Annotated in this window: 49 protein-coding genes (2 of these 49 cut by a window edge); 24 read left to right on the plus strand and 25 right to left on the minus strand. The window is 51.3% G+C overall.

The window, feature by feature from the left end:
* From rsxA to IEV89_RS12440, 5 genes are all read right to left on the minus strand, one after another.
* Nucleotides 1-176, minus strand: partial view of an electron transport complex subunit RsxA gene (gene rsxA, locus IEV89_RS12420; RefSeq protein WP_188473833.1) — the start only. 406 nt of this gene lie to the left of the window's left edge; 176 of the gene's 582 nt are visible here — the first part of the coding sequence; the start codon lies at nt 174-176; its stop codon lies beyond the left edge, outside the window.
* Nucleotides 177-289: 113 nt separating this feature from the next.
* Nucleotides 290-730, minus strand: a complete 441-nt coding sequence (locus IEV89_RS12425) for a DUF2569 domain-containing protein (RefSeq protein ID WP_188473995.1) — start codon at nt 728-730, stop codon at nt 290-292.
* Nucleotides 731-896: 166 nt separating this feature from the next.
* Nucleotides 897-2,261, minus strand: a complete 1,365-nt coding sequence (gene dcuC / locus IEV89_RS12430) for an anaerobic C4-dicarboxylate transporter DcuC (protein ID WP_188473834.1) — start codon at nt 2,259-2,261, stop codon at nt 897-899.
* 233 nt (nt 2,262-2,494) lie between these two features.
* Complete coding sequence (gene araA, locus IEV89_RS12435) at nt 2,495-4,000, minus strand: L-arabinose isomerase (RefSeq protein WP_188473835.1); 1,506 nt, start codon at nt 3,998-4,000, stop codon at nt 2,495-2,497.
* Nucleotides 4,001-4,030: 30 nt separating this feature from the next.
* Complete coding sequence (locus IEV89_RS12440; RefSeq protein ID WP_188473836.1) at nt 4,031-5,710, minus strand: ribulokinase; 1,680 nt, start codon at nt 5,708-5,710, stop codon at nt 4,031-4,033.
* A gap of 411 nt (nt 5,711-6,121) precedes the next feature.
* Between IEV89_RS12440 and IEV89_RS12445 the strand changes: the two genes are divergently transcribed.
* The 5 genes from IEV89_RS12445 (at nt 6,122) to IEV89_RS12465 (ending at nt 12,233) form a co-directional block, all read left to right on the plus strand.
* A complete protein-coding gene (locus IEV89_RS12445; protein ID WP_188473837.1) occupies nt 6,122-7,105 on the plus strand; it encodes an arabinose ABC transporter substrate-binding protein in 984 nt (327 codons plus the stop codon).
* 169 nt (nt 7,106-7,274) lie between these two features.
* A complete protein-coding gene (gene araG / locus IEV89_RS12450; RefSeq protein ID WP_188473838.1) occupies nt 7,275-8,849 on the plus strand; it encodes an L-arabinose ABC transporter ATP-binding protein AraG in 1,575 nt (524 codons plus the stop codon).
* A 95-nt stretch (nt 8,850-8,944) separates the two neighbouring features.
* Complete coding sequence (araH, locus tag IEV89_RS12455; protein ID WP_188473839.1) at nt 8,945-9,949, plus strand: L-arabinose ABC transporter permease AraH; 1,005 nt, start codon at nt 8,945-8,947, stop codon at nt 9,947-9,949.
* 183 nt (nt 9,950-10,132) lie between these two features.
* Entirely contained in the window at nt 10,133-11,068 is a 936-nt protein-coding gene (gene araC / locus IEV89_RS12460) for an arabinose operon transcriptional regulator AraC (protein WP_188473840.1), read from the plus strand.
* Between the two features lie 118 nt (nt 11,069-11,186).
* Nucleotides 11,187-12,233 (plus strand): oxidoreductase, encoded by a 1,047-nt coding sequence (locus tag IEV89_RS12465; protein WP_188473841.1) that lies wholly within the window; start codon nt 11,187-11,189, stop codon nt 12,231-12,233.
* Between the two features lie 58 nt (nt 12,234-12,291).
* Here IEV89_RS12465 and IEV89_RS12470 read toward each other — a convergent pair whose 3' ends face one another.
* On the minus strand, nt 12,292-12,687 hold the full coding sequence (locus tag IEV89_RS12470) for a pyrimidine (deoxy)nucleoside triphosphate diphosphatase (protein WP_188473842.1): 396 nt from the start codon (nt 12,685-12,687) through the stop codon (nt 12,292-12,294).
* 10 nt (nt 12,688-12,697) lie between these two features.
* Entirely contained in the window at nt 12,698-13,507 is an 810-nt protein-coding gene (gene xthA, locus IEV89_RS12475) for an exodeoxyribonuclease III (protein ID WP_188473843.1), read from the minus strand.
* Between the two features lie 244 nt (nt 13,508-13,751).
* On the opposite strand from xthA, the gene tyrR reads away from it, so the two are divergent.
* Entirely contained in the window at nt 13,752-15,323 is a 1,572-nt protein-coding gene (gene tyrR, locus IEV89_RS12480) for a transcriptional regulator TyrR (RefSeq protein WP_188473844.1), read from the plus strand.
* Between the two features lie 99 nt (nt 15,324-15,422).
* Here tyrR and tpx read toward each other — a convergent pair whose 3' ends face one another.
* The gene (gene tpx, locus IEV89_RS12485) at nt 15,423-15,929 is read right to left on the minus strand and encodes a thiol peroxidase (protein ID WP_188473845.1); all 507 of its coding nucleotides are present in this window, start codon (nt 15,927-15,929) and stop codon (nt 15,423-15,425) included.
* Nucleotides 15,930-16,100: 171 nt separating this feature from the next.
* Between tpx and ycjG the strand changes: the two genes are divergently transcribed.
* Nucleotides 16,101-17,078, plus strand: a complete 978-nt coding sequence (ycjG, locus tag IEV89_RS12490) for an L-Ala-D/L-Glu epimerase (RefSeq protein WP_188473846.1) — start codon at nt 16,101-16,103, stop codon at nt 17,076-17,078.
* Between the two features lie 18 nt (nt 17,079-17,096).
* Here ycjG and mpaA read toward each other — a convergent pair whose 3' ends face one another.
* Nucleotides 17,097-17,807, minus strand: coding sequence for a murein tripeptide amidase MpaA (gene mpaA, locus IEV89_RS12495; protein WP_188473847.1), 711 nt, complete (start codon nt 17,805-17,807; stop codon nt 17,097-17,099).
* A 248-nt stretch (nt 17,808-18,055) separates the two neighbouring features.
* On the opposite strand from mpaA, the gene IEV89_RS12500 reads away from it, so the two are divergent.
* Complete coding sequence (locus IEV89_RS12500) at nt 18,056-19,690, plus strand: ABC transporter substrate-binding protein (RefSeq protein ID WP_188473848.1); 1,635 nt, start codon at nt 18,056-18,058, stop codon at nt 19,688-19,690.
* 65 nt (nt 19,691-19,755) lie between these two features.
* Here IEV89_RS12500 and IEV89_RS12505 read toward each other — a convergent pair whose 3' ends face one another.
* Nucleotides 19,756-20,964, minus strand: a complete 1,209-nt coding sequence (locus IEV89_RS12505; RefSeq protein WP_188473849.1) for an MFS transporter — start codon at nt 20,962-20,964, stop codon at nt 19,756-19,758.
* 101 nt (nt 20,965-21,065) lie between these two features.
* On the opposite strand from IEV89_RS12505, the gene IEV89_RS12510 reads away from it, so the two are divergent.
* The 3 genes from IEV89_RS12510 (at nt 21,066) to IEV89_RS12520 (ending at nt 24,016) form a co-directional block, all read left to right on the plus strand.
* The gene (locus tag IEV89_RS12510) at nt 21,066-21,998 is read left to right on the plus strand and encodes a LysR family transcriptional regulator (RefSeq protein WP_188473850.1); all 933 of its coding nucleotides are present in this window, start codon (nt 21,066-21,068) and stop codon (nt 21,996-21,998) included.
* Nucleotides 21,999-22,064: 66 nt separating this feature from the next.
* A complete protein-coding gene (gene zntB, locus IEV89_RS12515) occupies nt 22,065-23,048 on the plus strand; it encodes a zinc transporter ZntB (protein WP_188473851.1) in 984 nt (327 codons plus the stop codon).
* Nucleotides 23,049-23,332: 284 nt separating this feature from the next.
* Nucleotides 23,333-24,016 (plus strand): hypothetical protein, encoded by a 684-nt coding sequence (locus tag IEV89_RS12520; protein ID WP_188473852.1) that lies wholly within the window; start codon nt 23,333-23,335, stop codon nt 24,014-24,016.
* 74 nt (nt 24,017-24,090) lie between these two features.
* On the opposite strand, the gene ttcA is transcribed toward IEV89_RS12520, so the two are convergent.
* On the minus strand, nt 24,091-25,017 hold the full coding sequence (gene ttcA, locus IEV89_RS12525) for a tRNA 2-thiocytidine(32) synthetase TtcA (protein ID WP_188473853.1): 927 nt from the start codon (nt 25,015-25,017) through the stop codon (nt 24,091-24,093).
* Between the two features lie 165 nt (nt 25,018-25,182).
* Complete coding sequence (locus IEV89_RS12530) at nt 25,183-26,982, minus strand: sodium:solute symporter family transporter (protein WP_188473854.1); 1,800 nt, start codon at nt 26,980-26,982, stop codon at nt 25,183-25,185.
* Nucleotides 26,983-27,252: 270 nt separating this feature from the next.
* Here IEV89_RS12530 and IEV89_RS12535 point away from each other — a divergent pair, with 270 nt between their 5' ends.
* The 5 genes from IEV89_RS12535 to IEV89_RS12555 all read left to right on the plus strand — a co-directional run bounded on the left by IEV89_RS12535 (nt 27,253) and on the right by IEV89_RS12555 (nt 32,903).
* Nucleotides 27,253-28,587, plus strand: coding sequence for an alginate lyase family protein (locus tag IEV89_RS12535; RefSeq protein ID WP_188473855.1), 1,335 nt, complete (start codon nt 27,253-27,255; stop codon nt 28,585-28,587).
* Entirely contained in the window at nt 28,584-30,701 is a 2,118-nt protein-coding gene (locus IEV89_RS12540) for a heparinase II/III domain-containing protein (RefSeq protein WP_188473856.1), read from the plus strand. Before IEV89_RS12535 ends, IEV89_RS12540 begins: the two co-directional genes overlap by 4 nt.
* Before the next feature lie 88 nt (nt 30,702-30,789).
* Nucleotides 30,790-31,566: an SDR family NAD(P)-dependent oxidoreductase gene (locus tag IEV89_RS12545; RefSeq protein ID WP_188473857.1), complete on the plus strand. Its 777-nt coding sequence runs from the start codon at nt 30,790-30,792 to the stop codon at nt 31,564-31,566.
* Between the two features lie 95 nt (nt 31,567-31,661).
* Complete coding sequence (locus IEV89_RS12550) at nt 31,662-32,369, plus strand: FadR/GntR family transcriptional regulator (RefSeq protein ID WP_188473858.1); 708 nt, start codon at nt 31,662-31,664, stop codon at nt 32,367-32,369.
* A 249-nt stretch (nt 32,370-32,618) separates the two neighbouring features.
* Nucleotides 32,619-32,903 (plus strand): putative hemolysin, encoded by a 285-nt coding sequence (locus IEV89_RS12555; protein ID WP_188473859.1) that lies wholly within the window; start codon nt 32,619-32,621, stop codon nt 32,901-32,903.
* Nucleotides 32,904-33,075: 172 nt separating this feature from the next.
* On the opposite strand, the gene IEV89_RS12560 is transcribed toward IEV89_RS12555, so the two are convergent.
* Nucleotides 33,076-34,068: a 2-hydroxyacid dehydrogenase gene (locus IEV89_RS12560; RefSeq protein WP_188473860.1), complete on the minus strand. Its 993-nt coding sequence runs from the start codon at nt 34,066-34,068 to the stop codon at nt 33,076-33,078.
* Between the two features lie 81 nt (nt 34,069-34,149).
* On the opposite strand from IEV89_RS12560, the gene IEV89_RS12565 reads away from it, so the two are divergent.
* From IEV89_RS12565 to IEV89_RS12575, 3 genes are read left to right on the plus strand one after another with little or no spacing between them, the layout of a single operon-like run.
* Complete coding sequence (locus IEV89_RS12565) at nt 34,150-36,849, plus strand: YdbH family protein (RefSeq protein WP_188473861.1); 2,700 nt, start codon at nt 34,150-34,152, stop codon at nt 36,847-36,849.
* A complete protein-coding gene (locus IEV89_RS12570) occupies nt 36,846-37,055 on the plus strand; it encodes a YnbE family lipoprotein (protein ID WP_188473862.1) in 210 nt (69 codons plus the stop codon). Before IEV89_RS12565 ends, IEV89_RS12570 begins: the two co-directional genes overlap by 4 nt.
* A gap of 13 nt (nt 37,056-37,068) precedes the next feature.
* The gene (locus IEV89_RS12575) at nt 37,069-37,422 is read left to right on the plus strand and encodes a YdbL family probable chaperone protein (protein ID WP_188473863.1); all 354 of its coding nucleotides are present in this window, start codon (nt 37,069-37,071) and stop codon (nt 37,420-37,422) included.
* A 151-nt stretch (nt 37,423-37,573) separates the two neighbouring features.
* Here IEV89_RS12575 and IEV89_RS12580 read toward each other — a convergent pair whose 3' ends face one another.
* Nucleotides 37,574-38,191, minus strand: a complete 618-nt coding sequence (locus IEV89_RS12580) for an FMN-dependent NADH-azoreductase (protein WP_188473864.1) — start codon at nt 38,189-38,191, stop codon at nt 37,574-37,576.
* A 299-nt stretch (nt 38,192-38,490) separates the two neighbouring features.
* Between IEV89_RS12580 and hrpA the strand changes: the two genes are divergently transcribed.
* Entirely contained in the window at nt 38,491-42,381 is a 3,891-nt protein-coding gene (hrpA, locus tag IEV89_RS12585) for an ATP-dependent RNA helicase HrpA (protein WP_188473865.1), read from the plus strand.
* A 48-nt stretch (nt 42,382-42,429) separates the two neighbouring features.
* Here the strand turns inward: hrpA and IEV89_RS12590 are convergent, their stop codons facing one another.
* The 6 genes from IEV89_RS12590 to rstA all read right to left on the minus strand — a co-directional run bounded on the left by IEV89_RS12590 (nt 42,430) and on the right by rstA (nt 48,028).
* Nucleotides 42,430-43,293, minus strand: a complete 864-nt coding sequence (locus IEV89_RS12590; protein WP_188473866.1) for a trypsin-like serine peptidase — start codon at nt 43,291-43,293, stop codon at nt 42,430-42,432.
* Between the two features lie 150 nt (nt 43,294-43,443).
* On the minus strand, nt 43,444-43,524 hold the full coding sequence (gene ydgU / locus IEV89_RS22115) for a small membrane protein YdgU (RefSeq protein WP_460528574.1): 81 nt from the start codon (nt 43,522-43,524) through the stop codon (nt 43,444-43,446).
* Nucleotides 43,525-43,633: 109 nt separating this feature from the next.
* A complete protein-coding gene (asr, locus tag IEV89_RS12595) occupies nt 43,634-44,005 on the minus strand; it encodes an acid resistance repetitive basic protein Asr (RefSeq protein ID WP_188473867.1) in 372 nt (123 codons plus the stop codon).
* A 480-nt stretch (nt 44,006-44,485) separates the two neighbouring features.
* Entirely contained in the window at nt 44,486-45,967 is a 1,482-nt protein-coding gene (locus IEV89_RS12600; protein ID WP_188473868.1) for a carboxypeptidase M32, read from the minus strand.
* Between the two features lie 25 nt (nt 45,968-45,992).
* A complete protein-coding gene (gene rstB / locus IEV89_RS12605; RefSeq protein ID WP_188473869.1) occupies nt 45,993-47,300 on the minus strand; it encodes a two-component system sensor histidine kinase RstB in 1,308 nt (435 codons plus the stop codon).
* Nucleotides 47,297-48,028, minus strand: coding sequence for a two-component system response regulator RstA (gene rstA / locus IEV89_RS12610; RefSeq protein WP_188473870.1), 732 nt, complete (start codon nt 48,026-48,028; stop codon nt 47,297-47,299). The genes rstB and rstA overlap by 4 nt, the downstream gene beginning before the upstream one ends.
* Nucleotides 48,029-48,451: 423 nt before the next feature.
* On the opposite strand from rstA, the gene IEV89_RS12615 reads away from it, so the two are divergent.
* On the plus strand, nt 48,452-48,871 hold the full coding sequence (locus IEV89_RS12615) for a hypothetical protein (RefSeq protein WP_188473871.1): 420 nt from the start codon (nt 48,452-48,454) through the stop codon (nt 48,869-48,871).
* 105 nt (nt 48,872-48,976) lie between these two features.
* On the opposite strand, the gene ydgH is transcribed toward IEV89_RS12615, so the two are convergent.
* Nucleotides 48,977-49,942: a DUF1471 family protein YdgH gene (ydgH, locus tag IEV89_RS12620; protein WP_188473872.1), complete on the minus strand. Its 966-nt coding sequence runs from the start codon at nt 49,940-49,942 to the stop codon at nt 48,977-48,979.
* A 530-nt stretch (nt 49,943-50,472) separates the two neighbouring features.
* On the opposite strand from ydgH, the gene pntA reads away from it, so the two are divergent.
* Nucleotides 50,473-51,999 carry a Re/Si-specific NAD(P)(+) transhydrogenase subunit alpha gene (pntA, locus tag IEV89_RS12625; RefSeq protein WP_188473996.1) on the plus strand — a complete coding sequence of 509 codons (1,527 nt, stop codon included), beginning with the start codon at nt 50,473-50,475 and terminating at the stop codon, nt 51,997-51,999.
* A gap of 10 nt (nt 52,000-52,009) precedes the next feature.
* Nucleotides 52,010-53,401: a Re/Si-specific NAD(P)(+) transhydrogenase subunit beta gene (gene pntB, locus IEV89_RS12630; RefSeq protein ID WP_188473873.1), complete on the plus strand. Its 1,392-nt coding sequence runs from the start codon at nt 52,010-52,012 to the stop codon at nt 53,399-53,401.
* A gap of 104 nt (nt 53,402-53,505) precedes the next feature.
* On the opposite strand, the gene uspE is transcribed toward pntB, so the two are convergent.
* From uspE to ogt, 3 genes are all read right to left on the minus strand, one after another.
* Nucleotides 53,506-54,465 (minus strand): universal stress protein UspE, encoded by a 960-nt coding sequence (gene uspE, locus IEV89_RS12635; RefSeq protein WP_188473874.1) that lies wholly within the window; start codon nt 54,463-54,465, stop codon nt 53,506-53,508.
* Between the two features lie 140 nt (nt 54,466-54,605).
* Nucleotides 54,606-55,355, minus strand: coding sequence for a fumarate/nitrate reduction transcriptional regulator Fnr (gene fnr, locus IEV89_RS12640; protein WP_188473997.1), 750 nt, complete (start codon nt 55,353-55,355; stop codon nt 54,606-54,608).
* Between the two features lie 195 nt (nt 55,356-55,550).
* A complete protein-coding gene (ogt, locus tag IEV89_RS12645; protein ID WP_188473875.1) occupies nt 55,551-56,135 on the minus strand; it encodes a methylated-DNA--[protein]-cysteine S-methyltransferase in 585 nt (194 codons plus the stop codon).
* Between the two features lie 142 nt (nt 56,136-56,277).
* Here ogt and IEV89_RS12650 point away from each other — a divergent pair, with 142 nt between their 5' ends.
* Nucleotides 56,278-57,306 carry a TerC/Alx family metal homeostasis membrane protein gene (locus IEV89_RS12650; RefSeq protein ID WP_188473876.1) on the plus strand — a complete coding sequence of 343 codons (1,029 nt, stop codon included), beginning with the start codon at nt 56,278-56,280 and terminating at the stop codon, nt 57,304-57,306.
* Between the two features lie 80 nt (nt 57,307-57,386).
* On the opposite strand, the gene IEV89_RS12655 is transcribed toward IEV89_RS12650, so the two are convergent.
* Nucleotides 57,387-57,671: the end of a glycosyltransferase family protein gene (locus tag IEV89_RS12655; RefSeq protein ID WP_188473877.1), read on the minus strand. The gene runs 936 nt beyond the window's last position; only the last 285 of its 1,221 coding nucleotides appear in the window; the start codon falls outside the window, past its right edge — the gene reads right to left on this strand; the stop codon is at nt 57,387-57,389.

Raw genomic sequence — 57,671 nt, forward strand, 5'->3', positions numbered from 1 at the left:
ACAATCCACGAGCAGATACTCGACAACGTGATGACGAATGTTGTGGCTAATCCCATGCCAATGGCGGATTCGAGTTTTTTGGAGACGCCCATAAACGGGCATAAACCGAGAAACTTAACCAAAACAAAGTTGTTCACCAGCACGGTGCCGACAAACAGTAACAGGTATGAAGTCATGACATTGCCTGAAGCTAACTGAAAATAGATCGGTGCCTGACCGCGCAGGTCAAACACCATAACCACTTATTATCTGAAATAAGCGTCCCCGGGACAACGGGGTAACCGCAAGGTTATTCGGTAAACGTCTCTTTCACCCGGCGTGAGCGTTTGAAATAAGGCACCAGCAGGGCGGCGGCCAGCAAGGCTAATAGTAAATTACGGACTGCCATGTCGTCGTTAATCGGCGAGAAAGCGAAAGCTTTAACCGCCAGCAGCACGGTACAGAGCAGCCAGATGATAAACATTTTCGGCACATGTCGGGTGCACTTGCAAAACTGCCACAGCAGCGCCACGCTAAACGCACCCATCGCTAAGGTGGTGACAACCGAGAAATACCATTGAAGGGTGAACGCTTGCGAATTGGTCAACAGATATTCCCGCGATTCCGGCACCAACAGCGCCATCGAGAAGAGCACCAGCATCAGCGCGACGCTCATCAGCGTAACAATCAAGTACGCCAGCGGAGCCAGCAGCCAGCCGCCAATGCGCTTTTTGCTCTTTTCCTTGGTGATCGGTTGTTGAGACATAGTCAGCCTTCTGTTCGGTGCAAAATGATTGCAGGTATCGCTTATTCAATCAGGAAACCTATCTTATAAGGCGCAGAAGTTTACCCTGAGATGCTTAATGGCTCTATCGTATTTATGTGATCCAGTCTGTTTCGAGCCAAAGCCCAAGATCTTAGTGCAGCGGAATAAATACCTCGGTGGCAATCACTACCACGATAAGCCCCACCAACACCGGAACGGAGGTCCGTTTAACCAGGTCGAACGGGGAGATTTTTGCCATACCCGCCACGGCGACAATGACGCCAGAGACCGGGGAGATGGTACGGCCCAGGTTAGAGGCCTGAAGCATTGGAATCACCAGATATTCCGGGTTAATGCCCATTTTGGTCGCCAGCTTAGGGATCAGCTCGACGAAAGCGTAAAACGAAGCATTGCCGGAACCGGTGGTCATGGCAGCCAGCACGGTGATGGTTACCAGCACCAACATCATCACGATGCTGCCAGAGCCGACACTTTGTGCCAGACCAATCAGGCTGCTGATAAACCCTATCGTACTCAGCCCTTGTGCGAAAACGCCTGCCGCGACTAACAACATCACCACGTTAGCGAAGGCATCCGCCATGCCACGGTAAGCCACATCCAAACCGGCAAACACCGCTTTGCCGTTGCGGTTGCGTACAGTTTCGACGATGGCGGTAAAGAACATACAGATCACTAAAATAGTAATGATATGCAGATTTGGCCCCCATTTGCCGTCAAAGACCAGCACGCCAATAATGGGAGTAAACGGCAGGATGGCGTAAAACCACGGCGCATTGGTTTCAACCGGTGTCGTTTCGGTTTTTTCAATGACAGGTGCATTGCCCACTTCACGCTTATCAAGATAACGCTGCCAGAAGAAGTGTGCGACGGCCATCGAGACAATGGCGGCGATGGAAATCGGCAAGGTGGATTTGAAGGCGAAATCCACCAGGGACATATTAGAAGCCTGTGCGGCCAGCACAACGTCACCCGAGGTTGGTGACAAGATTATCGCTGCCGGAGAGGCGCAGATCGCGGCAGCGGCACCGCGACTGATACCGACATTGATCATAATCGGGAACAAGGTGGCCATCAGCAATACACCCAGACCGGTGGCAGAAGAGACGGCCAGTGACATCAGGCAGGCCAGAATATAGGCGGCAACCATTAGTACATAAGGGGAGTTGATCATCTGCAACGGGCGTGAAGCCAGGCGCACTACCACATCGTTAGCACCGATGTGGGTCATGTAAGCAGCGAAACCGCATAGCATCATGATCATCATCCCGAGATCACCACCGCGGCTCATCAGCAGAATTTTCACATACTCGACGATATCCGTAACATTCCAGCCGGTCGATTTTGTTCCTTCGGGTAATACGCTATGCCCCATCAAGGCGCTAATGATCAGCAATAGCAAACCACCAACCATCAATACGCCGGTCGGCGAATAACCTTTAATGATGTAGCGGCCGACAGCCACCGTTACCACGAGTCCTATCAGTAAATCCCACATCGTTTTACGCCCCAGAAATGCTAAAGAAATATAAAGGCGGCACTTTGCCCAATGTCATGGGCAAGCGTCAATGACGGTTATCAATGAATGGTTGGTGAAGTATTTATAGCAGGGATAAATGTGAAGTGACGCGGTTTACCTTGCGGTGTAGTGCGGTTTTGACGTTGACGTTTAAAACAGGCTTGGGCAGCGGCCCAAACCTGCTCTTAAAACAACTTTACTTTCCGTAAAGTCTATTTACCGCAAAGTTTAAAATAAACTTCATTCCAGCGAATTTGATTTTTGAAATCCGCCAACGTGGTGTCGTTATCAATCACCAACAGTTCCATATTGTGCATTTCGGCATACAGGCGCAGATGGTCAATATCCAGTGCCTGTGAGAACACCGTATGGTGTGCGCCGCCGCCAAGGATCCAGGTTTCGGCTGCGGTAGCCAGCGTTGGCTGGGCTTTCCAGATGGCGCGTGCCACCGGCAGTTTCGGCAGTTCGTGCGGTTGTTCGACCGTGTCGACCAGATTAACCAGTAGGCGGAAACGGTCGCCCATGTCAATCACGCTGGCGTTAACGGCCGGACCTGCAGGCGTGGAGAAGATCAATCGTGCCGGATCCGCTTTACCGCCTATGCCAAGATATTGCGCGTCGAGCAGGGGTTTTTGCTCTTTGGCGATACTTGGGCAGACTTCCAGCATGTGCGAACCGACCACCAAGTCATTGCCGGTTTTGAAGTTGTAGGTGTAATCCTCCATAAATGAGGTACCCCCTTTCAGGCCACCGGCCATCACTTTCATGATGCGCAGCAGGGCAGCAGTTTTCCAGTCGCCTTCGCCACCAAAACCGTAACCTTTTTGCATCAGGCGTTGAACCGCCAGGCCCGGCAACTGCTTCATCCCGTGCAGGTCTTCAAAGTTAGTGGTGAAAGCGTGGAATCCCCCCTGTTCGAGGAAACGGGTCATACCCAGTTCGATTTTTGCTGCATCGAGGAGGTTCTCACGGCGTTCACCATGCTGCTTAACGGTGTCGGTCAGGCGGTAGCTGGCTTCGTACTCTTCGACCAGCGTATCAATGTCACTTTTGCTGACTTCATTGATCACCGCGACCAGATCACCAATACCAAAGGCGCTGACGGTATAGCCAAACTGAATTTGGGCCGCAACTTTATCGCCTTCAGTTACCGCAACCTGACGCATATTGTCGCCAAAGCGCGCCACTTTCAGATTCTGACTCTCATTTTTTGCCGCTGCGACGCGCATCCATTGGCCAATACGGCGATGGGATTCGCCATCCTGCCAGTGACCCGCGACGACGCTGTGCTGCTGACGCATACGCGCACCGATAAAACCGAACTCGCGACCGCCGTGTGCAGTTTGATTGAGGTTCATAAAGTCCATGTCCATCGTGTCCCACGGCACTTCGGCATTGAACTGGGTATGGAACTGCATCAGCGGTTTATGCAGGATGGTTAATCCCGCAATCCACATTTTGGCCGGAGAGAAAGTGTGCAACCAGGTGATCAGACCGACACAAGACTGGCTGTAGTTAGCTTCGCGACACAGCGTGGTGATTTCATCCGGCGTGGTGACCAGCGGTTTGAGTACCAATTTAATCGGCAGACCGGCTTCACTGTTCAGGCCATTAACCACCTTTTCGGCATTCTCTTTCACCTGACGCAGTGTTTCCGGGCCATAGAGGTGCTGACTGCCAATCGCAAACCAGACTTCGAGATGTTTAAACGCGTCCATTTATTACTCCTGCAAAATAATAGGGTGAATTCAGTGAGTCGTTTTTGCTGCAAACAACGGTTCAGTCGAGCTGCACCACTGCTGATAACGTTCATACAGCTTCTGGTATTGCGCCACACGCTGTGGGTCAGGCAGCAAGGTACGTTCAATGCTGCACGCCATATTTTTCTGCGCGGTGGGAACGTCGATAAACTCGCCGGCAGCCACGGCGGCAAAAATAGCGGCACCCAGTGCACAGCACTGATCTGACGCGACGATTTGCAGCGGGCGGTTCATGGCATCGGCGCACACTTGCATGATCACCGGGGATTTTCGGGCAATGCCGCCGAGAGTCAGGACGTTTTCCACCGGAATATCCTGCTGTTCGAAGCATTCCATGATGGCGCGCGCACCGAAGGCGGTGGCGGCGATAAACCCGCCAAACAACTCAGGTGCTTGTGTGCCGAGATTGATGTCGGTGATCACGCCTTTCAGACGCTGGTTGGCGAAAGGTGTCCGGCGGCCATTGAACCAGTCCAGCACCAGTGGCAGGTTATCCAGTGACGGATTGGCTGCCCATGCCGCCGTCAGATCCGGCAACAAATTTTTCTGTACCGCAGACAGTACCGGTATCAGTTCAGGATGAGCCTGCATTGCCTGCACCAGCGGCCAGCTCAGCAAGCGGCTGAACCAGGCGTACATATCGCCAAATGCCGACTGTCCCGCTTCCATGCCGATCATCTCTGGCACGACGCTACCTTCCACCTGGCCGCAAATCCCGCCGATGGCGCGATCGTTAACCCGGTTAATGTCAGCAATCAGAATGTCGCAGGTTGAGGTGCCAATCACTTTCACCAGCGTATAAGGTTGTGCACCTGCGCCGACGGCACCCATATGGCAGTCGAAGGCACCACCCGAGAGCACTACGGTTTGTGGCAGGCCCAGACGCTGCGCCCATTCTGCGGTCAGTGTGCCGACCGGCTTCTCGGCGGTGGCCGTGTCGGTGAACAGCGGATAAGGCAAGTCTTCTACCAGGAGAGGATCGAGCGCGGTGAAGAAGTCGCGTGGAGGCAGGCCACCCCAAGACGGATGCCACAACATCTTATGTCCGGCGCTGCAACGTCCGCGAACCATGTCCGCCGGAGCGGTAGTGCCGGAAAGCAGGGCGGGAACCCAGTCGCACAGCTCAACCCAGGACGCTGCGGCTTCACGTACGGCGGCATCCTGACGGGAAACATGCAGGATCTTGGCCCAGAACCATTCGGAAGAGTAAACACCGCCAATGTAGCGGGAGTAGTCGGGGAAGTCGCCGCTGCGGCACAGACGGTTGATCTCTTCGGCTTCCTCAATGGCGGTGTGGTCTTTCCACAACACGAACATCGCGTTGGGGTTGTTTTCGAATTCAGGACGCAGAGCCAGCACTTGGCCCTGTTCATCGACCGGGGCCGGTGTTGAGCCGGTGGAGTCCACGCCGATACCAATAATGCTTGCGCTGCGCTCGGCACCAAGGCGCTGTACCAGATTCACAATCGCCTGTTCCATCGCTTCTATATAGTCACGTGGATGATGACGAAACTGGTTTTGCGCGGCGTTGCAGAACAAACCTTCTTGCCAGCGCGGGTAATAGACGACATCGGTGTCTATCTCCACGCCGCTCTGACAGTCCACGGCCAGCACCCTTACCGAGTCGCTGCCAAAATCCAGACCAAGAGCAATTGCACCTTGCGTCATTCTTCTCACTCCCATAAATACGGATGAATATGTCTGCTGATTATCCTGTGCGCGAGAGAGTGAGATGCGTGAGGAGGCGTTAGCTACAAGTATGCACAATCCTGCTCCTCATGATGTTTATGTGAAGTTAGTCAAAAGTTACTGCTTGGCTAAAATCGCTATATCTATGCACGATCCTGCTGTAATCCCCAAGTGTGATAGCGCTCTATCTTCCGGCGTTAATTTCCCGTTAAAACTGGTACGGTCCTATTTGGCCAGACAGCAAATTTGTCACCAAAATTGCCGCTATACGGCACTTTAAAGCAGATGGCTTTTTGGCTACACCCTACTGATAACGTTTTCACGCTGTTGCCAGTCTGAGTTAACTCAGCGTATGCAGCGTAAAACAACTATAAAAAGTCGGAGAACATCATGCATAAATTCACTAAGACGTTAGCGATGGCAGGTTTTGCTGTCCTTATGTCACATTCAGCTATGGCGGAGACCATGAAGCTGGGCTTTCTGGTTAAGCAGCCTGAAGAGCCATGGTTTCAGACTGAATGGAAGTTTGCGGATAAAGCAGGCAAGGATCTGAACTTCCAGGTGATCAAAATTGCAGTGCCGGACGGCGAGAAGACGTTGAATGCGATTGACAGTCTGGCCGCTAACGGCGCAAAAGGTTTTGTTATCTGTACGCCTGACCCGCGTTTAGGGCCTGCGATTATGGCCAAAGCCCGCAGCTACGATATGAAAGTGATTCAGGTTGATGACCAGTTTGTGAACTCCAAAGGCAAACCTATGGAAGAAGTGCCATTAGTGATGATGGCAGCGACTAAAATTGGTGAGCGTCAGGGACAGGAACTGTACAAAGAGATGCAAAAACGTGGCTGGAATGTCGCTGACACCGGTGTCATGGCTATCACAGCCGATGAACTTGATACCGCACGTCGCCGGACTTCCGGTGCCATGGATGCACTGAAAGCGGCTGGCTTCCCTGAAAAACAGATCTACAAAATACCGACTAAATCCAACGACATTCCGGGCGCATTGGATGCCGGTAACTCCCTGCTGGTGCAACATCCTAAAGTGAAAAACTGGCTGATCCTCGGCATGAACGACAACACCGTCTTGGGTGGCGTGCGGGCAACGGAAGGTCAGGGCTTTAAAGCGGCTAACGTGATCGGCATCGGTATCAATGGTGTTGACGCGGTCAACGAATTGTCGAAAGACGAGCAAACAGGGTTCTATGGTTCTCTGCTGCCAAGTCCGGACATCCATGGCTACAAAAGCATCCAGATGCTGTATGAATGGGTGAGCAAAGACGTTAAGCCGCCGAAATTCACCGAAGTCACCGACGTGGTGCTGATCACCCGTGATAACTTCAAAGTTGAATTGAAGAAGAAAGGCTTGATGTAATTTCTTTGTCATCATCCGGGTTGCAGAAGGGTTGACTGCGCTCGCTCACCCCAGTCGTTTAACGCATTAAGCGATTGGGGATTTTTGAACCTGGTGCCTTTCTGCCGTCCGAATTCGTTAGGGTAAATAGGTTTCGCTACTCACTTTGTCTCGTCTTTTGGTGATTACTATGACTCAGCAAGCACTTCTCAATGCCTCAGTGCTGAAACCGTCTTTGAAAGAGTTTGGTGCCGATGCGCCTTATCTTGAATTTCATAACATTGGCAAGACGTTTCCCGGTGTCAAAGCGCTGGATGGCATTACGTTCGACTGCAAGGCCGGACAAATTCATGCCCTCATGGGCGAAAATGGCGCGGGAAAATCCACGCTACTCAAGATCCTCAGTGGTAACTATCAGCCTTCACAAGGCGAAATCCACATTAAGGGTCAGCCAATGAATTTTACCCACACCACGGAAGCGCTGGATGCCGGTGTGGCGATTATCTATCAGGAGCTGCATCTGGTGCCGGAAATGACGGTGGCAGAGAACATCTATCTGGGGCAGTTGCCGAGCAAATACGGCATGGTGAATCGCAAACTGTTGCGTTATGAAGCCAAAATCCAGCTGGAACATCTGGGGCTGGATATCGATCCCGATCTGCCACTGAAATACCTCTCAATTGGTCAGTGGCAGATGGTGGAAATCGCTAAGGCGCTGGCGCGTAACGCCAAAATTATCGCCTTTGATGAACCCACCAGCTCGTTGTCGGCCCGTGAAATCGAGCAACTGTTCCGGGTTATCCGAGAATTGCGCGCTGAAGGGCGAGTGATTTTGTATGTCTCGCACCGTATGGAAGAGATCTTCGCGCTCAGTGATGCTGTGACCGTGTTCAAAGATGGCCGCTATGTCTGCACTTTTGATGACATGACGCAGGTGAATAACGAGAAGCTGGTGCAGGCGATGGTGGGGCGCAATTTGGGCGACATCTATGATTATGCTCCGCGCCCGCACGGCGAGATCCGTTTGCAGCTCGATGCGGTCAAAGCACCGGGTGTCAAAACACCGATAAGTCTCAACGTGCGCCAGGGAGAAATCGTCGGCCTGTTCGGGCTGGTCGGTGCCGGACGCAGCGAGCTGATGAAAGGACTGTTTGGTGGTACACAAATCACCGCAGGCACCGTGTCGCTCGACGGCGTAGCACTGAATATTCGCAAACCTGCCGATGCGATACGCCAAGGGATCATGCTTTGCCCGGAAGACCGCAAAGCCGACGGCATCATCCCTGTTCACTCTGTGCAGGACAATATCAACATTAGCGCGCGGCGCAAAAGCGTCACCGCCGGTTGCCTGATCAACAATAAGTGGGAGGCGCAGAACGCCCAAAAGCACATTCTCTCGCTCAATATTAAAACCCCAAGTCCCCAGCAACTGATCATGAACCTGTCCGGTGGCAATCAGCAGAAAGCGATTCTCGGGCGCTGGCTGTCGGAAGACATGAAAGTGATCCTGCTCGACGAACCAACGCGAGGCATTGACGTCGGTGCTAAGCATGAGATTTACAACGTGATTTATGAGCTGGCAAAGCAGGGCATTGCGGTGCTGTTTGCTTCAAGTGACCTACCCGAAGTCCTGGGGCTGGCAGACAGAATTATCGTGATGCGCGAAGGGGCGATTTCTGGCGAGTTGTTACATGACGACGCCACGGAAGAAAAAGCATTAGGGCTGGCGATGTTAAGAACGCCAGAGTTAACCCCTGCCGAATAGGCTATTTAACATGCCATTTTGATCGGGCCGCGGTGCTCGACCAAACTGTCTGCAACCATTACGCCTATTCGATAGGTGTGCAGGAGCATTAAATTATGTCATCTATGACCACAAATTCCGGTAAACCGGAGCAGTCCTCTGCCGCATCACGCGGCGGTCAGAGCCTCATGCGCATTTGGGACAGTTACGGCATGCTGGTGGTGTTCGCGGTGCTGTTTCTAGCCTGTAGTATTTTTGTGCCAAACTTCAGTTCATTCATCAATATGAAAGGGCTGCTGCTGGCGATTTCTATGTCCGGCATGGTGGCCTGCGGCATGCTGTTCTGCCTTGCCTCCGGGGATTTCGACCTGTCGGTTGCCTCGGTAATTGCCTGCGCCGGTGTCACCACGGCGGTGGTCATTAATCTCTCTGACAGTCTGTGGATTGGTGTGGGTGCCGGTTTGATTCTGGGGATGCTGACCGGTTTGCTTAATGGGTTCGTTATCGCCCGTTTGAAAATCAATGCGCTGATCACCACGCTGGCGACGATGCAGATCGTGCGTGGTCTGGCTTATATCATTTCTGATGGTAAAGCGGTGGGGATTGAAGATGAGCGTTTCTTTGCGCTAGGTTATGCCAACTGGTTTGGCTTGCCTGCACCGATCTGGCTGACCGTCATTTGCCTGATTATTTTCGGCCTGCTGTTGAATAAAACCACTTTTGGCCGAAACACGCTGGCGATTGGGGGTAATGAAGACGCCGCACGGCTGGCGGGTGTGCCGGTGGTCCGTACTAAAATCATCATCTTTATGTTGTCCGGTCTGGTATCGGCAGCGGCAGGGATCATTCTGGCATCACGCATGACCAGCGGCCAGCCGATGACCTCGCTCGGTTATGAGTTGATCGTGATTTCAGCCTGCGTTTTGGGTGGGGTGTCACTGAAAGGCGGTATTGGTAAAATTTCTTATGTGGTTGCCGGTATCCTCATTCTGGGCACGGTAGAAAATGCCATGAACCTGCTGAATATTTCACCGTTCTCGCAATACGTGGTGCGTGGCCTTATCTTGCTGGCGGCGGTGATCTTTGACCGCTACAAACAGAAAGCGAAAGGTGCGGTTTAAAAGCCATCCACTCAAACGTCACAGAGTCGTGGTAACGTTTTCATGCGGTGTTTAATGCTTTGATAGGTTAAATGCCGCAAAACACTGCTTTTGTTCACGTTTTTGTAACGTTTTCTGGCAACGCTTTCATCGGTCGATAGAATAAGAGAAAACCTGCCCAGAGCGATTTTTCAGGAGGTCCCGATGTATCACCGCATGATCCAGGATCAACAACAAAACCCGTTGTTACCGGGGTACAGCTTTAACGCTTATCTGGTGGCGGGGATGACGCCAATATTGGCCGACGGGCCACTGGATTTCTCTATTGATCGTCCCGGTGGCATGAAAGGATTTATTCTCAACCTGACGGTAAAAGGTCAGGGGAAAGTATTTGACGGCGAAGACACCTTCTACTGTAACCCCGGCGATCTGCTGCTTTTCCCGCCGAAAGCGCGGCACCTTTATGGCCGTTCGGTCAACAGCGACTGTTGGTACCACCGTTGGGTCTATTTCCGGCCACGTGCTTACTGGGCCGACTGGCTGGAATGGCACACCAAAATCAATGATGTCGGACGACTTTCACTGCCTAATAATACATTGCTGTTGGAGTTTGACCGGCTGTTCGCCAATATTGAGCAAACCCAAAAATCGGGACGACGTTTTTGCGAAGAGCTGGGGATGAATTTGCTGGAGCGCCTGTTGCTGCGTGCGATGGAAGAAGACCCGCAAAGTCCGCAGAAAATAATGGATCCCCGCGTGATCGAGGCATGCCAGTTTATTACCGGCAATCTGGCGGGAGAACTGCGCATTGATGAAGTAGCGCGTCACGTTTGCCTGTCACCGTCTCGGCTGGCGCACCTGTTCCGCGAACAGGTGGGGATCAACATTTTGCGCTGGCGTGAAGACCAGCGAGTGATCCGCGCCAAACTGCTGTTGCAGACCACGCAGGAGTCCATCGCGACCATTGGCCGTGTGGTGGGTTATGACGATCAGCTCTATTTCTCCCGGGTATTTCGCAAACGGGTAGGGGTAAGTCCGAGTGATTTCCGCCGCCGCAGCGTAGAAACCAACTATCCAGCCAAACCCTACCGTTCGGCGCATTCCCATGAACCGGAAAATGTCACTGCGTATCATTTCTGATGCCCGAGTGTATCAACATCGCAGAGACCACAGGATGTGCTCTCTGTCACATCTAGCGCTTGTCACGGCTATTAAGCTGGTATCCAATCAGGTTGAAGCTAAATAAAAGGATAAAGACATGACGGATACCCTACGCGTTGGGCTGGTGGGTTATGGTTTCGCCAGCAAAACCTTTCACGCGCCGCTGATCTTTGGCACACCGGGCTTAGAGCTTGCGGTGGTCTCAAGCAGCGATGCATCCAAGGTCCACGCCGATTGGCCGAGTGTGGACGTTGTCGATTCACCGGAGAAAATTTTCGCCGATCCGACCATTGATCTGGTGATCATTCCTACGCCCAATACCACGCATTTTCCGTTGGCACAGCAGGCGCTGGAAGCCGGTAAACATGTGGTTGTCGATAAGCCTTTTACGGTGACACTCGGCGAAGCCCGCTCGCTGAACATTCTGGCCGAGGAGAAGGGCAAGTTGCTGTCGGTATTCCATAACCGCCGCTGGGATTCCGATTTCCTTACCGTAAAAGCCTTGATCAAAGAGGGCACGCTGGGTGAGATCGTCTACTTCGAATCACATTATGATCGCTTCAAACCGCAGGTACAGGAACGGTGGCGTGAGAACGAGCAGCTCGGTAGCGGTATCTGGTACGATCTCGGTTCTCACCTGTTGGACCAGGCCTTACAACTGTTTGGTATGCCGGATACGCTGCAGTCCGATCTCGCCATTGTGCGTCCGGGCGGCAAAGCCGTAGATTACTTCAACACCGTGCTGACCTATGGCCGCCGACGTGTGGTTCTGCACAGTACGGTTTACGCTTCGGCTGAAACGGCGCGTTTCATCGTTCAGGGCGAAAAGGGCAGTTTTGTAAAATATGGGCTGGATACGCAGGAAGAGAGCCTGAAGTCGGGTATCTATCCGCCGAAGGCCAACTGGGGTCTGGATAAGCGTGATGGTGTGTTGACCCTAAGCTTCGAGGGCGTACAGGCCGATAAGCACCTACCAACCCTGCCGGGTGATTACCCTGAATATTACGCGAGTATCCGTGATGCCATTCTCGGCAAGGGCGATAATCCGGTGCCTGCCTCCGATGCGATACGGGTGATGGAGCTTATAGAGTTGGGTATCCACTCTTCTTTGCAGCAGAAAACATTGAAAGTCGCTAAAGAGTAAAAGTACCCAGGTACCCAAAGACAAAACGCGCACGGTGAGGAGTGCGCGTTTTTTATTGCTACCTCGCCCTTTTCTGGCAATACGCTGCTAACAACGGCACATCGGCAGGGGCCAGATCATACTCACCGGCTTCATGCGGCAGAGTCCAGACGATTTCCGAGTGACACCGTAACGTTATCGAATCGGTAAATCCGCTCACCCGCCAGGCATGCAGGCGAATGATTCGGGTCGGTTGCTGAAAATCGTGACTGGTTATCCACTCTTCGACCTGTGCGGTGATGCCCAGTTCTTCCTGTAATTCGCGGATCAACGCCTGCGGCTGGCTTTCGCCGTCTTCGACTTTTCCGCCGGGGAATTCCCACAATCCCGCCTGATCGCCAGAGGCGTCACGGCGTGCCAGAAGAATGTTGCCATCCTGCTCAATGATTGCTGCCACCACATCAATGACTTTCATCGTCGCAACCTTATTTCAGGTCGAACTCAGCCCATACCGGTGCATGGTCAGAGGGTTTTTCCATGGCACGGATATCGTAATCAATGCCGGTGGCAATACAGCGCGATGCCAGAGGCTGGCTGGCCAGCAGGAGGTCGATGCGCAGACCACGGTTCTCATCAAAGCCGCGTGAGCGGTAATCAAACCACGAGTACTTATCGGCAGTGTCCGGGTTAGCGGCGCGGAAGGTGTCAACCAATCCCCAGCTTTTCAGGCGGTCCATCCATTCGCGCTCTTCCGGCAGGAAAGAGCATTTGCCGGTGCGTAACCAGCGTTTGCGGCTGTCCTCACCAATGCCAATATCCAGATCTGTCGGGCTGATATTGACATCGCCCATCACCAGCACCGGGTTGTCTACCGACATGTGCTGTGTCAGATAATCCTGTAAATCCTGATAAAAGCGCTGCTTAGCGGGGAATTTTGTCGGGTGGTCACGGCTTTCGCCCTGTGGAAAGTACCCGTTAATCACGGTCAGCAGACCTTGCGGCGTTTCAATATCGGCCATGATGATGCGGCGCTGTGCCTCTTCTTCATCCCCCGGAAAACCCCGTCGCACGGCGACCGGTTGCTGCTTGGTTAACATCGCCACGCCGTAGTGGCCTTTCTGCCCATGATAAAAGACGTGATAGCCATGCTGGCTGACTTCTTCCAGCGGAAACATATCGTCATGCACTTTGGTTTCCTGCAAACCGATGACGTCAGGCTGGTGTTGTTCGATGATCGCAGCGAGTTGATGTGGACGAGCACGCAATCCATTGATATTGAAAGAGATGAACTTCATAGTCGGGAACCATTTGGCGATGAAATTAGGCGTCGATGTTAGCAGATTATTTTTCTGAATGGTACGTAGAACCCACTGTAAAGCTCCGCTTGCGGATCATCGTATCGGGCATTGGGACGGGGTATCAACCGGCGCTCGGCGGAAATTTCTGTCAACATTTTGTGACAGTCTCTTCTTTGGCTGTATATGAAAGGGTATTATGCCCCCAGCGATTTCCGCACCGGCAGAAAAAAGGTCAACACTGATGCGTCTGGAAGTTTTTTGCGAAGACCGCTTGGGTCTTGCCCGAGAGTTACTCGATTTATTGGTGCTACGCAGCATCGATTTACGCGGCATTGAGATTGCCGCCATTGGCCGTATTTACCTTAATTTCCCCCAACTGGATTTTGATGTTTTCCGTGCCCTGATGGCCGAAATCCGGCGTATTAAGGGGGTCACTGACGTACGCACAATCCCCTACATGCCTTCTGAGCGTGAGCACCGTGCGCTACGCGCCTTGCTGGTTTCTATGCCAGAACCGGTGTTTTCTATCGACATGAAGGGCAAGGTCGATCTGGCCAACCCCGCGGCACAGGCACTGTTCGAACTTGATGAAGATAAAATCCGCCAGCAGACGGCCGCTAGCCTGATCCCTGGCTACAACATTGCCCTTTGGCTTGAGCATGACAGCCAACATCCGCACGCTGAACGCGTCGTGATACGTAGCCAGGACTTCTTGATGGATCTGACACCTATTCAGTTTAATGATGATGAACATCAGGTCAGCGAAGTGGTGGGTGCGGTCGTTATGCTTAAATCTGCCGCCCGAATAGGACGCCAGTTGCAGGATTTAACCGTCAATGATGACAGCGAGTTCGACCACATCGTGGCGGTCAGCAGCAAAATGCGTCAGGTGCTGGCTCAGGCACGCAAACTGGCGATGCTTGATGCGCCATTACTGATTGTCGGCGATACCGGCACGGGTAAAGATTTATTGGCACATGCCTGCCATTTACGCAGCGCGCGCGGCAAGAATGTGTTTCTTGGTCTCAACTGTGCGTCACTGCCGGATGACGTGGTTGAGAGCGAACTGTTTGGCTATGCCGCAGGGGCTTATCCGAATGCGCTTGAGGGGAAGAAAGGGTTCTTCGAACAAGCCAATGGCGGTTCGGTCCTGCTGGATGAGATTGGTGAAATGTCGCCACGTATGCAAATTAAACTGCTGCGTTTTCTTAACGACGGTACCTTCCGCCGCGTGGGCGAAGAGCATGAAGTGCGCGTTGACGTGCGGGTCATGTGCGCCACGCAGAAGAATCTGGTGGAACTCGTACAACGGGGTGAATTCCGCGAAGATCTCTATTATCGGCTCAACGTCTTATCGCTGGCTTTACCGCCGTTACGTGAACGCCAGGCCGATATTATGCCGCTGACGGAACTGTTCGTGGCGCGACTCGCTGATGAGCAAGGTATGCCACAGCCAAAACTGTCTCCGCAACTGGCGAATTATCTGACCCACTACGGCTGGCCGGGCAACGTCAGGCAGCTTAAAAACGCGATTTATCGTGCGCTGACTCAGCTTGACGGTGGCGAACTGCGTCCGCAGGATATCGCATTGCCCGATTTCGATGCCGAAGTGACGCTCGGCGAAGAGGCGCTGAACGGATCGCTTGATGATATCAGCAAGCGTTTCGAACGCTCGGTGCTGACGCGTCTTTACCGCACTTATCCCAGCACCCGTAAACTGGCCAAGCGTCTGGGGGTTTCCCATACTGCTATCGCCAACAAACTGCGGGAATATGGTTTAAGCAGCAGAAAGTCTGAGACTGGCGACGAATAATCAGTCTGTTCTCAGCCCCTGGCGGGCAAGCGCGATGAATCATAAAAAAGCCCTGCATTGAACCGCAGGGCTTTGTTTTTAGTGCTGTGCAGCGCGTAATTATTTTTTTAGCGCAGCCAGCGCGGCTTCATAGTCCGGCTCGGTGGTGATTTCATCCACGAGTTGGCTGTATAGCACGTTGTCCTGACCATCCAGCACGACCACTGCACGGGCAGTCAGACCTGAAAGCGCACTGTCAGTGATCGCGACACCGTAATCATTTTTGAACTCGCCGCCGCGTAGGGTGGAGAGCGTCACGACGTGTGATAAACCCTCAGCACCGCAAAAACGTGATTGGGCAAACGGCAGATCAGCAGAAATACACAGCACCACCGTGTTGTCGATTTCGCCAGCCAGTTGATTAAATTTACGCACAGAAGTGGCGCAAACGCCGGTATCAATGCTTGGGAAAATATTCAACACCTTGCGTTTACCCACAAAACTGCTCAGGCTGACATCAGAGAGATCTTTTGCGACTAAAGTGAAAGGCTTGGCAACGTCGCCTTGCTGGGGAAGCTGGCCAGCAACGCTGACGGGGTTGCTCTGAAAATGTACTGTCTGGGTCATGGTCTTTTCCTTTGTACAGATGAGACAAACGGTGATCAGTTTAGGGTATCGGATGTAAATTGGGTATATAAAGTTTGCTAATCATTGTAGTGAACTATGTTGAGTAATGACGTTGAGTAGTGACCTTCGCGCATGAGCCGAAGGTAGCTTAAAGAGCCTTCAGGAGTCTCAATGAGAAGTGTGCGCTTTTATCCGCAAGCCTGGCCGTTGCATACGGCTTTTGTCATTTCACGCGGCAGCAGAACCGAAGCCCGAGTGGTTGCGGTGGAGATAGAAGAAAACGGTGTACGCGGTATCGGAGAGTGCACGCCATATCCGCGCTATGGCGAGAGCGAAAGCAGCGTAATGGCGCAAATTGCCAGCGTCCTGCCCGCGATTGAGCAGGGCGCCGGGCGCGCAGAATTGCAGAATTTATTGCCTGCCGGGGCGGCGCGCAATGCGCTGGATTGTGCTTTGTGGAACCTCGAAAGCCAGCTCACCGGCCAGACGTTGTGGCAACTGACCGGGATTGCACCGCTCTCTGGCATCAGCATGGCGCAAACACTCAGTGTGGATACGCCGGAAGCGATGGCAGAGGTCGCCATTACCCATCAGAAAAATGGGGCAACACTGCTGAAAATCAAACTGGATGACCATTTGATTACCGAGCGGATGGTGGCTATTCGCAGTGCCGTGCCTAACGTTACGCTCATTGTTGATGCGAATGAGTCCTGGCAAAGTGAAGGGCTGGCGGCGCGTTGTCAACTGCTGGCGGACTTGGGCGTGATGATGCTCGAGCAGCCTCTGCCTGCCGGACAGGATGAGACGCTGGACAACTTTATTCACCCACTACCGATTTGCGCCGATGAGAGCTGCCATACCGTTGAGGACCTGGCGGGGCTCAAAGGGCGCTACGACATGATCAATATTAAGCTCGACAAAACCGGAGGATTGACCGGCGCGCTGGTGCTGGCACAGCAGGCGCATGAGCAAGGTTTTGACATCATGCTCGGCTGTATGCTGTGTACGTCGCGCGCGGTTCGCGCGGCGTTGCCGCTCACCGTCGGGGCTCGATTTATTGACCTTGACGGCCCAACCTGGCTGGCTCAGGACGTCGAACCGCCGCTGGCCTTCCACTGCGGCGTGATTGATCTCAGCGAATCGCAGTAGTATGACCGGTCACCGCGACTATTGCGCCACGCCGGTCAGTAAATCTACCAGCGCCTGCAGGTAGGCTTCACTGGCATAGTCGGCGGAAACCGGCGGATATTCTGCGGTAATGCAAGGCAAGTTGATATCCGCACACCAACTGCCAAAGGAACCCGGTGTGGCGTAACCTACGCTGGTCACCAGCGGCAGCTCGAATGCCTGCGCCAGCCATGCCCCAAGGGCTGAACTGTGGGGATCTTCGATGCAGGCCAGCGGTTCATGGAAGGTCACTACCCATTTTGGGGCCAGTTTTTGGATCAAATCACACAGTGCCTGTGTCTCCAACTCAGAACCTGCCCGGTCGCCCGTTGACAGCAGAACGTCCCGTTCATCTGCCGCGCTATTCCAGCGATAAACCGTTTCGCCACTTTGCCAGTTAGCGCTGGGAAAGTTGCGATTGAGATCAACCCCGTTGGCATTGGCGCGCAACCCTAACTGACAACCATCTGGGTTGACTGCCAGCACCACGTGATGCCTGAGCTGAGCCGGTTCGATGCAGCGCAGGGCGCAAGACAGTGCCACCACCGCCGCGGTTTCGTCTCCGTGGGTACCGGCCAGAATCAGCCCGGTCGTGTGATCCGGTTCGTTTGCCGGAAAGTAGAGCAGCGGCGCACCGAGCAGGGATTTACCATAAGGTGCGCCGAGATTGCTTAATTGTCCGCGCAAGGAGCGGGGTCGCATGTCAGTCATAAGAGTTCCAGAACAGGATTGGAATGAGGATGGCTTTTTCTACCGCAGTTTGCCGTCGGAATGTAGTTTTATCGTTCCCCGTAGGGCATTTATCAACTTTTCTTCTTTCTCTCTGTTTTTCTTCACTGCCGTTTTGTGCGCCAAGACAGATCTATACAGATCTATAGCGAATTTTTATAGGGTATCAATTCAATGAATGATACAACACATGAACATCATTAAATCAATCGGTTGTCAGAGGGAAATACATGTTTGAGGGAAAACTGCTTCGTCCATTTTCTTACACTGCTTGCGCTGGACTGATCGCGCTCTTTTTGGGTACCGCAACGGCGGCTCAGGTTCCTGCGGGAACACAACTTGCCGACAAGCAGGAGATCGTTCGTCATATTAAAGATGAGCCCGCCTCGCTGGATCCGAGCAAAGTGATCGGTTTGCCAGAAGCCCAGGTCGTGCGCGATCTCTTTGAAGGGCTGGTGAATCAGGATGCCAAGGGTAAAAATGTGCCGGGTGTGGCAGAAAGCTGGCAGACTCAGGACAATCAGACCTTTATATTTACCCTGCGGAAAAATGCCCGTTGGTCAAATGGCGATCCGGTCACAGCCCACGATTTTGTTTACAGCTGGCGCCGTCTGGTGGATCCGAAAGGGTTATCGTCCGGCGCATGGTTTGCCGGTCTGGCCGGTATTCAAAATGCTGATGCCATTATTGCCGGCAAAATGCCGGTGGATACGTTGGGCGTGACAGCCATCAGCGATACTCAGCTTAAAGTACAACTGGTACGCCCGGTACCTTATTTTGTTAGCCTGCTGGCGAATTTCAGTTTGTTCCCTGTACATCAGGCCACGGTAGAGAAATTCGGTGCAGACTGGACTAAACCCGGTAATTTGGTAGGGAATGGGGCTTATGTGCTTAAACAGCGCGTGGTCAATGAAAAGCTGGTGCTCGAGCCTAATCCTTACTATTGGGACCATGCGCATACCGTGCTGACTAAAGTCACCTTCGTGCCAATCAACAAAGAGTCGAATGCCACCAAACGTTATCTGGCTGACGATATCGACATCACGGAGTCCTTCCCGAAAGATCAGTATCAGAAGCTGCTCAAAGACATTCCGGGTCAGGTCTACACGCCATTCCAGCTTGGGACCTATTACTACGCTTTTAACACCCAACGCGCACCGACCAACGATGTGCGTGTGCGGCAGGCGTTGTCTTACAGTATTGACCGCAATATCATCGCTGAAAAAGTGCTGGGCACCGGCGAGATACCGGCCTATCACTTCACGCCCGATGTCACTAATGGCTTCAAGCCCACTCAAAGTATTCTCCAGCAGTACTCACAGAAAGAGCTGAATGCACAGGCGAAAAGTTTGCTGGCGGCGGCAGGTTATGGCCCCCATAAACCGCTTAAATTGACGCTATTGTACAACACGTCAGAAAGCCACCAGAAGATTGCCATTGCTGTGGCTTCGATGTGGAAAAAGACGCTGGGTGTTGACGTCAAACTGGTTAATCAAGAGTGGAAAACTTACATTGACAGTCGCAATACCGGTAATTTCGACGTGATCCGTGCCTCGTGGATTGGGGATTATAACGAAGCCTCAACGTTCCTGTCGTTGCTGACCTCAACCCACAACAGCAACATCAGTAAATTTAGCAACGTCAGTTACGACAAAGCTATCAGCGACGCTAGTCGGGAAACCAATGACGTCCGCCGTAACGCAGATTACAACCAGGCTGAGCAGATCATCGCCGAGCAGGCGCCGATCGCGCCGATTTATCAGTACACCAATGGCCGCCTGATTAAGCCTTGGGTGAAAGGTTATCCGATCACTAACCCGGAAGACGTGGCTTACAGTCAGGAGATGTATATTCTTAAGCACTGATTTTCCACATCAGAAAGGCAAAGAGCGTCCGAATTAACGGGCGCTCTTTTTTTGCTAACCGCCACTCAGTGAAGATGACGGCTCATCCTACGGACAATCAGGCTGGCGGCCGAGGCAAGCGTTGCCAGCAACACCACAGCAGACCAGCCGCCTTTTTCAAGCGCGAAACTTCCGAGTGCCGCACCGGCCGACATACCGATAAATACCATCGTGAAGAGTAGGGCATTGAGCCTGCCGCGAGCGGCGGGTTCCAGCCCGTAAACCAGTGTCTGGTGGGCCACCAGAGTGGCCTGGATCCCCAGGTCAAAACCGATGGCGCTGATCACAATTAAGGCTAATTGCCCTTCTGCAGGCAGTAGCGGCAGTAGGAACATCGCGGCAAACGAGATCATCACCAGGCCTGCGCCTAACTGTGTCACCCGTGCGGGGCCGCTTTTGTCTGACATTGCGCCAGCAAGCGGTGCCGCCAGCGCGCCCGCTGCACCGGCCAAACCAAACGCGCCCGCGACGGCGCTGCCAAGGTGATAGGTGTCATTCAGCATAATGGCCAGCGTGGACCAGAATGCACTGAACGCGAGTGAGAGCAGGCCCTGGGCAACGGCGGCGCGTCTTAGCGTTGGGTAGTGTTGCCACAGGTGATACATCGACAGCAACAGGCTAGAATAATTGAGGCGCGACGCTGGCGTAAAGCGCGGCAGTACCCGCCACAGTGCCAGACCAATGACCGCAACACTGGCGGCTGCCAGCTGATACATCACCCTCCAGCCAAAATACTCGGCGACAAATCCGCTGATCACCCGTGAAAGCAGAATACCTACCAGTAACCCAGTCATCACAGTACCGACGGTTTTTCCGCGCTGTGATGCTGGTGCCAGTATCGCCGAAGCGGGAACAATATCCTGCGCCATGGTGGCCGCCACGCCGGTGATCAGGCTGGCAATCAGCAGGCCGTTTATTGCCGGTTCAAGGCTGCAAAGTAGCAACGCGATGGCCAACAAACTGCTTTTTAGCAAAATGATCTTGCGGCGGTCGTACCGGTCACCAAGCGGGACCAGAAACAGAATGCCTAGCGCGTACCCGGCCTGCGTTAGTGTGGGTATCATGCCGATAGACGCGGGAGTAGCCTGCATCCCTTTGCCCATCAAGTTAAGCATAGGCTGGCTGTAATAAATGGACGCGACGCTCAGGCCAGCACCCGCCGCCAATGTAAAGACCATTTTGCCTGACAGTGAAACTTCCGGTTCTGCTGCTGTGGCATTAATACCTTCTGACATGATGTTATTCCTGATAAGTGAGATGACCTGAGTGTCATTCTTCCCCTGAATGGTTATGAGTGGTAGCCAGCCATAAGGTAAAACTGTTATACGTATGTCGTATGAACAAATTAAATTCCAGCGGAATTGACCGCATAGACCTGATGCAAACGCTGGTGCGCATCGTTGAAAGTGGCAGCCTGTCAGCCGCCGCCGCCCAGCTGAATACCAGCCAGCCGACCATCAGCCGCCGGTTGCAATCACTCGAGCGTTTGTTGGGGGTGAAACTGATCTTGCGCACCACCCATGCGATGAAACTCACCGATGACGGTGAACGCTGTTACCAGCAGGCAAAATTGCTGCTTGAGCGGTGGGCCGCACTGGAAGATGAACTGCGCGGAGCGGGGGACGAACCGGTTGGCACGTTGCGTGTGCGTGCACCGCACGCCTTCGGGCAGGATCAAATGATTGAACCCTTGACCCGTTATTTACAACGCTACCCCGATGTGACAATTGATTGGATGCTCAACGACCGCACGCCGGATTTTATCTCTGAAGATATCGACTGTGCTATTCAAGTCGGTAACGTGACCGACCCATCAATGGTCGCGCTTTTGCTGGCTGAAGTGCCGCGAATCGTGGTAGCGCCACCTGAGTTGCTAAGAAAGCATCCGGTGGCGCAGGTCAGCGAACTGGGGCAACTTCCCTGGGTGTCACTCAGTACTTTTTATCGCAACGAGGTCACGCTACGGCATGATATCGATGGGCGGACAGAGAGCTGCATGATCGCCCCACGGCTGGCAACAGACAGTCTGTATGCCGTGCGTAAGGCTGCGCTCGCGGGGTTGGGTGCGGCAATCGTCTCCTCCTGGGTCGTCACAACCGATATTGCCGAAGGGCGATTACAGCAGATATTACCCGGCTGGAGCGCGTTACCATTGCCGGTTTATCTGGTTTATCCCTATTCGACTTACTATCCTGCCCGGTTGCGAAAATTCTTCGACATGATGCGCAGCGTGATGTCGCAGTTGGCCGAAATGCAAGCGCCAACCTAACATTCCGCAGGTTCGCGTTAAACGCTAAACTGGGGAGAGATAACGAATAAAACAGAGAGGATGGTTGTGGACGTCATTAAGGGCAAAGAACTTCAGATTTCTGATGCAGTGTACGCCTACCAGTTAGATGGCAAAGGTGGCGTAAATGAAATTAATACCCAATGTGTCGCCAGCGTTGAAAAGCCGTGCTGGCTGCATCTGGACTATACGCTGCCCGCCAGCGAACAGTGGATCAATACGACGTCACTTCTGCCTGACAACGTGCGTGAAGCATTGGCCGGTGAGAGTGTCCGACCTAAAGTCCTGCGCATGGGTGAAGGCACGCTCATTACGCTACGCAGTATCAATCTCAATGCGGATTCGCGCCCGGACCAGTTGGTCACTATCCGCGTTTACCTCACGGGGAAAATGATCGTCTCCACGCGGCATCGCAAAGTATTTTCGATGGATGAAATGATCTCTGACATGCAGCACGGCACCGGCCCAACCGATACCGGGAGTTGGTTGGTTGAGATGTGTGATGCGCTGACCGATCACACCAGTGACTTTATCGAAGATATGCATGACAAAATCATTGATATCGAAGATGACCTGATGGAGCAACAGGTGCCGGAACGTGGCCAGATGGCGTTGCTGCGTAAGCAACTGATCGTTCTGCGTCGTTATATGTCGCCGCAGCGAGATGTGTTCTCGCGTCTTGCCAGCGAACGCTTGCCGTGGATGAACGATGATGAGCGCCGTCGTATGCAGGAGATTGCTGACCGACTGGGACGGGGTCTGGATGATCTGGATGCCAACATTGCGCGTACGGGGGTGTTGGCGGATGAGATCGGCTCGCTGATGGCTGACGCGCTCAATCGACGGACTTATACCATGTCGATGCTGGCGATGTTGTTTCTGCCCACCACTTTCCTGACCGGCCTATTTGGGGTCAACCTCGGCGGTATTCCGGGCAACACATCACCTTATGGATTTTCCATTTTCTGCCTGTCATTACTGATTTTGGTTGGTGGTGTCGCCTGGTGGCTGAAGAAAAGTAAGTGGTTATAGTGGGAAGGTGGGACGAAAAGAGGCAAAAAAAAGCCGGTCAGAAGACCGGCGTCATTTGAATTAAAGTATCTAACAGATTAATTCTAAAAATTGTAAATAAGACAATATGGAGCACAACGCCCATCGCTTGACGTTGCATTCACCTGCGGGATAGATATTGGACCTGTTGCGCGGCGAATATGTTGATTTCGCGCAATCTTTTTGGGATTTTGTTACCCGATGGCGCTTTGCTCAGCATTTCCTGAGATGCACCTGCGATGATTTTGATTGGACTGGGAGATTTTATGTTGCCGTTTGAACGTATTCATCAGGCCTATAATGATGTGACACAAACAACATTGGCGCGGTGGGAGCGGTCTGATGGATGCGGCTCTGTGCGTGACGAGCCTTTTTATCATCCGACTAAGTTGGCGTTCTCCAGTGGTAACCGGGCCGAACTGCGTCCTGACGTTCTGCGGTTGCTCAGTGCGATGCAAGAGGTAACACAAGATGATCCGTTAGCGGATCTCAATACGGCAAGTGGCGTGCATTTTAGCTTTTTCCCTATAACCAATGCGCTTTATACCCGATTGGAACAGTCTGAGGAACGCGAAGCATTCACCGCTATTTTTAGCCGCTGCTGCGCTGGTCACATCATGCACATCAGCCAATTACGGTTGGTGGCGCTACCTAATCAAATCTTACTGGCGGGTATCCCCGATGCGCGCAGCCTGGACGTTCGAAAGCTTTTCGCTGAGGCGCTGCTGGACTCAAAATGGCAAGACAAGGTCAGGGCGCGTTATCCCTCCGGCGATATTCCCCAGCTTTTCTGGCACAGCACGTTATTGCGCTACAACGCAGAGTGCGTTTCACCCAAACTGCAGGCCCTGTTTCTGCACTTTCAGAACCATGATTTCGGGGCGATATCATTGCCGGTCAGGTTGGTTATGTGCAATTACAACTGGCAGCAAGTGGAATTTCTGGTTTGAACCGCGGATAAAAAAAGCCCGCTTCAATATGAAGCGGGCGAGTTTTGGAGTACTGCTTTTATTATTGCTTTGAGTTATTTAATTTCAAACACGTCTAAACGTTCAATCGCTGCGACGTTTTCATCATCTTGTGGCTGCCAGCCCATAGGCTGCATCGGAATCTCTTCGCGGTCAAACGCAATATCGCCACCGTTTACCACTTCACTGCCATGCTGAATACCTTTGAAATCAAACAGGCTGGCGTCATTAAGATGTGATGGCACCACATTCTGCATGGCGGTAAACATGGTTTCGATTCGTCCCGGGTATTTTTTGTCCCAGTCATTGAGCATCTCACCAATCACCTGACGTTGCAGGTTCGGCTGTGAACCGCAAAGGTTACACGGAATGATAGGGTACTTACGCTCAATGGCAAAGCGTTCAATATCTTTCTCGCGGCAGTAAGCCAGCGGGCGGATCACAATATGCTTGCCATCGTCACTCATCAGTTTCGGTGGCATGCCTTTCAGTTTGCCACCGTAGAACATATTGAGGAACAAGGTTTGTAAAATATCATCGCGGTGATGACCCAGTGCGATTTTAGTACATCCCAATTCAGTGGCTGTACGGTACAAAATTCCACGACGCAGGCGTGAACAGAGTGAACAAGTCGTTTTGCCTTCCGGGATCTTCTCTTTCACAATCGCGTAAGTATCTTCGGTCACAATCTTATATTCCACGCCCAGCTGTTCTAAATAGGCAGGCAGAATATGCGCCGGGAAACCCGGCTGTTTCTGGTCAAGATTAACGGCAATCAGTTCAAAGTTTACTGGTGCACTATGTTGAAGATTAAGCAGAATCTCCAACATAGTGTAGCTGTCTTTGCCGCCGGACAGGCAGACCATAATACGATCGCCTTCTTCAATCATGCCGAAGTCTGCAATGGCTTTACCCACGTCACGACGCAGGCGCTTTTGCAGTTTATCAAGATTGTATTTTTGTTTTGGAATTGGAGTTGTCACAAAGTTCTCTTTCGCATTAGCAATGGCGGCCCAAGCCGCCTGACTCTATGCGCAGTAGGGTACGGATTTTGCCACCGAAAGTCAGTCACATTTTGTGTAAATAAGGGGTTTTTATGCGACTAAGCAGTCCTTCCCACGGATATTCACAGGAAGGAAAGACTCAGATTAGCGATGCGGCGTGACCTCTTGTGTTTTGTCTATCGGCACCCCTTTCGCCGCACGCGCACCACGTTCCGCACTGCGATGCAACACCCAGCCAAAGAGCAGGATGGACAGAGCACAGACCAGGAACAGACCGCGGCCCCACAGCGGATTAGGCACGAGAACCATCAGTAACAATCCGCCGCCCATGTACATGGATATTTTACCGATCTTGTCGCGTTGCAGACGGTCAAACTCATCTTGTTCATTATCGGCATAGACTGGTAATGCCATATCGGTAAAGAATTTATTGCGGATGGCGGTACGTTCTGTGGCCTGCTCTTTGTAAAACAAGGTGGTAAGACAAAAGAATCCGCCGGTAAAGACCATGTGCGAGAAAATGTTCCACATGATGGCGATATCGAGCATTTCCCGTTGGGTAAAGTTCATCCCCAACAGCTTGACCACGTCTGGCGCGGTAAATACGTTGACAATCACGTAAGAAACCATCAGCCCAAACAACACTGTTGCCCAACCGGCCCAGTCGGGCGTTTTACGAATAAAGACCCCAAGGAACAGCGGTACCACAATCGGTGCTTGCATCAGCGTGCCGACTTTCATCATCAGATCGAACAGGCTGACCGTCTGCATGGTGTGCATATATTGTGCTACCAGGATCACCAGCACGCCATTTACCATGCAGATCGCCTGACCAACACGGACCTGATATTTTTCACTGCGTTCGGCATTGCGGTTAACGATAGGCGTCCAGAAACTGCGCACGAAAATCCCCGAGTTGCGGTTCAGCGCTGAATCCATCGATGACATGGTGGCGGCAAACAAACCCGCCATCAACAGGCCAACCGTGCCGAGGGGCATCGCGCGTTCGGCGAAAATCAGATACACCGCATCGGTGGCATTTTTACCGAGTTCAGGGTGCGCGGTGGCGGCATCGGGATACAGGATCGCCACGGCCCAAGGCGGAATAAACCAAATCAGCGTCCCTACGGACATCAACACGAGCGCAAACAGAGCGGCTTTCTTGGCATTGAAACTGTCTTTGGCATTCAGAAAACGGTAGGAGTCTTGTAGGTTATTGATGCTCTGCACGTTCTTAATAAAGAAGAACAAGAAGCAGGCCACCAGCAGCGAAATGTAATGCGGCCCGACGTCCGGCCCGGTAATAAACCCTGAAGGGAATTCGGTCACCAGATTGACTGGCCCGCCGACTTTCACCAGGGCGACCACTGCACAGGCAATCGAGATAATGGCCACCACCAGCGTCTGCACAAAATCACTGGCGACCACGCCCCAGGCACCACTCATTAGCGAAATCAACAGCACCACTATTCCGGTCACCCAGAGTGTCAATGTGACGTCATGTTTGAATACCGCGCTGGCAAATACCGCCAGGCTGTTGAGCCATACGCCGGCGCTGAGAATGCTTAACGGGATGATCATCCAGGTAAAAAACTGCTCGTTGCCTTTACCGAAACGGTGGTTGATCGCCTCAGTGGACGTATCCACGCGCAGTTGGCGAAAGCGAGTAGCAAACCACCACCAGGCCACCAGATAGCCAAATATGTTGCCGGCGAATACGCTGACGACATTGAAGCCGTAGCGGTAGGCCTGTCCGGCAGCACCGGTGAAGGTCCAGGCACTAAACTGGATCATAAAAGCGGTCGCGCCCACCATCCACCACAGCATGCGCCCACCCCCACGAAAATAGTGGCTGGAAGAGCCGGAGGCCATTTTCTTAAATGCGTAGCTGATCGCAATCATTAACACGAAGTAACCGATCATCACTAGAACGTTAATATCCATCGTTGTTAGTCCCTTCAGTGTAGGTGAGGTTTTATGGTTATCTTTTGGTCAGGGTTAATGAGCAATAGTAGGAGACTGCTTTGAAATTAAAAGTAGTACAAATAAGAAAGCTTATATTTGTTGCCAGGATGTGACGCTCGTCACCTGGTGGGCATGTGAGCGCCATTAAATAAAAAATTAATCATTTTCAGAGTGGCTAACTTGCAAAAACTCTGCTTTATTTGTATTACTAAAGGGCATAAAAAAGACCATCGAACCTGAGGGGAATGCATGAAAGTCTCTGTTTTAACGAGAGGTGTTACCGGGATGTTGGGGCTGTTTTTCAGCGCTTCACTGGTGGCGGCAGAGCCGGCATTCCTGGACACCGCGCAGTTGGCGGTGATTAAAAAACAACTGAGCGACCATCAGGCGGCGCCGCAAACCGCAGTGGCTTATCAACAGCTCCTGGCCGCTGCCGATAACGCGTTGTCCAAACCCAATCTCAGCGTGACAGAGAAGGGAATGACGCCACCCAGTGGTTCAAAACATGACTATCTGAGTCTGAGTGCTTACTGGTGGCCGGACGAGAGTAAGCCTGATGGCCTGCCTTGGATCCGTAAGGACGGTAAGGTCAATCCAGCCAGTAAAAATGATCAAAGTGACGGTGTACGGCTGGCCGATTTCACCGCGCGGGTGCAGAACCTGACGTTAGCCTGGTATTTTTCCGGTGAGCAAAAGTATGCAGATAAAGCCGCTGGCCTGTTACGCCGCTGGTTTATTGATCCAGATACTCGTATGAACCCCAATCTCAACTTCGCACAAGGTGTTCCAGGGATTGCGTCGGGGCGTCATTCCGGTGTGCTCGACGGTCGCTACTTCTCAACCCGTATCGTGGATTCGGTGGTGCTGTTGCAGGGTAATCCAGCGTGGAAATCGGCCGATGAACAGGCATTGCATCAATGGATGACCGCGTATCTGGCGTGGTTACAAGGCGATAAAATCGCTAAAAAAGAGCGCCTAACCCAGAACAATCACGGCAACTGGTATGTGACACAGGTGGCGGGCATTGCCTGGTATCTCGACCAGCCGCAGGTTATCAAGCAGATGGCAACGTTGATGAAAAGCAAACTGGATCTGCAACTGATGCCCGATGGCACGCAACCCGCTGAGCTGGCGCGTACGCGTTCTTTCCATTACAGCTACTTTGACCTACAGGCCATTAGTTTAATGGCCAAACTGGCACAGAAAGAAGGCATTGATCTGTGGAATTACCAGACACCGCAGGGAGGTAGCGTCATCAAATCGTTAGATTTTATGGCGAAATACACTGACGACGCCCAGCCGTGGCCGTATAAAACCATCGACCGTATTAGCATACGGCCGGTGCCGCTGCTCTCGTGGGCCGATAATGCGACCGGGACCTCCCGCTATCAGCAGCAGATCCGTCGCGCAACTTTCCATCTGCCGCGCGCCGGTGAAAAACGCCAGGGCGGCTATCATGCTGACGTCACGCGCGGTGCGATAATCGAAGCCGAACGTGAAACCTGGTTGCTTTCATTACCCTCGTGGGCCAAAGGCTACGTCGCGCCAAAACCGGCACTGAGAACCGGGGACACCTCATCATGATTGACTGGCAACCCCTGCTTATCTCACCCGACGAGGCGCAGCAACTGCGCGCCCAGCTTGATGCTGACTCCCTGATGGGACGCGTACTGCGTGAGCAGATAGCCGCCCTTGAAAGCTATATCGTGCAGCCGGTTGAGATCCCCGGGCAGGGTGAGGCGGGCGGAACAGAACATGCACGCCACAAGCAAAACTATTTCTACATCAATCTGGCCGGGCGGTTGTTCATGATTTGTGGGCAGCAAGCTTACCGGGATTTTGCACTGACGCTGCTGAACGGCTACGCATCGATTTACCCTTGGCTGGGTAGCAACGTCAGCAAAGACAGCAATGCGCCAGGTCGCCTTTTTCATCAGACACTCAACGAAAATATGTTCATGCTATACGCAGTGGAGGGATATCACTGCATTATGCCAACGCTGACCGCCGCGGAGTGCGGCCACATTGAAAACCAGTTGTTTCGTGTTATGGCGGATGACGCGCTGACGCGGCATGCCCAAGATTTCGACATCGTACATAACCACGGTGTTTGGTCTGTTGCGGCGATGGCAGTGTGTGGTTACGTGATTGGCGATCACAAACTGGTGGAGAAGGCGCTGTACGGGCTGAAAGGGGACAGTGAAAGTGGCGGGTTCTTTGCCCAACTTTCTCAGCTGTTTTCTCCGGATGGTTACTATATTGAAGGACCCTATTACCAGCGTTTTGCGTTGCGCCCGATGCTGTTGCTGGCCGAAGCTATTCACCGTCGCCAGCCCGAATTACAAATTTATCAATTTCGTGGGCAAATCATTCGAAAAACCTGCGAAGCCCTGATGCAGTGCGCGTTTCCTGACGGCACACTGCCGGCGCTCAATGACGCCTCAAAGAGCATGAATATTCATGATGACGGTGCGGTCGTGGCGGTCAGCGTCTGTTTCCATCGCTATGGTTACCTTCCGCAGTGGATCGCTACGGCCTGGCAGCAAAGCACCCTATGGGTGAGTGCTGCGGGGCTTGCGCTGTCAGTGGCGATGCAATACGAGCCTGCGCAGCAATACCACTGGGGCAGCCTAACGTTGTCGGATGGGCAGGAAGGCCAGCAGGGTGAGTTGGCCATTTTACGCCACGAAGATGCGGGCGGTGAGCTCTCGATGGCGTTGATGTGGTACGGCCAGCACGGCAGTATTCCACGGCTGCATTCTGCACTGAACCACGGCCATTTTGACGGCCTGCATCTGAGCCTGTTTAACCACGGGCGTGAGTCCTTGCGCGACTATGGCTTTGGGCGTTGGGTTAATGTTGAACCCAAATTCGGCGGACGCTATATCCCGGAAAACAATACCTACTGTAAGCAAACTGTCGCCCACAATACGGTGGTGGTGGATGCGCAGAGCCAGAACCAGGGGCAGAGCAGTGAAGCGGAAAAACGCTGGGGAGAACGTCACTTTTTTGTCGTTGATCATCCTGCTGGACAAGGTATGAGCGCCCGGCTGGATGGTTATTATCATGGCGTCATGATGCAGCGTAGCGTACTGATGCTGGATCTGCCTGAACTCGAACAACCTCTGCTGGTGGACGTATTCCGTGTCGTCAGTGAGTTAACCCATCAATATGACTATTGCCTGCATCATCTGGGTCAGTTTGTTCGCAGTGATGCCGAACTGCGGGTGGCCGACACCCTCAGACCACTCGGCACCAACTACGGTTACCAACATCTGTGGGATTGCGCGCGGGCCGACGTTCCCGTAGGTCAATCCGTGCTGTTCAGTTGGCTGGATGGTCAGCGCTATATCACGTTGGTCAGCGCGATGCCGTCCGGTGGTGAACTGATTGTCGCTCGTAGCGGTGCCAGCGATCCGCACTTCAACCTGCGTAATGAACCGGCTTTACTGTTGCGCCAGCACGGCGCTGACGTGCTGTTTGCCAGCGTCATTGAAAGCCACGGCTATTTTGATGAAGCGACGGAAACTTCCCTCGGTGCGCGGGGAAAAGTGGCTCGTGTCAGTGTGCTTTCGCATAGCGCGGGGCAGTCCGAAATACAAATCGACTGCACTGATGAACGCATTTTACGTGTGGTGATTAACAACCATGACACTCCCGAGGCTGGCACAGAGTTCAGCGTCGCGTGGCAGTCATGAAGAGTGTTCGCTTTAAATACTGTTCGTTTTAAATCCATTTTTTTCAGAAAAATGGACTCAGACCTTCCATCCTGTTAACGGAGTTTTTATGTTCAGTGATCTGAAAGACAAACGCGTGTTAATTACCGGTTCAACCAAGGGTATTGGTCTGGCGACGGCGCAGGCTTTTGCCCGAGCGGGTGCCAAAGTGGGCCTTAACGGGCAACGCAGTGATGACAGTCTGCACGTTCTGGCCAAAGAGGTGGCGGCGCTGGGTGGCGAAGCTGAGTATTTCGCTGCCGATCTGACGCAAACCGAGCAGTGCGAACAACTGGTTACTGCTTTTGTTGAACGTTTCGGCGGCATTGACGTATTAATTAATAATGCGGGGGGCTTGGGTGGACGAAAAGGTCTGGAAAGTATTGACGACGCGTTCTATCAGCACGTGATGGATCTCAATGCCCGTTCGGCGCTGATGGTGACGAAATATGCTATTCCACATCTGCGTCGTGCCGCGAAACAAAGTGGAAATACCACCTCAGTGATCAGTACCGGTTCGATTGCCGGTCGTGAAGGCGGTGGCCCAGGCGCGGCGATTTATGCGGCATCAAAAGCCTGGCTGCACAATATTCACCGCAATTGGGTGAAAGAGTTCACGAAAGACAATATCCGCTTCAACGTGGTTTCTCCTGGCACCATCGATACTGTTTTTCATGCGGATAAAAGCGCAGAAGTGCGCGACAAAATTTCCAGTGGTATTGCCATGGGGCGTTTTGGCACGAGTGAAGAGTTAGCACCGAGTTTTCTGTTCTTCGCCTCGCATGCTTGCAGCGGCTACATTACCGGGCAGATCCTTGATGTCAACGGCGGACAAATGGCGCCATAAGACCTAACGCCGTAAAACGGGATGCCGCACCGTGCAGCGTCCCGTCGCTTCGACTATCATGACCGCAGTTAAATGCAGAAATTAAGGGATGATGCATGAGTATGCAGTTCGAAACGGCCGCAGGCATGACCCGGGGCCTGAATACCCATATCGCGCGCGACATTGCCCGCAAAATCCTCTCCGGTGAGCTGCAACCTGGCGTCATTTTACCCAGCGAAATGGATTTGGGAGAACAGTTCGGCGTCAGTCGTACTGCCCTACGCGAAGCGCTGAAGCTGTTGTCATCGAAAGGGCTGCTGGAGTCTCGGCCCAAAGTTGGCACCCGTGTGCGTGCCCGGCCACTGTGGAATATGCTTGACCCGCAGTTGCTGGATTGGATGCAGGGTATGGACGCGACCGAAGAGATATATCATCAGTTTCTGGAGTTCCGACGGGCGATTGAACCCCACGCCACGGCGCTGGCGGCGGTGAATGCCAGTAAAGAGCAGCGTATTGAGCTGTCACGGATTTACCGCCAGATGTGCCAGGTGGCAGAACAGTTTGATCAAGAGCAGTGGGTGGAGATAGATACCCAGTTTCACCGCACGATCTTCATTGCCTCCGGCAACTGCTTTTATGTGCCCTTTGGTAATGTCTTGACCACCATTTTTAAGTGGTTCATCTCGTACTCCTCCAAAGAGGGCGGGATGTGTCTTAATGAGCATAAACTGATTTACGAGGCCATTATGGCCGGTGATGAAGGGGCAGCGTATTCGGCTTCGCTGAGTTTGATGAAAGGACATAAACACCGATTGAAAGGATGAGTTGAGGCGTTACCCAAACCCGCTATTTATTGACATTGAAATTCGAGGTATTGGATTTTAAAACCGGTAGAGAGTGGCCAGTTGCGGTCAACGGCTTCAGCTCATCATGAAACCGGGCGACGCGTACCTACGCCGCTTTTTAGGAAAAAACTGATATTAATTTGCGGTCAATGCTAGACGTTTGGCGAATGGCTCAGATAAGATGGGCGCTGCTAATTTTCCCGCCATTCATCTTCAGGAGCCGCACTGATGATCACTGCGTTACGCGTTTTACTGGTTGGAGCCGTTTTGGTGTTGGCTGCTTGCAGCAGTCATGATGATTCATCCGACGTTCCCCAGAAAGGTAACAGCGTTAATATCGGCGCGCATAGCGTGAATATGGATACCCCAGCGTATGCGGCCTGTTCAATGGCGGGCGGGCAATTACGTCTGGCGCCTCAGCTTGATGGTAGCCGTATTGGCATGTGTTCGTTATCCAATGGCCGACAGTGTTCTGAAGCTGCATTAATGCAGGGACGTTGTAGCGCGGGGTAATGGTGTCGTTGCTCAACCCACATTCACGTTAACTCTGTGGGTTGCCGCCCAAATTAGCGTTAAGAGGCGCTTATCGCCGCGCCTCTTAAACCTCTCCGGTTCTTTCACTTCACGTTTAGGTCCACTTTCGTTGGCCGCCTAAAGCGTTATCGTGTTTTTCCTAACACTGCACTCAAACGGTTATCAGGTTTGCGCAAACCTCACCCTTATCCAATTGTGAAACATTCTGTAGTGTCGTTTCTGAAATACTGATCAGTGCATCGCTGGTGAGAAATGCCTGATGCCCGGTGAACAACACATTGTGGCAAGAGGAGAGGCGGCGGAAGACGTCATCGAGTATGACCTCATTCGAGTTATCCTCGAAAAACAGGTCGCGCTCGTTCTCATACACGTCCATACCCAGTGCGCCAATTTTTTGTTTCTTCAGCGCATCGATGGCTGCACTGGCGTCGAGCAAAGCACCGCGACTGGTATTGACAATCATGACCCCGTCTTTCATTTTGTCAAAAGAGGTCGCGTTGAGTAGATGATGGTTTTCCGGGGTTAGCGGACAGTGCAAGGTGATGACGTCGGATTCGGCGTATAGCGTATCAAGATCGACATATTCAGCGCCAAGCTCTAACGCCAGTGGGCTTGGGTACGGATCATAAGCCAAGATTCGCATGCCGAATCCTTTCAGAATCCTCATGGTGGCAACGCCGATTTTACCGGTACCAATAACGCCTGCGGTACGCTGATGCATATTGAAACCAATCAATCCCTCAAGCGAGAAGTTAGCTTCGCGTGTGCGCTGATAGGCGCGGTGAATATGACGGTTAAGGCACAACATCATGCCTACGGTGTGCTCAGCCACGGATTCTGGGGAGTAAGCCGGTACGCGAACCACCGAAATACCCAGGTCTTTGGCTGCTTTTAGATCCACATTGTTAAATCCAGCGCAGCGCAGCGCCAGTGTTTTTACACCCAACGCTTTGAATTCCTGCAATACTTCACTGCAAGCCTCGTCATTAACGAAAATACAGACGGCATCGGCTCCAATGGCATTTTTAGCCGTGTGTGGTGATAGAAGAAAATCAAAAAATTCAAGTTCGTAACCGTATTGCTGGTTCACCAGCTCAAGGTACTTACGGTCATAACTCTTCGTACTGTAGACAGCCATTTTCATCAGTTTTCTCCATGACAGGCTTTATAGGTAGACACTCTAATATGGTATCTTATAGCGGTTTAGTGAAAGACAAGGCATTTCATGAGGAAAGGATTGAAAAAATTCATAGGGGTGTGTTTGTCCATCGTAGTGTTTCTGCTATTGCTGACGCTGATCTTATGGAAAACGATTCCGCGCTGGCTACCTGTTTTGGCGCAGTACTGGCTCCCCACAGGCACCAGCTTAAGCCTCTCGGCTTCCCCACAGTGGTCCGACGGCGCATTATCGCTTCGCAGCCTGAGTTATAAGGCCGGAGATTGTAAATTGGCGCAGGCGAACAATATTCGTCTGAGCAAAAGCCGTGACCGCTGGGTTTTAGCGATCGACTCCCTCGCAGTAGACACCGCCTGTCTGAGCAATATCCCAGACAGTGTGGACAGTAAACCTCTTACATTGGCGAGTATCCAGAAGGCGTTGCCTTCCGGCTCGGTGACGATTAAGCAATTTTCCGTCACGCCATGGCAGCGCTACGCCGGGACGTTAAATCTGGACAATGACGGTACGTTTCAGCATATCTCCCAGCAGGGCGACAGGCTGAAATTCAATGCTGTGCTTGATAATCAACAACAGCTGACCATGAGTTCGCTGCAACTGATACCACCGGGCAGTGAAATACCCTTGTCGCTCAGCGGGAAAGTGACCTTACCCGCGACCTTTAACCAGCTTCCACAAGCGGGCGAACTGCATGCTGAAATGCAAACCCGCCAGGTACCCAACCCGCTGGATATCACGCTGCAATGGCAAAAAATGCAGGGCGTTATCACGCTGACAGAAAAAGGCGCGACGGAACCACTGGCAACCTTGCCGTGGCAACTGCAAGACAAAGCATTACAAATTACCGAGGGTCAATGGCGCTGGCCCTATGCCGTTCAGCCTCTTGCTGGTGGTATCAGTCTGACACTCAGCGACTGGAGCGATACTTTTGACCAGACTCAGATTGCCGCCCGCCTGAATGTGCTGACCAAAGGACACAATGGGAAGGGCAACGTGGTGCTGACGCTCGGACCGGGTAAAATCGGCCTGCTCAGCAGCGACCTGGCTTTCCAACTAACGGGGCAGGCAAATCTACAGTCGACTTCACTCAGTGCCTCATTGCCAGGAAACCTTAGTGGTTCGGTGCTCAACCCTGAGCTTGCTCTGCGAAGTGGTGCGTTGTTGCGCGCGTGGGGGAAACCCTCCCCAGAACTAACGTTGCAGGATGCACGCTGGCCGCTGGCGGGCGTGAAGGTTTCGGCCAGCGGTGTGAGTGGTCCACTGCAGGCGATTGTTAAAGCCCGTGACAGCTACTGGGGCGCGTTTGATCTGCACCTTAATGGTAAGTCACAAAAATTCTGGCCGGATCAGGGAAAATGGGATTTCAACTATTGGGGCAACGGTAAATTACCGCCGCTGGCAGGTCGCTGGGATATGTCGGGTAAAGGTCACTGGCATGATAACCTGATCACCCTAACGTCACTTTCGACCGGGTTCAACCGTTTGCACTATGGCCTGATAGATGTTGATGCGCCGCGTCTTACACTCGAAAAACCGCTGACCTGGCGGCGTCCGGTTTCGCCACGTTACCAGGATCAACGTCCCGCACTGCCGTTGCAGTTTGGCGGCGCGATCAAGCTGGTAGCGAAAAAGATCGCACTGGAAAATGGGGGCTATCTTCCACCGGCACAATTGCAGCTACAGCTTAGCGGCACTGACCCTGGCAATTTCAATCTGTCAGGGATGCTGGATGCTAAACCCATCGGACCGATTCGGTTACATGGTCGCTGGGATGGCGAACGTCTGCGAGGTGAAGGCTGGTGGCCCAAGCAACCACTGGCCGTATTCCAGCCGCTACTGACGCCAGAATTAGGCATCAAACTGCGAGAAGGCTCTTTCTATGCGCAGACGGCGTTTTCGATGGCACGTGGGCAGGGCTTTATTGCCGGTGGTCATTGGGTCGTAAAAAACGGTGGGATGTGGTTACCGGACGGCGATCTCAGCGGTATGGATTTCAGCTTATCTTATCGGTTGAAAAATCAGGTTTGGAAGCTGGGGGTCAAAGAGCCTGTGATGCTGCGAATCCGTGAAGTGAATAACCTCGCTAAAATGGAAAATGTGACGGCTGATCTTCAGGGCAGTTACCCATGGAGCGAAGCGTCGCCGTTGACGTTAAGCAATCTGGGCGTCGATATACTGGGCGGTCACGTCAGCTTATCGGTACTGCGTATGCCACAGCATGACGCGGCGGTGCTCAAACTGGATAAAATCAGTTTAAGTGAGCTTTTCACGGTGCTCAAACCCAAACAGTTGGCGATGTCGGGCAGTGTGGACGGTGAACTGCCGCTCTATGTTAATAACCCGCGATGGATCATCCGTAACGGCTGGATTAAAAACGACGGTTGGCTGACGCTGCGCCTGGATCCGCAATTTGCTGATGCTATGGCTAGCGGCAATATTGCCAACCGGCTGGTGATTGAATGGATACGCTATATGGAGATCCGCCAGATGCTGGCGAAGATTAATCTGGATAATCTCGGCGAACTGACCCTGGCTTCCCACGTTGTGGGTGCGAATACGTCAGAGAAGCAGGATCGCGAAGTGATCCTCAACTACACCCATCAGGAAAATATCTATCAGCTTTGGCGCAGCCTGCGTTTTGGTGACAACCTGCAAGATTGGCTGCAACAGCAGATCTCGCTGTCTCATCCCTCTGATGCTATTTCTTCCCGCGCTAAAAAAGACACTGATTTGAGGACTACACAATGAAGCCGCTATTTGCTTACCGGACGTCGGTTTGTACCTTTTTGGCGCTCTCTGTTTTGCTGCTAAACGGTTGCGTACCGCGTATCGAGCTGTCGGCACCGAAAGAGCCCATCACGATCAACATGAACGTCAAAATCGAACATGAGATCCACATCAAGGTCGATAAAGATGTGGAAGACTTGCTGAAAAATAAAAGCAATTTGTTCTGATTCGGGAGGTGTCATGCGTGCATTAAACGTTAAAATTTCGCGCTTCAGAAGGTCAGCACAGGGATTGTTGGTTTCAGTACTGTTGTTCAACTCAGCCGCTTTCGCTTTAACGCTGGACGATGCTAAGCACCAGGCGCGCGTGGGCGAAACGCTGTCGGGTTATTTGGCACCGATTAAGCAGGACGCCGAAACGTTGGCATTGATTAAATATATCAATGAAGGGCGTAAGCAGCAGTATCAGAAGGTGGCGCAGAATAATCAGGTCACTACCAATGATGTGGCGAGATTAGCCGGTCAAAAGCTGGTGGCCAGAGCGAGTAAAGGCGAATGGGTAAAAGGCATAAACGGGCAGTGGTTGCAGAAATAACCCTTCATCTTCTTTAGGGTTGCTAAGTTAATAATAAAAAAGCGCGCTTTCCAGCGCGCAATGGGTTTATCACAACAACCTCAGCAAGGATTTTAGACAACAGATTTTGAGGGTAATAAATCTTCACTGAATGTGATAATGCTTAAGATAATTAAGCTGCTGCCACCTGTTTGATGGCGGCGTCAATGGCTTCTTTAGCGGCGGTCTGGGCTTTGGCGGCCACTTCCGGACCGTAAGCAATACCTTCCGCAAAGATGAATTCGACGTTGGTCATTCCCAGGAAGCCCAGGAACAGAGACAAGTAAGGGGTAACCAGATCGGTAGGGGTATCTTTATGGATACCACCACGGCTGGTAAGAACGATAACCTGTTTACCTTTCACCAGACCTTCAGGACCTTTTTCGGTGTATTGGAATGTCACACCAGCACGGGCTACCAGGTCAAAGTAGTTTTTCAGCTGAGTTGAAATGTTGAAGTTATACATAGGTGCAGCGATGACAATCACGTCATGAGCCTGCAATTCTTCAATCAGCGTATTTGACAGTGCCAGCGCTTCTTCCTGGCGTGGTGTTAGTGCCGCATCTGAAGGGCGCATTGCACCAACCAGTTCGCCATCCAGAACCGGGATGGGGTCAGCCGCCAGGTCACGCACGGTAACTTGTGAGCCACTGTTGGCTGCCTGATATTGTGCAACGAAGTAGTCAGTCAGTTGGTTTGACTGAGAGAAGTTCGCCAGAATACTTGATTTCAGAACCAGTACTTTGCTCATGTGAAAATCCTTAATGTGCATTTAACAAGAGCGGATGCCCTGTGAATGGAACCCACTCTATTCACAAATATCATTCAGTGATAGCGCAATAATTCGAGCACTACGTTCGAATTTTTTGAATGAAGAGCAACAACATACAAAGAGCCACCACTTTTCAGCATCCTCAATAGCTTGTGGTAATATATCGGCCAATAGGCACGTGTATTTATGAATAGTAAACCGTCTTAACCCCATTCAGATTCAGCCGACAGATGAGCTCATTGATCGGGTCGTCTGGCTTGCAACAAGGAATACCGAACGTGAAATCTCCGCTCGCGGCACTGTCAGCGCAGTTAGATGGGTTGATGCTGCGTGACCGGCAACGCCTGCAACGACGTTTGCAGGGTGCCAAAACGCTAGTTAATAAACCTGACCATGATCCCCAGGCGCTGGAAAAACTGACCGCCGAATTCGAACCCTTGATTGCTCAAAGTTTGCAGAAGGTCAGGGCCCGTGAAGCTTCACGGCCAAAAATCAGCTACCCGGAAAACCTGCCGGTCAGTCAGAAGAAACAGGATATCTTCAACGCCATCCATGACCATCAGGTGGTGATCATTGCCGGTGAAACGGGGTCGGGTAAAACCACGCAGATCCCCAAAATTTGTATGGAGTTGGGGCGTGGTATTACCGGCATGATTGGACATACCCAGCCACGTCGGTTAGCGGCGCGAACCGTCGCCAACCGTATTGCCGATGAGCTGGAAACCTCGCTTGGTGGAACGGTCGGTTATAAAGTACGCTTCAACGATCAGGTTGGTGAGAATACGCTGGTCAAGCTGATGACGGACGGCATATTGCTGGCGGAAATCCAGCAGGACCGCATGTTGATGCAATACGACACACTGATCATCGATGAAGCGCATGAGCGCAGTCTGAATATCGATTTTATCCTCGGTTACCTGCGTCAGTTACTGCCTAAGCGTCCTGATCTGAAAATCATCATTACCTCGGCAACCATCGATCCTCAGCGCTTCTCCAAACATTTTAATAATGCGCCGATTATTGAAGTTTCCGGGCGGACTTATCCGGTGGATGTGCGTTATCGCCCGGTGGCAGATGATGCCGAGGATACGGACCGCGATCAACTGCAGGCGATTTTTGATGCTGTGGATGAGCTGGGCCGCGAAAGTCCCGGCGATATCTTGATTTTCATGAGTGGTGAGCGTGAAATTCGCGATACCGCCGATGCGCTAACCAAACTTGACCTGCCACATACCGAGGTTTTGCCGCTCTACGCAAGGCTGTCGAACAGTGAACAGAACCGCGTGTTCCAGTCACATGCTGGCCGGCGTATTGTGCTGGCGACTAACGTGGCGGAAACCTCGCTCACCGTGCCTGGCATTAAATATGTGATCGATCCTGGCACGGCGCGTATCAGCCGTTACAGTTTCCGTACCAAAGTGCAGCGCCTGCCGATTGAGCCGGTGTCGCAGGCTTCTGCCAACCAACGTAAAGGGCGTTGCGGACGTGTCTCTGAGGGTATTTGTATTCGTCTCTATTCTGAGATGGATTTCCTTTCGCGTCCGGAATTTACCGATCCTGAGATTTTACGCACCAACTTAGCCTCCGTTATTTTACAGATGACCTCGCTGGGGTTGGGCGATATTGCCGCGTTTCCGTTTGTTGAAGCCCCGGACAATCGCAACATACAAGATGGCGTCCGGCTGCTGGAAGAGCTGGGGGCGATCAACAATGCGCAGGACGGGCGTTATACGCTGACACCGTCCGGCCGCCAACTGGCACAACTGCCGGTGGATCCGCGTCTGGCGCGAATGGTGCTGGAGGCCCGTAAAGATGGCTGTGTGCGCGAAGTGATGATTATCACTGCGGCACTGTCGATTCAAGATCCGCGAGAACGTCCGGCCGACAAAAAACAAGCTTCAGATGAAAAACACCGCCGCTTCGCCGATAAAGATTCGGACTTCCAGGCCTTCGTTAATTTATGGGATTACCTGAAAGAGCAGCAAAAAGAACTGTCATCTGCTCAGTTTCGTAAAATGTGCCGCAGCGATTATCTCAATTATCTGCGCGTGCGCGAATGGCAAGATATCTATACTCAGCTGCGTCAGGTGGTGAAAGAGCTGGGTTTACCGGTCAACAGCGAGCCAGCGGATTATCGCAGTATTCATTGCGCGTTGCTCACTGGGTTGTTGTCGCATATCGGCCAAAAAGATGTGGATAAACACGAGTACACCGGTGCGCGAAATGCCCGCTTTGCTATTTTCCCAGGCTCCGGTTTATTCAAGAAACCACCGAAATGGATCATGGTGGCTGAGTTGGTGGAGACCAGCCGCCTGTGGGGACGTATTGGCGCACGTATCGAACCGGAATGGATTGAGCCACTGGCTCAACATCTGGTGAAAAGCAGTTACAGCGAACCGCACTGGGAGAAAGCCCAGGCTGCCGTGATGGCGACCGAGAAAGTCACCCTATTTGGCCTGCCGATTGTGGCTGCCCGCAAAGTGAATTACGGCACTATCGACCCCGTTGTGTCCCGTGATCTCTTTATCCGTCACGCGTTGGTGGAAGGCGACTGGCAAACGCGTCACGCGTTCTTCCGCGCTAATCTGAAGCTGCGTAGTGAAGTTGAAGAGCTGGAACATAAGTCTCGCCGCCGCGATATTCTGGTCGACGAAGAGACGCTGTTTCTGTTTTACGAACAACGCATCGGCCAGGAAGTGGTGTCAGGTCGACATTTTGATACCTGGTGGAAAGGCCAGCCCGCCGACAGCCTGAACTTTGAAAAAAGTATGCTGATCAAAGAGGGGGCGGGCAATATCAGTGCGCTTGATTACCCCAACTCTTGGCATCAGGGCAACATCAAACTGCGGGTAACCTATCAGTTTGAACCCGGTACCGACGCCGATGGTGTGACGGTGCATATTCCACTGCCATTACTCAATCAGGTGGAAGACCAGGGCTTTGACTGGCAAATCCCGGGTCTGCGCCGTGATCTGATCATGGCCCTGATTAAGTCGCTCCCCAAGCCTGTACGCCGCAACTTTGTCCCCGCGCCAAACTATGCTGATGCTCTGCTCGGAAGGCTCAAACCTTTTGAATTACCCCTGCTTGAAACCATGGAGCGTGAGTTACGTAAAATGAGTGGGGTGACAGTGTCACGCGAACAGTGGCAACTTGAACAGATCCCCGAACATCTGAAAATGACTTTCCGTATTTTGGACGACAAAAACAAAACACTGCGTGAAGGGAAAGACCTCGCGGTACTGAAAACGGGCCTGAAAGAGCAGGTACAGCAGACGCTATCTGCGGTAGCCGACGACGGGATCGAGCAAAGTGACTTGCATGTCTGGAGTTTTGGTACGTTGCCGGAGCGTTATGAACAAAAGCGTGGCGGCTATGAAGTGAAGGCCTATCCCGCGCTGGTTGATACCAAAGACAGCATCGCCATACGTTTATTCGATAGCGAACTTGAGCAGCAGCAGGCCATGTGGGCAGGAGTCCGCCGTCTTTTATTGCTGAATATTCCATCGCCTATCAAGTATCTGCATGAGAAATTACCGAATAAAGCCAAGCTCGGACTCTATTTTAATCCTTACGGCAAAGTGCTGGACCTGATCGACGATTGCATCGCTTGTGGTATCGACAAATTGATTGCTGAAAGCGGCGGCCTGGTGTGGAAAGAGGAAGAGTTTAGCCGTCTGCATGAACATGTGCGTGCGCATCTCAATGAAGCCGTGGTGCAAATTGCGGTACAAGTTGAGCAAATTTTAACGGCGGTATTCAGCATCAATAAACGCCTGAAAGGGCGGATTGATATGACCATGGCGCTGGCGCTGTCTGACATTAAGAGCCAGTTGTCTGGATTAATTTATCGCGGATTTGTGACGCAAAATGGTTGGAAACGTTTGCCGGATACGCTGCGTTATCTGAATGCTATCGAAAAGCGTATGGATAAGTTGCCCGTTGATCCCCATCGAGACCGGGCGCAGATGCTTAAAGTTGAACATGTCCAGAAACTGTGGCAGCAGTGGCTAAATAAACAGCCTCAAGTGCGACTGCAAAGCGAAGAGGTGAAAGAGGTGCGCTGGATGATTGAAGAGCTGCGCGTGAGTTACTTTGCCCAGCAATTGGGTACGCCATATCCTATTTCGGACAAGCGTATTTTGCAGACGATGGAGCTGTTGGCGTAAACGATTTATCCCACAGAGAGTGATGATCTCTCTGTGGTTTTTTGCTGATTAAGGTTTGGCTGACACCGCGCTGATCACGCCATCAGAGAGCTTATTTAACGCATCTCTGATAGCCGGAACGGCCAGAGCGCGGTTGTCTGCCAAATAGCGGTCCTGGGCAGCGGGCGCAGAACTCTGTATCGCTATCAGGGACCACTTATCACCACTTTTTAGTAACAACGGTGAACCGCTGTCGCCCGGCAGCGTATCGCAGCGGTGAGATAACACACCTGGCTGCGCCCAACCGGTCACTAAACAATCCTCATGGCTGTACAAATCGTCCAGGTGATCTTCCGGATACCCCGCCTGGGTGACTTTCCTGCCGTTTTGCTTTAACGCAGCAGTCAGTTCATCGCGGCTGCCTTCCCACAGGGGAAGCGGGGTAATGGGGAGTGCAATATGGGTATCGGTCAAACGAACCAAGGCAAAATCGAAAGGGGCCGCTTTCGGCGGTACAATCCAGCCATCACCGTCGGCTTTCAGTTTTCTGCCGAGCTTAGGGTCAACCAGCGTTTCAAGTGCAGTGACCTGATAACGCCATTTCTGATGATGAGAAATAAAACGCAGCGCCACCACTTTATCGATTTTGCCCGGAGGGGCCAGTACACAGTGACCAGCGGTTAACACCAAATGTTTGGATATAAGCGTCGCGGTGCATAAATTACCGCTCTGGGTTTCTATCTGGCCAATAGCCTGCCATGGCCACTGGCGGGCATCGGTAACCACTGCGCGCTGGTCATGGCCAAAAAACAGGGCTGTTTTTTCTTTCACGCTGATGACCGGCGCGTCAGAATCTGGCTCAGTAACATCAGCATGAGCAGAGGGAAGGGCGAAACAGAAAAGGCACAAAACAAAGGGTAACGCGATGCGCATAAAATTCTGACCTTGAAGACAGGGAAATCCCTTGAATCATTGATTATGGAATGATTATAGACGCTTGCAATATTCGACGCAGGTATCTTGCTGTTGTTTCGCCCTCTTTAGAGCGCTCAATGTGAACAGACGTAGGCTGAGTGGGCGATGTTACCAATAGAAAAACAGCGTGATAAGACCGCAAAGGATCAGGGTACTTAGGGTGATTTCAAACAGGTATCGGCGCAGCATCTTCCATCAATACCTCAAGTTTAAAACTGGAGAAAAAACACCCGGCGAACCGGGTGTTAGATAATCAGTCTTTATCGATATGAGGCTATACCTCACTAAGACGTTTTACTTATGCTGCTGGTGTTGCTTTTGCAGCTGGAGCGGCTTTTTTAACATGTTTCACATGTTTTTTAGCGGCTTGCGCTTTCTGAGCTACCGGCGCTGCTTTCTTAGCATGTTTCACGTGTTTTTTAGCCGCTTGTGCTTTCTGAGCTACCGGTGCTGCTTTCTTAGCGTGTTTTTTGTGTTTCTTGGCCGCCTGAGCTTTCTGAGCAGGTTTCTTATGCGCTTTTTTGACGACGTGTTTAGTATGTGCTTTTGCAGCAGGTGCTGCAGTCGTTGTTGAAGTCGCCGCTGCTGGTGCAGCGGTCGTTTCAGCAGCAAAAGCAACAGAAGACAGACCCATTGCAGCGGCAACAACCAGAGCTAATACTTTTTTCATGTTAAATCCCTCAGAATGTTTGGTTAAAAGTCCACCCCACTGCGGGGTCGGTAGGAGAATACTAGTGCGGGGGGAACAGGTTGTCAGTGAGTGAATGGTGTCGGCGTGTAACGTTATGTACAGCAAGTGAAAATCTATAAATCAACACGTTAATGCATCTTATTTTGCTCTTATTTGAGACGTTTTTTACTATTTTAGTTACAACATACAGTGACGTGCCTGCACTTCAACACTCTGTAAGTTCGTAAAACATTGGGAAATAGGGGGATCTACATGATTTATTAAAACATTCTTAACAGCAGGATGGGGTAATCACCTGATATCCGCAAAGCTATGTAGCCAGACCGCTGATTCTCTCCTTAGACCGGTGTCGCCAGTCACCTGGCAACACCTCTTTTATACAACCATAGAGAGCCACTTGGGCCTGGATAGGCCGATGCCGCAGTTTTTATTTAAAAAACCACTTTGCAATAAAAAACATCATAGGTAACGGTTTTCCAGATGTTGGCGGAAGTAGGCAGGATTCAGGGTTTCGCCCGTGGCATTATTAATCAATTGATCGGTGCTGAAGCGGCTGCCGTGCTGCCAGATGTTCTGCTGCAACCACTGAAACAATGCCGTGAGATCACCACGGGCAATGTCATCCTGCAATGTTGGGATAGCATGGTTGGCGCACTGGAAAAGCTGCGCGGCGTACATGGCGCCGAGCGTATAGGTAGGGAAGTAACCGAAGCCGCCATCAGTCCAGTGAATATCCTGCATGCAGCCGTTACGATAGTCACCGACAGTATCAATACCGAGGTACTCCTGCATCTTGTGACTCCACAATGCAGGAATGTCTTCGACTTCAATTTCACCTTCGATGAGCGCTTTTTCAATTTCATAACGTAAAATCACGTGCGCCGGATAGCTGATTTCATCAGCATCAACACGGATTAAGCCTGGCTGTACACGCTGATTGAGTTTGATGAAGTTACTCTCATCCAATCCTTTACGCTCACCAAACTGGGCATTGACCAGTGGATAAATAGATCTCAGGAAGGGCTCGCTGCACCCGAGTTGCATTTCAAACAGGAGGCTTTGTGATTCATGGATACCCATTGAGCGGGCGTTCGAAACCGGTTGACCGAGCCACTTTTTAGGGAGGTTCTGCTCATAACGTGCGTGGCCTGTTTCGTGAATGACACCCATCATTGAGCTGAGAAATTCATCTTCATTGTAACGGGTGGTGATCCGCACATCTTGAGGTACACCGCCGCAGAAGGGGTGAGAGCTGACGTCCAAACGACCTGCATCAAAATTAAAGCCCAGACGTTCCATGACCTTCAGACCTAGTTGGCGCTGTTTTTCAATATCGAAAGGTCCTGCTGGGATGATGCACGATTCGGCTTTCTGTTTTTCGACCACTTTTTGCAATAATTCGGGCAGCCAGGTTTTTAGATCACCAAATAACACATCCAGTTTCTTCGATGTCATCCCTGGTTCGTACATGTCCAGCAGGGCGTCATAACGGCTGCTCCCGGTGGCATCTGCTCGCAGGCTGGCTTCCTGACGGCTCAGACGAACCACCTCTCGCAAGTTTTCCGAAAAACCTTCCCAGTCGTTAGCTCTACGCTGTACCCGCCAGGCATGTTCACAGCGGGCACCCGCCAGAGACTTTTCCTGCACCAGACTTTCTGGCAATAAAGCCGATTGTTGATACTGACGGCGCATCTCGCGCAGGTTGGCTAACTCCACGTCATTCAGTGCTTCGTTTCCCGCCTGTTTAAGCCACTCGCCGACTTGTTTAGCCGTGAGAACCTGATGAGACAGAACACTGAGTTCAGCCAGTGCCTCAGAACGAGCCTGACTGCCTGCTGACGGCATCATGGTTGCCATGTCCCAACCGGCGATGGCGGACAGGTGGTTGTAATGAGACAAGCGGGTAAAAGTGGCGCACAGATGTGAATAGGCAGTTGTCATTATTTACTCCCTTCGGATGAAAAAACTAGCTTGGTTCTACGTTAAGATTAAAAACATCTTTGACAGGCCAGGTGAAACGGATGCAAGCGCCACCAAGTGAAGGGCTGGCATCGACGCTGACACGGCCCTGATAGGCAACGGCGATAGAGTGGACAATCGCCAGGCCGAGTCCACAACCGCCAGTGGCACGGTCTCGGCTAGGATCAAGACGAACAAATGGCTCGAATATACGCAGGCGTTCTTCAACAGGAATACCTGGGCCGTCATCTTCGACCTGTAAACTCGCTTCATCACCCTCAAGCCACAGGCTGATGCGTAATTGTTTATTGGCGTAGCGCAGGGCATTGTTGACCAGGTTGTCTAACACCCGTTCCATCAGGCGCAAGTCCAGGCCGCCGAAGTCCACATCTTCAGGCACCGATAACACAATATTATTTTCTGCATTCATCAGGCTGAAATCATTGATCTTACTGGCTAACCAGTCAGCCAGACTGACCTTCTCAAGGTTAAGTGCCACTTGCGGACGATCAAGCCGTGCATAGGTCAGCAGCTCATCAATTAGCGCTTCCAACTGGCCAATATCACGATTGATCGCTTGCTGCTCGGCCTCGGGGATATTTTCACTAATGGCCAGGCGGTAACGTAACCTGACCAGCGGTGTGCGCAGCTCGTGGGCAATCCCGTCGATCAACTGCTTCTTACTGGCTATCAAGGTACTTATGTTATCCGCCATCTGGTTGAACGCGATACCCAACCGGTTGAGGCTCGAGGTAGAGTCAAAATGGGTACGCTCATCCAGATAACCATTACCCAGTCGCAGGGCGGAATTTTCAAGCTTCACGAGGTCTTTCCAATGTGGACTCATCCAGAGGAACACGGGCACCGCGAGTGATAGGCCAATCAACATCATGAGGGCCAAATCCAGAATACGCATTTCATGCATGTAAAACAGATAGGGGATGGGGCCGACAACTAAAACATAATGGCTACGCGGCACACGTTGGATAAAGGTGTATTCGTCATCCAACGCAATAATTTCGCCATCTTTAAGGCGCTTATCCATATCAGGAGGCAGAACGCGCTTGCCCAAAGGTTCAATATGTAACTTAAACGAGAGGTTGAGCTCGAGCGTGTTAATGGTTTTATTCCAGTCTTTAATCGGGATCTCACGCAATTCGCTGCGCATCAAATAGAGCGAACTTTTCATCAGGTCATTCATCGATTGCCGGCCGGTTCGTTCAGCGGTGACTTTATACACCAGGCCAACCAGCATCGACATCACCAGAAAGCAGACCAGTAATAACAGGAAAAATTGAATGAAAAGCTTTTTCATTCTTCGCCTTTCTCCCAGGCATTCGGCGCAAACAGATAGCCTTTGTTACGCACGGTTTTTATACGGAAAGGCTCCATCGCGTTATCGTAAAGTTTGCGGCGCAGGCGGGAGATCGCCACGTCAATGCTGCGGTCCAGTCCGTCATAGCTGATGCCTCGCAGGTTTAGCAGTAAGGCTTCACGATCCATAATTCGTCCGGCATGGGTGGCGAGTTCCCATAGCAAATCAAAATCTGACGTCGAAAGAGTGATGGTTTCCTCAACCAGCGTGACTTCGCGGTTTACCGGGTCAATACACAGTTGGCCGAAATGCAGTGCGTTCCCACTTTGTAACGGTTTGGCCGGTTTATCTTCACCCGTTGACTGTGGCGCGTGCTGACGTAAATGCAGACGTAACCGGGCCAGCAATACGGCAGGTGGCGTGGTTTTAAGAATGTAATCATTCGCCCCCATTTCCAGTGACAGAATATGATTCATGTCGCTGTCTAACGAGGTAAGCAGGACTATCGGGCCGCTGTAGGTTGGGCGTAGATCGCGACATAAGGTCATGCCGTCTTTGCCGGGAAGCATAATATCAAGCAGTACCAGATCGGGTTTTTCGCGTGCAATACGATCCTGCGCGGTGTCACCACGAGGCTCAACCAAAACATCAATATCATGTTTACCTAAATAGGCGGCAATCAGGTCACCGACTTCGGCATCATCTTCTACAAAAACTATTTTATTCATTGGTTTGCTGCTAATAGATGTCTGTGGGTCAGCATAGTCCGTGTCGGTCGCGAGTACTATGAGACATGCGTAATAGAAAGTGACAGTTTTTCAGAGTTTACAGACGTTTTATCGACAGAAACATTGGAAAGCTGACGCCGGTTAAAAATTTCTCAATTTAGCGTATCAATTAAATCAAAACGTGACGGATATATCACCTGATGGAACCGACGTGGATGATGACTAGATACTAGCGTAACGAGAAGGTGTTAGACGACAAAAAACGTATAATCTAAGCGTCTGAACTGACTGGCATAGTATCAGTGATATATGCCATCATAGAGCTGAATATTTTTAACGTTAATAGTTGGCAATAAATAGACTACGTCTAGCTATTCTTCGTACGTTTAACCGTGCTAACACCGGCCAGGAGAGGAAAAGGGGATGAGCGAAAGTCGCCTGATACCTGATATGCGCAGTGAAAAAGCCTCCTTTGACTATATGGAATATCTGTCAGCATCGTGCAAAAAACAGTGGAGCTTTCTTGATGCGATTTATGGTGTGATGCCGTTTTTTGGCATGGTCCTCAAAGCGCGCACTTCGCAGGAAAAAACTAAGCAGGAAAGTTTACGGGGTTTGGCCCTTCAGGTGGTTTCAACTCAGGTTAGCGATGAGACCAATATTGTGCGCCTGATTGAATTGGCAGAGCAGCAGGAATTTTATTTTATAGAGATAAATTTGCCCTATTCCCTCAAAGAAGAGCAGCTCACCGCCATAAAAATTGAATGCAAACATCTACTTCAATTGTCTCAGAATAATGAATTATTGACGGTAAAAATCCTGCAGATGCCAGCACAGCATTAAGCCTTTTTTGTTTTTAACACGTATAGTCTTATTATTACTCAATAAATACAGAAAACAAAGGCAGCCAATGGCTGCCTTTGTTTTTACTGGCTTTAGCGGGAGATGTTACTTGAACAAGTCAGCGCTGACTGTCAGGTTACCACCACTCTTGTTCGACCATTGACGGGTAATATGGTAGAACTTCGCGCCTTTCGCCGCCGCACGGTTACCGACTTCCTGCGATACATCCGTGACACTGTTGAAGTGGCCAGAGAAGGTAATCGAGTCAAAGGGTACCATTTGCGCGGCTGTCACGTTATTCACTTCCTGAATCTTCGCACCATTTACGGCCGTTACGGTATAACGTTGACCGGTTGAGGATTGGGTTTCGAAGAAACGACCCACATCACGGCTTGGGCTGCCGGAAGAGGCAACACCCGGGATTTGCACTTTTTTAGCTGCTGCACCACCGGCCGCCAGCGCGGCTTTACCCGCTTCGGAATCTGCAGGAATGGCGTCTGGGTCCTGAACGATACGTTTTGGCGCATCTTTCTTGTAAATGAACGCAGTGATGTACTGGTTGCCGCCGCTGTTGGCATCAATCTGGCGTACGATGAAGAAGGAATCAGCCCCTTTCTCCTTCGCCGCTTTTGTGATGGCATCGTTAACGTCCGGTTGGCTTCGGTAGAAACCGCCGACCGTCACGGTGTCATAAGGCTCAAGCAAGTAGGCTTCATCCTTTGGTAATTCTTTTACACCATTGATCACGCGGTACTTGGTTTTCTTACTGACTTCAGCCGCATCTTTTTTATAGATGTCCGCGACGACACGCCAGTTACCACTATTGCCTGAGCTATTGGAGTCTTGAATATAAAAATAATCTGCACCCAGCGCATCAGCACGGCGGGAAACGGCATCTGCCGCGTCACCCAGCGTATTAAAACGGCCGGAAACAACAATGCGATCAAAAGGCTTGATGGCTGCTGCTTTTTCTGGAGCGATTTCCTGGGCTGCCTGTGCAGCTGACAACGCGGAAATAGTCGTTAGAGTTAAACACAGGGCCGATGCGATGATCGTTTTAGTCAGCTTCATAAAAAATCCTTTCACCTTGCGCAGTAATGTTGAAACGTGCTGAATTCTTGATGTGTAACAAGTAGGCGGCCGATTATTGCATGTAACAATACCGAGTGTCTCAGTAATTTATGTCATTCGCGATGTTGGTAACCGCTAGCTGTGTCACTTTTTTTTCTCTTCATAACTTATATAAGTTTAGGTAATAAACCAAGTAGTGAAATAAATGTTAATTATTCACTATTTGATAACTTTTATGCTGATAATGTGCGGGTTAAGGTGAGAAGGGCGAAGTGATAGATGTGGTAATTCTTTCAGAAAATAGATTTTTTAGTCGGTGTTTTACCGGCTTTGCAGCAGCTTTATGACCTGCCGCGCGAAATTGTTAATTAATTCTCTGACTATCACTGTGATACGTAGATTATTGATTAGAAATTCAGTAGCTTATAAATGGCTGTTAAAACAGTTTTAGCACAGAAAAATCAACACGTCTAAAATAGCAACGTATGTCGATGACACTACTCATCAATGAAAAGGGTGAAGGGAATACTATGCGTATTGGTGTACCAAGAGAGCGGTTGACCAATGAAGCCAGGGTTGCAGCTACGCCGAAAACGGTGGAACAGCTGATCAAACTGGGCTTTACGGTCGCAATCGAGCAAAGTGCCGGGAAACTGGCCAGCTTTGATGACGCAGCCTATCAGGAAGCTGGCGCTGAAATTGTCAGCGGAAATGACGTCTGGCAATCCGATATCGTGCTTAAGGTGAATGCACCTGAAGGCGATGAAATTCAAAAATTGCAGGCTGGCACCACGTTGGTGAGTTTTATATGGCCTGCACAGAATCCAGAACTTATTCAGCAGCTCGCTGAGCGCAATATCACCGCCATGGCGATGGACTCCGTTCCCCGCATCTCACGTGCGCAGTCTTTGGATGCCCTGAGTTCGATGGCCAACATTGCGGGTTACCGTGCCATTGTCGAAGCTGCCCATGAGTTTGGTCGTTTCTTTACGGGGCAAATAACCGCTGCCGGTAAAGTACCGCCGGCAAAAGTCATGATCATCGGCGCGGGTGTTGCCGGTCTGGCAGCCATAGGTGCTGCGGGTAGCCTGGGTGCCATCGTTCGTGCTTTTGATACCCGTCCTGAAGTCAAGGAGCAGGTTCAGAGTATGGGCGCGGAGTTCCTTGAACTGGACTTCGAAGAAGAAGCGGGCAGCGGTGATGGTTATGCCAAAGTCATGTCCGAAGCCTTTATTAAAGCTGAAATGGCTCTGTTTGCGGCGCAAGCGGCTGAAGTGGATATCATTGTCACCACCGCGTTAATTCCGGGCCGTCCTGCACCGAAGCTGATCACCAAAGAGATGGTCGCGTCCATGAAATCGGGCAGCGTGATCGTTGATCTGGCAGCGCAAACGGGAGGTAACTGTGAACTGACAGTGGCTGACCAAATAACCGTAACCTCTAATGGTGTCAAAATCATTGGTTACACGGACTTACCAAGCCGTTTACCTACTCAGTCTTCTCAGCTTTATGGCACCAACCTGGTGAATCTGCTGAAGCTGCTGTGCAAAGAGAAAGATGGCAATATCGAAATAGACTTCGAAGACACCGTTGTGCGCGGCGTGACAGTGGTGAGATCTGGTGAAGTGACCTGGCCTGCGCCACCGATTCAGGTCTCCGCGCAGCCTCAGGCAAAAAAGACAGAGCCGTTGCAAAAAGTAGAAACCAAACCGGCTTCGCCTTACACCAAATATATCATGATGGCCGTGGCCATCATCCTGTTTGGTTGGCTGGCGAATGTGGCGCCGAAAGAGTTCCTGTCTCACTTCACGGTGTTCGCTCTATCTTGCGTAGTGGGTTACTACGTGGTGTGGAACGTAAGTCATGCGTTACATACGCCGCTGATGTCGGTCACTAATGCCATTTCGGGAATTATCGTCGTTGGTGCGGTGTTGCAAATTGGGCATGGCGGCTGGGTTAGCTTTCTGTCATTTGTTGCAGTACTGATTGCCAGTATCAATATATTCGGCGGATTCACCGTCACTCAGCGCATGCTGAAGATGTTTCGTAAGAATTAAGGGGTAGCATATGTCTGGGGGATTAGTTACAGCAGCCTATATCGTTGCCGCTATTCTGTTCATATTCAGCCTGGCTGGATTGTCAAAACACGAGACATCTAAACAGGGCAATATTTTCGGCGTGACCGGGATGGCCATTGCGTTAATTGCCACCATTCTCGGGCCTGATTCAGGCAACGTGGGCTGGATCATCATTGCGATGGTGATTGGCGGTGCGATTGGTATCTATTTGGCACGCAAAGTCGAAATGACTGAAATGCCTGAATTGGTCGCGATTTTGCACAGTTTCGTCGGTCTGGCGGCGGTTTTGGTCGGCTTTAACAGCTATCTGGATCACGGCTCAGTTCCGATGGACACGGTGATGGAAAACATCCATCTGACCGAAGTGTTCCTGGGGATATTCATCGGTGGCGTGACCTTCACCGGTTCTATTGTGGCTTTCGGTAAACTGCGCGGCATTATCTCTTCCAAGCCGCTAGCGCTGCCGCATCGTCATAAATTGAATCTGCTGGCGTTGGTCATCTCTTTCCTGCTGATGGTCACCTTCGTGCGTACCGATAGCGTCGGTTTGCAAGTCTTCTCACTGTTGCTCATGACGTTGATTGCGCTCGGCTTTGGCTGGCATTTAGTGTCATCAATTGGTGGCGCAGACATGCCGGTTGTGGTGTCCATGCTTAACTCTTATTCAGGTTGGGCAGCAGCAGCAGCGGGCTTCATGCTCAGCAATGACTTGCTGATTGTGACCGGTGCATTGGTGGGTTCTTCCGGTGCGATTCTCTCCTTCATCATGTGTAAAGCGATGAACCGTTCGTTTATCAGCGTGATTGCAGGCGGTTTTGGTACCGACGGTTCTTCAACCGGTGATGCAGATGAAATGGGCGAATATCGTGAAGCCAGTGCAGAAGATGTGGCAGAGCTGCTCAAAAGTGCGAATTCAGTGATCATCACGCCAGGCTACGGTATGGCTGTCGCACAGGCACAGTATCCGGTACAGGATATCACGGCCAAACTGCGCGCAATGGGCATCAAAGTTCGTTTTGGGATTCATCCGGTTGCCGGCCGTTTGCCTGGCCACATGAACGTGTTACTGGCTGAAGCACGTGTACCCTATGACATTGTGCTGGAAATGGATGAAATCAACGACGATTTTACCGACACCGACGTGGTGCTGGTGATTGGCGCGAACGATACCGTTAACCCAGCCGCTCAGGAAGATCCACGCAGCCCGATTGCTGGTATGCCGGTGTTGGAAGTCTGGAAGGCACAGAACGTTATCGTCTTTAAACGTTCAATGAATACGGGTTACGCAGGTGTTCAGAATCCGCTGTTCTTTAAAGAAAACACGCAGATGCTGTTCGGTGATGCCAAAGATAGCGTAGAAAATATCCTTCGCGCACTGTAGTCCATCGTTTTTCCAGACTGTACTTAAATTTTAAGAAAACAGTAAAAAGCCAGTTCATCATGAACTGGCTTTTTCTTTGGTCTTTTCTACACAGAGATCTGCTTTTATTGGTTGTCGTGCTCTTCGATATCTTCCGTGGTGAGAGGGCACTCAAAATCGTCGGGCTTAATCGCTAGCAGATCGCATTTCAGATGGTCGATCACCTGTTCCGTGGTATTACCGAGAAATGCCGCAGACAATCCTGTGCGGCCAATAGTACCGATGACCACAACACCTGCCTGTAAATGTTCTGCAAGGTCAGGGATGACTTCCTCTGGAAGGCCTTTCTCCACATGGGTGAATTTTTCGTCCAGTTGGAATTTCTGCCGCAGGGCTTTCATGGCGATTAAGTGCTGGCCTCGAATAGCGTCGTTATAGACACTCGGATCAAAATCGGGCAACTCGATGGCAATATTGATAGGTGTGACCGGGTAGGCCCCAACCAGATGAACTTCCGTCTGATTGACATGATCCGCCAGTTCGATAGTTTCTTTTACTAATTTGATATTCAGTGGGTCATGGTAGGACTCTTCGCTAGAGAGATTCACCGCGACCAGCGCCTTCCCACTTTCCGGCCATGGCTGGTCTTTTACCATCCACACTGGGCATGGGCACTTGCGCAGTAAATTCCAGTCGGTTGGGGTGAAAATAACAGATTCAAGTCGGTCATGCTGATGCGCCATTTTCAGTAACAGATCGTGCTTAGCGGCGAGCACTTCCAGAATGATGGCTTCGAAAGGTTTGTTATGCCATACCACTTTGATCTCAATCGGAATACCGGCTTCAACATAGTAGTGGCACTGCTCGGCAATCCAGGCCTCACGCTCGGTGATCACGCTTTGTCGCATGGCTAACCGCTCGTCAGGGGAGAGCATGGTGGTCATTTCATAGGAGAAGTCATAAATCGACAGAAAGGCTTTTATGCACCCGCCATTTCTCTGAACCAGATAGACTGCACGACGCAGCGCGGGTTGGTCGTCCTGATTGGGGTCGATTGCGACCAAAATATTCTGATACTTAGCCATGGGCACTCCTTAACATCTGTGATGGAACAGCGTTATAGCTCAGTGTATTAAGTACAGAGTAAACCAAGATTAAGCAATCGGATAGCAGAGAAGTTCAGTCGGATCAACAAATTATTGTTTTGAAAATCCGACCTACTGAGTTATGCGGCGACGGATTGACCCGCCAATTGAGAAAGCAGAGCATGATTCTCAATGGTAATATATTTACCTTTAACGCTAAGCATTTCTGATTTCTGGAAACGCCCCAATAAACGGCTGATGGTTTCTACCGTCAGGCCCAGATAATTACCAATATCGCCACGGGTCATTGTCAGGCGGAATTCGCGCTGAGAGAAGCCACGCTCGGCAAAGCGGCGGGAGAGGTTGTAAATAAATGCAGCCAGTCTCTCTTCTGCATTTTTCTTCGACAGCAGCAGGATCATATCCTGATCGCCTTTAATTTCTCCACTCATCAAACGCATTATTTGCTGACGCAAATTAGGCATTTTCCCTGAGAGATCATCCAGCGTTTCGAAAGGGATTTCACACACCATCGAGGTTTCCAACGCGAGTGCAAAACTTGGGTGTTGTAAGCCACCAATGGCGTCGAATCCGACCAAATCACCTGCAAGATGGAAGCCGGTGATTTGCTCATCGCCTTGCTCTGTAATGGTGTAGCTTTTGATTGTCCCGGAGCGGATGGCATATAGGGATTTCAACGCATCACCTGCTTTGAATAGAGCCTGGCCTTTTTGGATCGGTTTCTTCCTTTCGATAATATTATCGAGCTGATCGAGTTCGTGCTCATTGAGGGTGAAAGGAATACACAGCTGGCTGATACTGCAGTCTTGGCAGTGGATGGCACAACCACCAGATTGGATACGACGAATAATACGTTTTTCCGGGATCATAGGATTCACTCTGGCAATATTGATATGGGTCAATTTTACCATCTTTTGACGGAATTTATAAGTAGGGCAATTAGGCGAAAAGGGCGAACTGATAGAAAATTACGTTTTATTATCAAATTTTATTCTTATTATTTGATCTCGAACGGAAAAAAAAGGATCCATAATCGAAAAAAAATGGGAATAACCTCTGATGCATTAAAAAAGTGAATTTTGTTGATTCACTAAATAACCTTCGTGGATCAGTAACCTTCTTTTTCTCTCCACGCCGCCTGCATATCCGGTCAACGTGCCGTTACTACCGATAACTCGATGACAGGGAACCACCACACTTATCGGATTTGAACCATTAGCCAGCCCGACAGCGCGTGATGCGCCCGGATTACCTAACTGAGCTGCCATCTGTCCGTAAGTCATGACTTTCCCACAGGGAATAGTGCGTAACATCTGCCATACGCGACGCTGGAACTCAGTTCCGGCAGTGGCGACGGGCAGGGTATCAATAGCCTGTAAATCCCCGGAAAAATAATCTTGGATTCGTAGACGAATGTCAGCGTCAACATCCCCCTGATTAAGACAAAAACCTTTTTTTGCGTCGGATTTTGCTTTCTGGTTCACAGCAAGGCTATCTGATACTTCCGCACCATAGTGGCGGACCAGTAGCTGCATCATACGGTGACGGAAATCAGCCCATTCAAGCGCGCGCAAACAGCCCTGAATGTCAGTGACAATTTCCAGCTCTCCAAGCGGAGTCTCAATGGATTCACTCACTAATGTCAGCATCAGAACTCTCCAAAAAACCAGCAAGCATTATTACATGGAGCAAGCAGAATTTCGACTTTAATACCCAACACCGGTGCAACCCCTTACAATATGACACTTGTTTAGATTTCATTTGGTTTTCGTTTACTTATCAGGATATGTAATGCTGCCAGAATCGCTTGGGTTTCCACTGGAAACGACTGTTGTTTTTATTGTTGTTGCCGTTTGTGCACTGCTAATTGACATTTTTGCTCACCGCAGCCACAAGCCAATTGGCTTGAAGAGTGCGTCTATATGGACACTTTTCTGGATCTTGGTGTCACTCTCTTTTGCTGGTTTCCTCTATTTCCATCACGGCAAAGAAGTCGCCAGTTTGTTCCTGACCGGGTATGCCCTCGAGCAAGTATTATCGATAGATAACCTATTCGTGATTATGGCGATTTTCGCCTGGTTTAAAGTCCCGGACGGCTATCGCCACCGAATTCTCTATTGGGGTGTGATCGGCGCCATCGTGTTCCGAGGCATTTTTGTGGTGATCGGCACCAGCTTGCTGGCGCTCGGTCCATGGGTGGAAATGGTGTTTGCGGTGATTATTCTGTGGACGGCTATTTTGATGATGCGCGCCGGAGATGACGACGACGCTTCCGACGATTATTCCGACCACATCGCCAACCGCTTAGTCCGCCGTTTCTTTCCGGTTTATCCGAAACTCATCGGCGCGCACTTCCTGGTCAACAGCCAGCAAATCGAAGCTGAACTAGCGAAAACGGAGAACCAAGACTTCAGTTTTCAGGTTAAGAAGGGTGTCCGTTATGCTACGCCGCTACTGCTGTGCATTGCCGTCGTGGAGATTTCAGACCTGATGTTTGCGTTCGACAGCGTACCTGCGGTGATCGCCGTCAGTCGAGAGCCGCTGATTGTTTATTCGGCCATGATGTTTGCGGTCCTGGGCCTGCGTACGATGTACTTCGTGCTCGAGGCGCTGCGTAAATATCTGCGCCACCTTGAGAAATCGGTGATCTTCCTACTGTTCTTTGTGGCAGCCAAACTGGCTTTAAACTCCAGCGATCATCTTTGGCACCACGGCTATAACATCAGTGCGCTGGCCAGCTTGTATGTGGTGCTCGGTGTACTGGCGTTAGGTATTGTCGCCAGCCTGCTGTTCCCCGGTGATAAAAAAGCGGACAAATAAAAACGTCCCTATCATAGAAAAATTCACAAAAAAAGCGGGACGCAATAAGGCGTCCCGCTTTACGTTTGAATATTTAGGAACTACACATGCCCTTCATTATCCTGCTCCACAGCCTCATGTAGACGCTCCAGAATATCAGGGAAGGCGGATTGCACACGGCTCCAGCTTGGAATGAATGGCTTTTCGCTCGGTGTGTCCACAAATGCCTGACCGGCCTCCATAATCGCTCCAGAGAATAATTCTACCGCCGATTCTTCACTATGACGATCAAACGAAAGGCCATTCATCTTGGCGTCATGCTCAAAGGCATCAATCATATCCAAGGCTTTACGGTAGTAGGTCGCTTTCAGAATACGGAAAGACTC

Source organism: Hafnia psychrotolerans (assembly GCF_014639435.1).
GTDB lineage: Bacteria > Pseudomonadota > Gammaproteobacteria > Enterobacterales > Enterobacteriaceae > Ewingella > Ewingella psychrotolerans.

What these genes read in the sequence shown, in the direction of transcription:
- dcuC (WP_188473834.1), bottom strand. Translation starts at nt 2,261, where the DNA reads ATGTGGGATTTACTGATAGGACTCGTGGTAACGGTGGCTGTCGGCCGC.
- araA (WP_188473835.1), bottom strand. Translation starts at nt 4,000, where the DNA reads ATGGACGCGTTTAAACATCTCGAAGTCTGGTTTGCGATTGGCAGTCAG.
- IEV89_RS12440 (WP_188473836.1), bottom strand. Translation starts at nt 5,710, where the DNA reads ATGACGCAAGGTGCAATTGCTCTTGGTCTGGATTTTGGCAGCGACTCG.
- IEV89_RS12445 (WP_188473837.1), top strand. Translation starts at nt 6,122, where the DNA reads ATGCATAAATTCACTAAGACGTTAGCGATGGCAGGTTTTGCTGTCCTT.
- araG (WP_188473838.1), top strand. Translation starts at nt 7,275, where the DNA reads ATGACTCAGCAAGCACTTCTCAATGCCTCAGTGCTGAAACCGTCTTTG.
- araH (WP_188473839.1), top strand. Translation starts at nt 8,945, where the DNA reads ATGTCATCTATGACCACAAATTCCGGTAAACCGGAGCAGTCCTCTGCC.
- araC (WP_188473840.1), top strand. Translation starts at nt 10,133, where the DNA reads ATGTATCACCGCATGATCCAGGATCAACAACAAAACCCGTTGTTACCG.
- IEV89_RS12465 (WP_188473841.1), top strand. Translation starts at nt 11,187, where the DNA reads ATGACGGATACCCTACGCGTTGGGCTGGTGGGTTATGGTTTCGCCAGC.
- IEV89_RS12470 (WP_188473842.1), bottom strand. Translation starts at nt 12,687, where the DNA reads ATGAAAGTCATTGATGTGGTGGCAGCAATCATTGAGCAGGATGGCAAC.
- xthA (WP_188473843.1), bottom strand. Translation starts at nt 13,507, where the DNA reads ATGAAGTTCATCTCTTTCAATATCAATGGATTGCGTGCTCGTCCACAT.
- tyrR (WP_188473844.1), top strand. Translation starts at nt 13,752, where the DNA reads ATGCGTCTGGAAGTTTTTTGCGAAGACCGCTTGGGTCTTGCCCGAGAG.
- tpx (WP_188473845.1), bottom strand. Translation starts at nt 15,929, where the DNA reads ATGACCCAGACAGTACATTTTCAGAGCAACCCCGTCAGCGTTGCTGGC.
- ycjG (WP_188473846.1), top strand. Translation starts at nt 16,101, where the DNA reads ATGAGAAGTGTGCGCTTTTATCCGCAAGCCTGGCCGTTGCATACGGCT.
- mpaA (WP_188473847.1), bottom strand. Translation starts at nt 17,807, where the DNA reads ATGACTGACATGCGACCCCGCTCCTTGCGCGGACAATTAAGCAATCTC.
- IEV89_RS12500 (WP_188473848.1), top strand. Translation starts at nt 18,056, where the DNA reads ATGTTTGAGGGAAAACTGCTTCGTCCATTTTCTTACACTGCTTGCGCT.
- IEV89_RS12505 (WP_188473849.1), bottom strand. Translation starts at nt 20,964, where the DNA reads ATGTCAGAAGGTATTAATGCCACAGCAGCAGAACCGGAAGTTTCACTG.
- IEV89_RS12510 (WP_188473850.1), top strand. Translation starts at nt 21,066, where the DNA reads ATGAACAAATTAAATTCCAGCGGAATTGACCGCATAGACCTGATGCAA.
- IEV89_RS12520 (WP_188473852.1), top strand. Translation starts at nt 23,333, where the DNA reads ATGTTGCCGTTTGAACGTATTCATCAGGCCTATAATGATGTGACACAA.
- IEV89_RS12530 (WP_188473854.1), bottom strand. Translation starts at nt 26,982, where the DNA reads ATGGATATTAACGTTCTAGTGATGATCGGTTACTTCGTGTTAATGATT.
- IEV89_RS12535 (WP_188473855.1), top strand. Translation starts at nt 27,253, where the DNA reads ATGAAAGTCTCTGTTTTAACGAGAGGTGTTACCGGGATGTTGGGGCTG.
- IEV89_RS12540 (WP_188473856.1), top strand. Translation starts at nt 28,584, where the DNA reads ATGATTGACTGGCAACCCCTGCTTATCTCACCCGACGAGGCGCAGCAA.
- IEV89_RS12545 (WP_188473857.1), top strand. Translation starts at nt 30,790, where the DNA reads ATGTTCAGTGATCTGAAAGACAAACGCGTGTTAATTACCGGTTCAACC.
- IEV89_RS12550 (WP_188473858.1), top strand. Translation starts at nt 31,662, where the DNA reads ATGAGTATGCAGTTCGAAACGGCCGCAGGCATGACCCGGGGCCTGAAT.
- IEV89_RS12555 (WP_188473859.1), top strand. Translation starts at nt 32,619, where the DNA reads ATGATCACTGCGTTACGCGTTTTACTGGTTGGAGCCGTTTTGGTGTTG.
- IEV89_RS12560 (WP_188473860.1), bottom strand. Translation starts at nt 34,068, where the DNA reads ATGAAAATGGCTGTCTACAGTACGAAGAGTTATGACCGTAAGTACCTT.
- IEV89_RS12565 (WP_188473861.1), top strand. Translation starts at nt 34,150, where the DNA reads ATGAGGAAAGGATTGAAAAAATTCATAGGGGTGTGTTTGTCCATCGTA.
- IEV89_RS12570 (WP_188473862.1), top strand. Translation starts at nt 36,846, where the DNA reads ATGAAGCCGCTATTTGCTTACCGGACGTCGGTTTGTACCTTTTTGGCG.
- IEV89_RS12575 (WP_188473863.1), top strand. Translation starts at nt 37,069, where the DNA reads ATGCGTGCATTAAACGTTAAAATTTCGCGCTTCAGAAGGTCAGCACAG.
- IEV89_RS12580 (WP_188473864.1), bottom strand. Translation starts at nt 38,191, where the DNA reads ATGAGCAAAGTACTGGTTCTGAAATCAAGTATTCTGGCGAACTTCTCT.
- IEV89_RS12590 (WP_188473866.1), bottom strand. Translation starts at nt 43,293, where the DNA reads ATGCGCATCGCGTTACCCTTTGTTTTGTGCCTTTTCTGTTTCGCCCTT.
- ydgU (WP_460528574.1), bottom strand. Translation starts at nt 43,524, where the DNA reads ATGCTGCGCCGATACCTGTTTGAAATCACCCTAAGTACCCTGATCCTT.
- asr (WP_188473867.1), bottom strand. Translation starts at nt 44,005, where the DNA reads ATGAAAAAAGTATTAGCTCTGGTTGTTGCCGCTGCAATGGGTCTGTCT.
- IEV89_RS12600 (WP_188473868.1), bottom strand. Translation starts at nt 45,967, where the DNA reads ATGACAACTGCCTATTCACATCTGTGCGCCACTTTTACCCGCTTGTCT.
- rstB (WP_188473869.1), bottom strand. Translation starts at nt 47,300, where the DNA reads ATGAAAAAGCTTTTCATTCAATTTTTCCTGTTATTACTGGTCTGCTTT.
- rstA (WP_188473870.1), bottom strand. Translation starts at nt 48,028, where the DNA reads ATGAATAAAATAGTTTTTGTAGAAGATGATGCCGAAGTCGGTGACCTG.
- IEV89_RS12615 (WP_188473871.1), top strand. Translation starts at nt 48,452, where the DNA reads ATGAGCGAAAGTCGCCTGATACCTGATATGCGCAGTGAAAAAGCCTCC.
- ydgH (WP_188473872.1), bottom strand. Translation starts at nt 49,942, where the DNA reads ATGAAGCTGACTAAAACGATCATCGCATCGGCCCTGTGTTTAACTCTA.
- pntA (WP_188473996.1), top strand. Translation starts at nt 50,473, where the DNA reads ATGCGTATTGGTGTACCAAGAGAGCGGTTGACCAATGAAGCCAGGGTT.
- pntB (WP_188473873.1), top strand. Translation starts at nt 52,010, where the DNA reads ATGTCTGGGGGATTAGTTACAGCAGCCTATATCGTTGCCGCTATTCTG.
- uspE (WP_188473874.1), bottom strand. Translation starts at nt 54,465, where the DNA reads ATGGCTAAGTATCAGAATATTTTGGTCGCAATCGACCCCAATCAGGAC.
- fnr (WP_188473997.1), bottom strand. Translation starts at nt 55,355, where the DNA reads ATGATCCCGGAAAAACGTATTATTCGTCGTATCCAATCTGGTGGTTGT.
- ogt (WP_188473875.1), bottom strand. Translation starts at nt 56,135, where the DNA reads ATGCTGACATTAGTGAGTGAATCCATTGAGACTCCGCTTGGAGAGCTG.
- IEV89_RS12650 (WP_188473876.1), top strand. Translation starts at nt 56,278, where the DNA reads ATGCTGCCAGAATCGCTTGGGTTTCCACTGGAAACGACTGTTGTTTTT.